Source organism: Microbacterium sp. NPDC076768, assembly GCF_040687205.1.
Classification (GTDB): Bacteria; Actinomycetota; Actinomycetes; order Actinomycetales; family Microbacteriaceae; genus Microbacterium.
The window spans coordinates 1,089,482-1,147,152 of record NZ_JBFBMU010000002.1; the positions used below are offsets into that span (position 1 = coordinate 1,089,482).

General features: G+C 61.4%; 56 protein-coding genes (2 of these 56 running past the window's edge). 12 read left to right on the top strand and 44 right to left on the bottom strand.

Annotated elements, in window-relative coordinates:
* From AB0O87_RS11660 to AB0O87_RS11695, 8 genes are all read right to left on the bottom strand, one after another.
* A protein-coding gene (locus AB0O87_RS11660; protein WP_363515819.1) for a phosphoglycerate kinase crosses the window boundary here: on the bottom strand, positions 1-1,117 show its 5' portion. 98 nt of this gene lie to the left of the window's left edge; the window shows 1,117 of its 1,215 coding nt (coding positions 1-1,117); it begins with the start codon at positions 1,115-1,117; its stop codon lies beyond the left edge, outside the window.
* 10 nt (positions 1,118-1,127) lie between these two features.
* The gene (gene gap / locus AB0O87_RS11665) at positions 1,128-2,138 is read right to left on the bottom strand and encodes a type I glyceraldehyde-3-phosphate dehydrogenase (RefSeq protein WP_363515822.1); all 1,011 of its coding nucleotides are present in this window, start codon (positions 2,136-2,138) and stop codon (positions 1,128-1,130) included.
* Positions 2,139-2,253: 115 nt separating this feature from the next.
* Entirely contained in the window at positions 2,254-2,880 is a 627-nt protein-coding gene (locus AB0O87_RS11670) for a superoxide dismutase (RefSeq protein WP_363515825.1), read from the bottom strand.
* Positions 2,881-3,063: 183 nt separating this feature from the next.
* The gene (whiA, locus tag AB0O87_RS11675; RefSeq protein WP_363515828.1) at positions 3,064-4,041 is read right to left on the bottom strand and encodes a DNA-binding protein WhiA; all 978 of its coding nucleotides are present in this window, start codon (positions 4,039-4,041) and stop codon (positions 3,064-3,066) included.
* Positions 4,042-4,108: 67 nt separating this feature from the next.
* Positions 4,109-4,981 (bottom strand): RNase adapter RapZ, encoded by an 873-nt coding sequence (gene rapZ / locus AB0O87_RS11680; RefSeq protein ID WP_363515831.1) that lies wholly within the window; start codon positions 4,979-4,981, stop codon positions 4,109-4,111.
* A 34-nt stretch (positions 4,982-5,015) separates the two neighbouring features.
* Positions 5,016-6,890 carry an excinuclease ABC subunit UvrC gene (gene uvrC, locus AB0O87_RS11685; protein ID WP_363515834.1) on the bottom strand — a complete coding sequence of 625 codons (1,875 nt, stop codon included), beginning with the start codon at positions 6,888-6,890 and terminating at the stop codon, positions 5,016-5,018.
* On the bottom strand, positions 6,890-9,778 hold the full coding sequence (gene uvrA, locus AB0O87_RS11690) for an excinuclease ABC subunit UvrA (protein ID WP_363515837.1): 2,889 nt from the start codon (positions 9,776-9,778) through the stop codon (positions 6,890-6,892). The genes uvrC and uvrA overlap by 1 nt, the downstream gene beginning before the upstream one ends.
* A gap of 65 nt (positions 9,779-9,843) precedes the next feature.
* The gene (locus AB0O87_RS11695; protein ID WP_363515840.1) at positions 9,844-10,287 is read right to left on the bottom strand and encodes a MarR family transcriptional regulator; all 444 of its coding nucleotides are present in this window, start codon (positions 10,285-10,287) and stop codon (positions 9,844-9,846) included.
* A 42-nt stretch (positions 10,288-10,329) separates the two neighbouring features.
* Between AB0O87_RS11695 and AB0O87_RS11700 the strand changes: the two genes are divergently transcribed.
* On the top strand, positions 10,330-10,572 hold the full coding sequence (locus tag AB0O87_RS11700; RefSeq protein ID WP_363515843.1) for a hypothetical protein: 243 nt from the start codon (positions 10,330-10,332) through the stop codon (positions 10,570-10,572).
* Here the strand turns inward: AB0O87_RS11700 and AB0O87_RS11705 are convergent.
* The 10 genes from AB0O87_RS11705 to rpsA all read right to left on the bottom strand — a co-directional run bounded on the left by AB0O87_RS11705 (position 10,556) and on the right by rpsA (position 21,856).
* Positions 10,556-10,897 carry a TfoX/Sxy family protein gene (locus AB0O87_RS11705; RefSeq protein ID WP_363515846.1) on the bottom strand — a complete coding sequence of 114 codons (342 nt, stop codon included), beginning with the start codon at positions 10,895-10,897 and terminating at the stop codon, positions 10,556-10,558. The genes AB0O87_RS11700 and AB0O87_RS11705 overlap by 17 nt on opposite strands.
* Before the next feature lie 15 nt (positions 10,898-10,912).
* On the bottom strand, positions 10,913-12,985 hold the full coding sequence (uvrB, locus tag AB0O87_RS11710; RefSeq protein ID WP_363515849.1) for an excinuclease ABC subunit UvrB: 2,073 nt from the start codon (positions 12,983-12,985) through the stop codon (positions 10,913-10,915).
* A gap of 71 nt (positions 12,986-13,056) precedes the next feature.
* On the bottom strand, positions 13,057-13,656 hold the full coding sequence (coaE, locus tag AB0O87_RS11715; protein ID WP_363515852.1) for a dephospho-CoA kinase: 600 nt from the start codon (positions 13,654-13,656) through the stop codon (positions 13,057-13,059).
* Positions 13,657-13,688: 32 nt separating this feature from the next.
* Positions 13,689-14,192 carry a CoA-binding protein gene (locus tag AB0O87_RS11720; protein WP_363516237.1) on the bottom strand — a complete coding sequence of 168 codons (504 nt, stop codon included), beginning with the start codon at positions 14,190-14,192 and terminating at the stop codon, positions 13,689-13,691.
* 41 nt (positions 14,193-14,233) lie between these two features.
* Positions 14,234-15,538: an O-acetylhomoserine aminocarboxypropyltransferase/cysteine synthase family protein gene (locus tag AB0O87_RS11725; RefSeq protein WP_363515855.1), complete on the bottom strand. Its 1,305-nt coding sequence runs from the start codon at positions 15,536-15,538 to the stop codon at positions 14,234-14,236.
* Positions 15,535-17,544: an acetate--CoA ligase gene (gene acs / locus AB0O87_RS11730; protein WP_363515858.1), complete on the bottom strand. Its 2,010-nt coding sequence runs from the start codon at positions 17,542-17,544 to the stop codon at positions 15,535-15,537. Before acs ends, AB0O87_RS11725 begins: the two co-directional genes overlap by 4 nt.
* Positions 17,535-18,395, bottom strand: coding sequence for an ABC transporter permease (locus tag AB0O87_RS11735; protein ID WP_363515861.1), 861 nt, complete (start codon positions 18,393-18,395; stop codon positions 17,535-17,537). Before AB0O87_RS11735 ends, acs begins: the two co-directional genes overlap by 10 nt.
* Positions 18,392-19,429, bottom strand: coding sequence for an aliphatic sulfonate ABC transporter substrate-binding protein (locus AB0O87_RS11740; RefSeq protein ID WP_363515863.1), 1,038 nt, complete (start codon positions 19,427-19,429; stop codon positions 18,392-18,394). Before AB0O87_RS11740 ends, AB0O87_RS11735 begins: the two co-directional genes overlap by 4 nt.
* Entirely contained in the window at positions 19,426-20,268 is an 843-nt protein-coding gene (locus tag AB0O87_RS11745) for an ABC transporter ATP-binding protein (protein WP_363515866.1), read from the bottom strand. Before AB0O87_RS11745 ends, AB0O87_RS11740 begins: the two co-directional genes overlap by 4 nt.
* 136 nt (positions 20,269-20,404) lie before the next feature.
* On the bottom strand, positions 20,405-21,856 hold the full coding sequence (gene rpsA, locus AB0O87_RS11750) for a 30S ribosomal protein S1 (protein WP_363515869.1): 1,452 nt from the start codon (positions 21,854-21,856) through the stop codon (positions 20,405-20,407).
* A 239-nt stretch (positions 21,857-22,095) separates the two neighbouring features.
* Between rpsA and AB0O87_RS11755 the strand changes: the two genes are divergently transcribed.
* From AB0O87_RS11755 to AB0O87_RS11765, 3 genes are read left to right on the top strand one after another with little or no spacing between them, the layout of a single operon-like run.
* Positions 22,096-22,662, top strand: a complete 567-nt coding sequence (locus tag AB0O87_RS11755) for a hypothetical protein (protein ID WP_363515872.1) — start codon at positions 22,096-22,098, stop codon at positions 22,660-22,662.
* A complete protein-coding gene (locus AB0O87_RS11760; RefSeq protein ID WP_363515873.1) occupies positions 22,650-23,471 on the top strand; it encodes a hypothetical protein in 822 nt (273 codons plus the stop codon). Before AB0O87_RS11755 ends, AB0O87_RS11760 begins: the two co-directional genes overlap by 13 nt.
* Positions 23,472-23,522: 51 nt before the next feature.
* Complete coding sequence (locus AB0O87_RS11765) at positions 23,523-24,473, top strand: 5'-3' exonuclease (RefSeq protein ID WP_363515876.1); 951 nt, start codon at positions 23,523-23,525, stop codon at positions 24,471-24,473.
* On the opposite strand, the gene AB0O87_RS11770 is transcribed toward AB0O87_RS11765, so the two are convergent.
* The gene (locus AB0O87_RS11770) at positions 24,453-25,439 is read right to left on the bottom strand and encodes a PHP domain-containing protein (RefSeq protein WP_363516240.1); all 987 of its coding nucleotides are present in this window, start codon (positions 25,437-25,439) and stop codon (positions 24,453-24,455) included. The two genes, AB0O87_RS11765 and AB0O87_RS11770, sit on opposite strands and share 21 nt — an antisense overlap.
* 2 nt (positions 25,440-25,441) lie before the next feature.
* Positions 25,442-26,512, bottom strand: a complete 1,071-nt coding sequence (gene trpD / locus AB0O87_RS11775; RefSeq protein WP_363515879.1) for an anthranilate phosphoribosyltransferase — start codon at positions 26,510-26,512, stop codon at positions 25,442-25,444.
* A gap of 192 nt (positions 26,513-26,704) precedes the next feature.
* On the opposite strand from trpD, the gene AB0O87_RS11780 reads away from it, so the two are divergent.
* From AB0O87_RS11780 to AB0O87_RS11810, 7 genes are all read left to right on the top strand, one after another.
* Positions 26,705-27,358 carry a heme-copper oxidase subunit III gene (locus AB0O87_RS11780; protein ID WP_363515882.1) on the top strand — a complete coding sequence of 218 codons (654 nt, stop codon included), beginning with the start codon at positions 26,705-26,707 and terminating at the stop codon, positions 27,356-27,358.
* A gap of 20 nt (positions 27,359-27,378) precedes the next feature.
* Entirely contained in the window at positions 27,379-28,179 is an 801-nt protein-coding gene (locus tag AB0O87_RS11785) for a cytochrome c (RefSeq protein ID WP_363515885.1), read from the top strand.
* 36 nt (positions 28,180-28,215) lie between these two features.
* Complete coding sequence (locus AB0O87_RS11790; RefSeq protein ID WP_363515888.1) at positions 28,216-29,292, top strand: Rieske 2Fe-2S domain-containing protein; 1,077 nt, start codon at positions 28,216-28,218, stop codon at positions 29,290-29,292.
* Entirely contained in the window at positions 29,289-31,106 is a 1,818-nt protein-coding gene (locus tag AB0O87_RS11795; protein WP_363515891.1) for a cytochrome bc complex cytochrome b subunit, read from the top strand. Before AB0O87_RS11790 ends, AB0O87_RS11795 begins: the two co-directional genes overlap by 4 nt.
* 75 nt (positions 31,107-31,181) lie before the next feature.
* Entirely contained in the window at positions 31,182-31,598 is a 417-nt protein-coding gene (locus AB0O87_RS11800; protein WP_363515894.1) for a RidA family protein, read from the top strand.
* Complete coding sequence (locus tag AB0O87_RS11805) at positions 31,595-32,140, top strand: GNAT family N-acetyltransferase (RefSeq protein ID WP_363515897.1); 546 nt, start codon at positions 31,595-31,597, stop codon at positions 32,138-32,140. The genes AB0O87_RS11800 and AB0O87_RS11805 overlap by 4 nt, the downstream gene beginning before the upstream one ends.
* A gap of 52 nt (positions 32,141-32,192) precedes the next feature.
* Entirely contained in the window at positions 32,193-32,612 is a 420-nt protein-coding gene (locus AB0O87_RS11810) for a rhodanese-like domain-containing protein (protein WP_363515900.1), read from the top strand.
* 67 nt (positions 32,613-32,679) lie between these two features.
* Here the strand turns inward: AB0O87_RS11810 and AB0O87_RS11815 are convergent, their stop codons facing one another.
* The 5 genes from AB0O87_RS11815 to AB0O87_RS11835 form a co-directional block, all read right to left on the bottom strand.
* Entirely contained in the window at positions 32,680-33,114 is a 435-nt protein-coding gene (locus tag AB0O87_RS11815; RefSeq protein WP_363515903.1) for a cytochrome c oxidase subunit 4, read from the bottom strand.
* Between the two features lie 3 nt (positions 33,115-33,117).
* Positions 33,118-34,851: a cytochrome c oxidase subunit I gene (gene ctaD, locus AB0O87_RS11820; RefSeq protein ID WP_363515906.1), complete on the bottom strand. Its 1,734-nt coding sequence runs from the start codon at positions 34,849-34,851 to the stop codon at positions 33,118-33,120.
* A gap of 3 nt (positions 34,852-34,854) precedes the next feature.
* Positions 34,855-35,757, bottom strand: coding sequence for a cytochrome c oxidase subunit II (gene coxB / locus AB0O87_RS11825; RefSeq protein ID WP_363515909.1), 903 nt, complete (start codon positions 35,755-35,757; stop codon positions 34,855-34,857).
* A gap of 143 nt (positions 35,758-35,900) precedes the next feature.
* The gene (gene erpA / locus AB0O87_RS11830; protein WP_363515912.1) at positions 35,901-36,263 is read right to left on the bottom strand and encodes an iron-sulfur cluster insertion protein ErpA; all 363 of its coding nucleotides are present in this window, start codon (positions 36,261-36,263) and stop codon (positions 35,901-35,903) included.
* Positions 36,264-36,333: 70 nt separating this feature from the next.
* Positions 36,334-37,737 (bottom strand): dipeptidase, encoded by a 1,404-nt coding sequence (locus tag AB0O87_RS11835; protein WP_363515915.1) that lies wholly within the window; start codon positions 37,735-37,737, stop codon positions 36,334-36,336.
* A 46-nt stretch (positions 37,738-37,783) separates the two neighbouring features.
* On the opposite strand from AB0O87_RS11835, the gene AB0O87_RS11840 reads away from it, so the two are divergent.
* On the top strand, positions 37,784-38,356 hold the full coding sequence (locus AB0O87_RS11840; RefSeq protein ID WP_363515918.1) for a DUF3043 domain-containing protein: 573 nt from the start codon (positions 37,784-37,786) through the stop codon (positions 38,354-38,356).
* Here the strand turns inward: AB0O87_RS11840 and AB0O87_RS11845 are convergent.
* From AB0O87_RS11845 to murD, 19 genes are all read right to left on the bottom strand, one after another.
* Positions 38,331-39,368, bottom strand: coding sequence for a quinone-dependent dihydroorotate dehydrogenase (locus AB0O87_RS11845; protein WP_363516243.1), 1,038 nt, complete (start codon positions 39,366-39,368; stop codon positions 38,331-38,333). The genes AB0O87_RS11840 and AB0O87_RS11845 overlap by 26 nt on opposite strands.
* Positions 39,369-39,378: 10 nt before the next feature.
* A complete protein-coding gene (gene nrdR / locus AB0O87_RS11850; protein ID WP_363515921.1) occupies positions 39,379-39,849 on the bottom strand; it encodes a transcriptional regulator NrdR in 471 nt (156 codons plus the stop codon).
* Between the two features lie 10 nt (positions 39,850-39,859).
* Positions 39,860-41,164, bottom strand: coding sequence for a histidinol dehydrogenase (gene hisD / locus AB0O87_RS11855; protein WP_363515924.1), 1,305 nt, complete (start codon positions 41,162-41,164; stop codon positions 39,860-39,862).
* A gap of 1 nt (position 41,165) precedes the next feature.
* Entirely contained in the window at positions 41,166-42,362 is a 1,197-nt protein-coding gene (locus tag AB0O87_RS11860; protein WP_363515927.1) for a hypothetical protein, read from the bottom strand.
* 71 nt (positions 42,363-42,433) lie between these two features.
* The gene (gene dnaE, locus AB0O87_RS11865) at positions 42,434-45,952 is read right to left on the bottom strand and encodes a DNA polymerase III subunit alpha (RefSeq protein ID WP_363515930.1); all 3,519 of its coding nucleotides are present in this window, start codon (positions 45,950-45,952) and stop codon (positions 42,434-42,436) included.
* Positions 45,953-46,023: 71 nt separating this feature from the next.
* On the bottom strand, positions 46,024-47,139 hold the full coding sequence (locus AB0O87_RS11870; RefSeq protein WP_363515932.1) for a hypothetical protein: 1,116 nt from the start codon (positions 47,137-47,139) through the stop codon (positions 46,024-46,026).
* A complete protein-coding gene (locus AB0O87_RS11875) occupies positions 47,114-47,719 on the bottom strand; it encodes an RNA polymerase sigma factor (RefSeq protein WP_363515935.1) in 606 nt (201 codons plus the stop codon). Before AB0O87_RS11875 ends, AB0O87_RS11870 begins: the two co-directional genes overlap by 26 nt.
* 81 nt (positions 47,720-47,800) lie before the next feature.
* On the bottom strand, positions 47,801-48,721 hold the full coding sequence (locus AB0O87_RS11880) for an RluA family pseudouridine synthase (protein ID WP_363515938.1): 921 nt from the start codon (positions 48,719-48,721) through the stop codon (positions 47,801-47,803).
* 2 nt (positions 48,722-48,723) lie between these two features.
* Positions 48,724-49,353, bottom strand: coding sequence for a signal peptidase II (gene lspA / locus AB0O87_RS11885; RefSeq protein WP_363515941.1), 630 nt, complete (start codon positions 49,351-49,353; stop codon positions 48,724-48,726).
* A 9-nt stretch (positions 49,354-49,362) separates the two neighbouring features.
* Entirely contained in the window at positions 49,363-49,950 is a 588-nt protein-coding gene (locus AB0O87_RS11890; RefSeq protein WP_363515944.1) for a DivIVA domain-containing protein, read from the bottom strand.
* Between the two features lie 179 nt (positions 49,951-50,129).
* Complete coding sequence (locus tag AB0O87_RS11895; RefSeq protein ID WP_363515947.1) at positions 50,130-50,429, bottom strand: YggT family protein; 300 nt, start codon at positions 50,427-50,429, stop codon at positions 50,130-50,132.
* 3 nt (positions 50,430-50,432) lie between these two features.
* Positions 50,433-50,900, bottom strand: coding sequence for a cell division protein SepF (gene sepF / locus AB0O87_RS11900; RefSeq protein WP_363515950.1), 468 nt, complete (start codon positions 50,898-50,900; stop codon positions 50,433-50,435).
* Between the two features lie 43 nt (positions 50,901-50,943).
* On the bottom strand, positions 50,944-51,630 hold the full coding sequence (locus AB0O87_RS11905; protein WP_363516246.1) for a YggS family pyridoxal phosphate-dependent enzyme: 687 nt from the start codon (positions 51,628-51,630) through the stop codon (positions 50,944-50,946).
* Positions 51,631-51,650: 20 nt separating this feature from the next.
* Entirely contained in the window at positions 51,651-52,793 is a 1,143-nt protein-coding gene (ftsZ, locus tag AB0O87_RS11910) for a cell division protein FtsZ (RefSeq protein WP_363515953.1), read from the bottom strand.
* 163 nt (positions 52,794-52,956) lie between these two features.
* Positions 52,957-53,883 carry an FtsQ-type POTRA domain-containing protein gene (locus tag AB0O87_RS11915; RefSeq protein ID WP_363515956.1) on the bottom strand — a complete coding sequence of 309 codons (927 nt, stop codon included), beginning with the start codon at positions 53,881-53,883 and terminating at the stop codon, positions 52,957-52,959.
* 3 nt (positions 53,884-53,886) lie between these two features.
* Positions 53,887-55,287: a UDP-N-acetylmuramate--L-alanine ligase gene (gene murC / locus AB0O87_RS11920; RefSeq protein WP_363515959.1), complete on the bottom strand. Its 1,401-nt coding sequence runs from the start codon at positions 55,285-55,287 to the stop codon at positions 53,887-53,889.
* Positions 55,288-55,327: 40 nt separating this feature from the next.
* Positions 55,328-56,404, bottom strand: a complete 1,077-nt coding sequence (locus AB0O87_RS11925) for a UDP-N-acetylglucosamine--N-acetylmuramyl-(pentapeptide) pyrophosphoryl-undecaprenol N-acetylglucosamine transferase (RefSeq protein WP_363515962.1) — start codon at positions 56,402-56,404, stop codon at positions 55,328-55,330.
* Positions 56,401-57,606 (bottom strand): putative lipid II flippase FtsW, encoded by a 1,206-nt coding sequence (gene ftsW, locus AB0O87_RS11930; RefSeq protein ID WP_363515965.1) that lies wholly within the window; start codon positions 57,604-57,606, stop codon positions 56,401-56,403. The genes AB0O87_RS11925 and ftsW overlap by 4 nt, the downstream gene beginning before the upstream one ends.
* Positions 57,575-57,671: the end of a UDP-N-acetylmuramoyl-L-alanine--D-glutamate ligase gene (gene murD, locus AB0O87_RS11935; protein WP_363515968.1), read on the bottom strand. 1,439 nt of this gene lie beyond the right edge of the window; 97 of the gene's 1,536 nt are visible here — the last part of the coding sequence; the start codon falls outside the window, past its right edge — the gene reads right to left on this strand; it ends in the stop codon at positions 57,575-57,577. The genes ftsW and murD overlap by 32 nt, the downstream gene beginning before the upstream one ends.

Sequence of the window (57,671 nt, forward strand, 5' to 3'; positions counted from 1 at the left end):
CGGAGAAGCCCAACTGACGCACCGCAGCAGCGGAATCGCCGCCGCCAACGACACTGAGTCCGTCAACCTCGGTGAGCGCTTGTGCGACCGCCTTGGTACCCGCAGCGAATGCCGAGAACTCGAAGACGCCCATCGGGCCATTCCAGAAGACTGTCTGAGAGCCGCGAATTACCTCCGCGAACCGAGCAGCCGTTTCTGGTCCGATGTCGAGACCAATGCCCGACGCACCAAAGGCTGTCGCCTCAATCGCATCTGCGGCAGTGACCTCGTGAGCGGCTTCTGCCGAGAACGATGCCGCGACAACCACGTCGGTGGGGAGCACAAGCTCCACGCCGCGCTCTGCTGCCTCTGCAATGTAACCGCGTACAGTCTCCAGCTGATCTTCCTCAAGGAGACTGGAGGCCACAGCGTGCCCCTGCGCCTTCAGGAAAGTGAAGAGCATGCCGCCGCCGACGAGAATCTTGTCGACACGAGGAAGCAGGTGTGAGATCACGCCGAGCTTGTCGCTGACTTTCGAACCGCCAAGCACGACCGCGTACGGACGCTGTGGGTTCTCCGTCAGACGGTCGAGTACTTCGAGTTCAGCTGCGATCAGCAGGCCAGCGGCAGACGGCAGCAACTCAGCAAGCTCGTAGACACTCGCTTGCTTGCGGTGCACGACACCGAAGCCGTCAGAAACCAGCACATCACCGAGTTCTGCGAGCTGCGCAGCAAATGCGCCGCGCTCTGCGTCATCTTTGGAGGTCTCCCCCGCGTTGAAACGCAGGTTCTCGATGACGACGACTCCGCCGTCTTCCAACGAAGCGACAGCTTCCTCGGCCGACTCTCCGACCGTGTCGCGAGCGAATGCGACGGGAACGCCAAGCAGCTCGGAAAGTCGCTGAGCTACGGGCTCCAGGCTGTATTGAGGGTCGGGCGCGCCGTTAGGCCGCCCGAGGTGCGAACACACAACCACGCGGGCTCCCGCGTTGATCAGTGCGTTGATGGTCGGCAACGAGGCCCGAACGCGGCCATCGTCCGTGATGATCCCATCCCGCAAGGGGACATTGAGATCACAACGGACGATGACGCGCTTGCCCTCGAGCGACCCCAGTGTTTCTAGGGTGCGCAGAGTCATGTCGTTGAGCTTAGAGGCGCTCAGCCACGTACTCGGTCAGGTCGACGAGACGGTTGGAGTAGCCCCACTCGTTGTCGTACCAGCTGGACACCTTGATGAGGTTGCCGCTGACGTTGGTAAGCGTCGAATCGAAGATCGAGGAGTGCGGGTTGTGCACAATGTCGCTCGAAACGATCGGGTCCTCGTTGTACTGCAGGTAGCCGACCAAACGGCCATCCGCTGCGGCCTTCTTGTACGCCTCGTTGACCTCTTCGACCGTGAGGTTCTCACGGTCGGTGATGAGGGTGAGGTCGACAATGGAGCCGGTGGGAACAGGCACGCGGTAGGAAGATCCGCTGAGCTTGCCCTGAAGCTCCGGAAGAACCTCGCCAATGGCCTTAGCTGCACCAGTGGATGCGGGCGTGATGTTGATCGCCGCGGCGCGCGCACGACGGAGGTCGCCGTGCGGCCCGTCCTGCAGGTTCTGGTCGGCGGTGTAGGCGTGAGCGGTCATCATGAAGCCACGCTCGATGCCGAAAGCGTCGTTGAACACCTGAGCCAACGGCGCGAGGCAGTTGGTGGTGCACGACGCGTTGGAGATGATGTGATCCGTCTCCGGGTTGTAGGTGTCTTCGTTCACGCCCATGACGAACGTGCCGTCAACGCCTGTTCCAGGAGCGGAAATCAGGACCTTCTTCGCGCCGGCCTCGATGTGCTTCTTGGCGAGCTCGGCCTTGGTGAAGAATCCAGTCGACTCGATGACGATGTCCACGCCCAGCTCACCCCACGGGATGTTGGCGGGGTCACGCTCGGCGAAAGCCTTGATGACCTTGCCGTTGACGGTGATGCTGTCTTCGTCGTAGCTGATTGCTTCGTCAAGGACGCCACCTACAGAGTCATACTTCAGCAGGTGCGCCAGGGACTTGTTGTCGGTGAGGTCGTTGACCGCGACGATCTCAAGGTCAGCTCCCTGCGCGAGAGCCGCGCGGAAGTAATTGCGTCCGATGCGGCCGAAGCCGTTAATACCGATCTTGACAGACACTCAGGTCTCCCTGTTTCTCATGCGTGACACGCAGCTTTCCGGCATACGTGAGGCGCGGGGTTTTTTGGCTGAGAGGGCGTCCCAACGAGCCATAGCTCGTTGGGACGCGACCCGCTTACGACAGTACCAGCAGGCCGTTCGTCTTCTCGCGGGCGACCTCGAGACGCTGCGCGACGTTTTCCCAGTTCGCGATCTTCCAGGCTGCCTTCACGTAGTCCGCCTTGACGTTGAGGTAGTCCAGGTAGAAAGCGTGCTCCCACATGTCGAGCTGGAACAGCGGGATGGTGCCCTGTGCGGTGTTGGAGTGCTGGTCGAACATCTGCTGAATGATCAGACGCGAGCCGATCGTGTCCCAGCTGAGGACCGCCCAGCCAGAGCCCTGAATACCCGTCGCGGCTGCGGTGAAGTGCGCCTGGAACTTATCGAACGAGCCGAAATACTCATCGATCGCTGCCTTCAGCTCGCCCTCAGGCTCGCCGCCACCATTCGGGGAGAGGTTCGTCCAGAAGATCGAGTGGTTGACGTGACCGCCCAGGCTGAAGGCGAGGTCCTTTTCAAGCTTGTTGACGTTGGCCAGGTTGCCGCTATCGCGGGCTTCGGCGAGGCCCTCGAGTGCGGTGTTGGCACCAGCGACGTACGCTGCGTGGTGCTTGTCATGGTGCAGCTCCATGATCTTGCCGCTGATGTGCGGCTCGAGTGCTGCGAAGTCGTAGGGAAGGTCGGGGAGCGTGTAAGTCGCCATTTCGCTTTCATCCAATCCGCGCCGCGCCGCGGCGCTTGCCGATCCTCCGCGCCGCCGATGTGCGGCGTAGAGCGGACGTGTTTCATCCTACTGACGACAACGCTCGCGCGCCGCCGAACCTTCCACCATTGACAAAGACCCGCCGTCCTAGATACAGGACGACGGGTCGAAAAAATCGAGTGGTCAGACTTCGAGCCCGACCGGCACAGCGGATTCCGTTCCAGGAATCCCCTCCTGCTGCGCACGCTTGTCGGCCATCGCAAGCAGGCGGCGGATGCGTCCGGCGACGGCGTCTTTGGTGAGCGGCGGGTCAGCATGATGTCCGAGCTCATCCAGGCTCGCGTCTCGGTGCGCCAGGCGCAGCTCTCCCGCGACCCGCAGATGATCCGGTACCTCGTCGGCAAGAATCTCCAACGCGCGCTCTACGCGCGCACACGCCGCGACCGCTGCTTGCGCGGAACGACGGAGGTTTGCATCATCAAAATTGACGAGCCGGTTGACTCCTGCTCGCACCTCACGGCGCTGACGGAGTTCTTCCCACGCCACGGCAGTCCGCTGCGCGCCCATCTCGTTGAGGATGGTGCGAATCGCGTCTCCTTCACGCACGACAACGCGCGGCATGCCCCGCACTTCGCGCGCCTTCGCAGCTACCCCGAGTCTGTGGGCAGCACCAACGAGGGCCATTGCTGCTTCTGAAGAAGGGCAGACGACCTCGAGCATGGCGGAACGACCGGGTTCGCTGAGCGTACCTGCGGCGAGGAACGCGCCTCGCCAAATGCCGGCAACCTCGGCCCTCGAACCGGTGGTGAGCCTGTTGGGCAGTCCGCGTACCGGGCGCCGACGCTGATCAAGGAGACCCGTCTGGCGCGCAAGGGTCTCACCCTGCGCGATGACACGCACTGCCCAGCGCGCACCGTCATTGGCGGTGCTTGACTGCACCTGCGCGATCTCGGGGCGAACACCATAGATCTCTGCGAGGTCTCTGGCCACGCGACGTGCAAGCGTCTCGGCATCCACTTCCGCCTCGACCGCTACGCGACCAGCGATGGAATGCAGACCGCCAGCGAACCGGAGGATCGCGGTAACCTCCGCAACTCGCACCGTCGGGGGTGCGTTGCGGATGCTGACCAGCTCGGCCTTGACGTCGGTGGTTAGTGCCACGACACTCCTTCGCGTTCACGCGCCGGATCGCGGCGCAAACGTCCAGCTTACCCGGCCGTGCGCCGCTTCATTCTCGACCGAGGTCTCGGTGACGCACGTTAACCGCTACCCCAGGGATTGACGATATTCTGCGCGCCAGCTCTTCGGACATCGCTACAGAGCGGTGCTTGCCGCCAGTGCATCCGATAGCGATCGTCGAATGGCTCTTGTTCTCGCGCTGGTACCCCTCAAGAATCGGCGTAAGGGCCGCGGCGTATGCGTCCAAGAACTCCGTTGCCCCTTCGCGGGAGAGAACGTAATCGCGAACAGCCTCGTCCTGTCCGGTAAACCCGCGGAGCTCTTCGTTCCAGAACGGGTTCGGAAGAAAACGCATGTCAGCGACGATGTCGACATCCGTCGGCAGACCGTACTTAAACCCGAAGCTGAGGAGAGTCACCCGGTGACGCGCTTGTCCCTCTTCAGAGAAAATGTCTGACACCTGGGTAGCCAGCTGGTGGATGTTGAGCGTTGAAGTATCGATCACGAGGTCTGCCGCCTCGCGAATCGGCGCAAGTTTGGACCGTTCCAGCCGAATGCCGTCGAGCAATGTGCCGTCACCCTGGAGCGGCTGCGGACGTCGGACTGACTCGAACCGTCGCACCAGCACGTCGTCTGACGCGTCAAGGAACAGCACACGCACCGAACCCCGCGCACGCAAAGCGCGCGCGACATCGGGGAAGTCATCGAAAAGATTGCGACCGCGCACATCTACGACAGCCGCGACCTTGGGCAAAGCAGTGCCGCCCATATCAGTGAGATCGAGCAGAGGACGCAGAATTTGTGGCGGCAGGTTGTCAACGACGTACCAGCCCAGATCTTCTAGCGCGTTCGCGACTGTTGTCCGACCAGCGCCCGACATCCCCGTGACGATGAGGAACTCGCCTTTTTCCTCGTCAACCATTACTCAGTGCTCCCTCTCCCCCTCGACTTCCAGCCTAGCGAGTGGACAGGTGGGTATGGATATTCTGCGCGAGCACTGGACCGATTCCTTGAACTTCTTCGATTTCTTCCGGTGCGGCGGCCTTCAACGCGGTGACAGACCCAAAGTGCTTCAGCAGAACCTTGATGCGGGACCCGCCGAGCCCTGGCACCTCGGCGAGCACTGACGAGATGTCATTGCGACGCTTCTTCCGCTGGTGAGTGATGGCGAACCGGTGCGCTTCGTCGCGCAGCCGTTGCAACAGATAGAGCGACTCACTTGTCCGCGGCAGGATCACCGGAAAGTCATCACCGGGCAGCCAAACTTCTTCTAGCCGCTTGGCGATACCGCACACTGCGATCTCCGTGTGACCGGCGTCGCGAAGTGCCCTGGCTGCCGCCTCAACCTGCGGCTTACCACCGTCAACGAGCAACAGCTGAGGTCGATAAGCGAAGCGCGGCTTGCGACGAACGACAGTGTCTTCGCCGCTCTCACTCTCCAGCTCTTCTGGCCGATCGAGGTACGCAAGCCGTCTGCGGAGTACTTGGTACATCGAGTCCGTGTCATCTGTCGTCTCAGCAATACCGAACGACCTGTACTGATCTTTGCGCGGAAGGCCGTCTTCGAAGACCACCATCGAGGCCACGACGTTTGTGCCACCGAGATGTGAGATGTCGAAGCACTCGATACGCAGCGGCGCCTCCGTCATCCCCAACGCTTCCTGCAGATCTGTCAGTGCCTGAGCTCGGGCTACGTAATCGGTCGTGCGTTTCGCTTTGTGCCTGATCAGGGCCTGCTGGGCATTGAGTGTCGCCGTGCGCATCAGATCGGCTCGCTGCCCGCGGTGGGCGACGGCAATCTCTACTTTTCTTCCTTTACGCCCCCGCAACCACAGCTCAAGCTCTTCTACATCATCGGGAAGAGTAGGAACCAAGATGCGTCGTGGCACGTCTTGCGCTTCTCCGTACGCTTGTTGCAGCACCTGCTCGACGAGATCAGCGCTCGTGATGTCGAGCTCTTTCTCGATCGTGATCGCCCGGACTCCGCGGATACGACCGCCGCGGATCGTGAAGTGTTGCACTGTCGCTGCAAGTTCGTCCTCAGCGATGCCGAACAGATCGGCATCTTCGTCGCTGGGGAGCACGAGCGCACTCTTGCCGAGGACTGCTTCAATCGCAGACAGCTTGTCGCGGTACTTCGCCGCGGCTTCGTAGTCCATCGCCGCAGAGGCAGCGAGCATGCGTGCGGTGAGATCACGCGTGAATCTTTCGTCACCGCCTGCCATGAACGCCACAAAGTCGTTCACGATCGCCCTGTGCTCATCGATCGAGACCGTCATCGAGCAGGGGCCGCCGCACTTCCCGATCTGACCAGGAAAGCAGGGTCGCCCCGTTTGCATCGCGCGCTTGTAGCTGGAATCGCTGCAGGTACGAATCGGGAAGGCCTTGACCATCAGATCGATCGTCTCGTGCACCGCCCAGACCTTGGGATACGGGCCGAAGTAGCGAGCGCCCGAGATCTTTCGATTGCGCGTCACGATCACGCGAGGCGCTTCATCCCCCAATGTCACCGCCATAAACGGGTACGACTTGTCGTCTCGGTACTTCACGTTGAAGGGCGGATCGAACTCCTTGATCCACATGTATTCGAGCTGCAACGAGTCGACGTCGGTAGGGACAACGGTCCACTCGACCGCCGCTGCTGTGGTCACCATACGTCTCGTACGTTCGTGCAACGTACGAAGCGGCGCGAAGTAGTTCGAGAGCCGCTGGCGCAGGTTCTTGGCCTTGCCCACGTATAGCACGCGGCCAGCGGCGTCGCTAAAGCGGTACACGCCGGGGTCGGTCGGAATCTCTCCCGGCCCCGGTTTGTATGGCAGGACGTCGGCCATCAGCTGGCCTTCCGCGCGGAGCGCCCCTCACCCAAGATCTCGGCAAGGAAGAGTCCGGTGTGGCTCTCCTCGACACGTGCGATCTGCTCAGGTGTACCCGTGGCAACGATCTGGCCTCCGCCGGACCCGCCTTCAGGTCCCAAATCGATCACCCAGTCGGCTGACTTGATCACATCGAGGTTGTGCTCGATGACGATGACTGTATTGCCCTTGTCGACCAGACCGTTCAGCACTTCAAGAAGCTTGCGAACATCTTCGAAGTGCAAACCTGTTGTCGGCTCGTCGAGCACATAGATGCTGCGTCCGTTGCTGCGACGCTGAAGCTCGGTCGCCAGCTTGACACGCTGAGCCTCGCCACCAGACAGGGTCGTAGCTGATTGTCCGAGCCGGACGTACCCCAGACCTACATCCACCAGAGTCTTCATGTAACGGTGAATGGCCTGGATCGGCTCGAAGAACTCTGCTGCCTCCTCAATCGGCATCTCGAGCACCTCGGCGATGTTCTTGCCCTTGTAGTGCACCGAGAGCGTGTCCCGGTTGTAGCGCTTTCCGTGGCAGACCTCGCAGTCGACGTATACGTCGGGAAGGAAGTTCATCTCGATCTTGATCGTGCCATCACCGGAACATGCCTCACAGCGTCCGCCCTTGACGTTGAAGCTGAACCGGCCGGGCTGGTAGCCGCGCACCTTTGCCTCTGGAGTATCGCTAAACAGGGAGCGGATGCGATCAAAAACTCCGGTGTAGGTCGCCGGGTTCGACCGCGGAGTGCGGCCAATCGGTGCTTGATCGACGTGCACAACCTTGTCGAGGTTGTCGAGACCCGTCACTCGGGTGTGCTTGCCGGGAACCGTGCGCGCTCCGTTCAACCGGGATGCAAGCACCTGGTAGAGGATGTCGTTCACGAGCGACGATTTGCCCGAACCGCTGACGCCCGTGACGGCGGTCAGCACGCCGAGCGGGAAGTCGGCCGTCACATTCTGTAGATTGTTGGCCCGAGCGCCGACGACGCTCAGCATGCGCTTCTTGTCGATCTTGCGCCGCTTGCTAGGCATCGGAATCTCGCGACGGCCCGAGAGGTACTCCCCTGTCATCGACGCGCTGTCGTCGAGAAGTGCCGAGTACGGCCCCGAGTGCACGACTTCACCGCCGTTGACACCCGCTCCTGGACCGATATCGACGACCCAGTCGGCTGCCTCGATCGTCTCTTCGTCGTGCTCAACCACGATGAGGGTGTTGCCCAGGTCGCGCAGTTTGAGCAGGGTGTCGATAAGACGACGGTTGTCTCGCTGGTGGAGACCGATCGACGGCTCATCGAGAACGTAGAGCACCCCTGTTAGGCCCGATCCGATCTGCGTGGCCAGGCGGATGCGCTGTGCTTCTCCGCCAGAGAGTGACCCAGCGGCGCGGCTGAGGTTGAGGTAAGAGAGGCCTACCTCGAGCAAGAAATCGAGACGGAGTCTGATCTCACGCAGCACCTGTGCGGCAATCTGCGCTTCACGGTCAGTGAGGGTGAGTGTCTCCATGAACGCGCGGGCGTCGGCAAGGCTGAGGTGTGAAACTTCAGCGATGGAGCTCCCATGCACGTGCACAGCCAAGACCTCTGGCTTGAGCCTGTCACCGTTGCAGACGGGGCACGGTACCTCGCGGAGGTACTCCCCCCACCGGTTGCGCTGGTTGTCAGATTCAGCTTGAAGGTACTGGCGTTCGATGTAGGGAACGACGCCCTCAAACCCCGATGCGTACCGCATCTCACGGCCGTAGCGGTTCTTCCACTTCACGGTGACTTTGTAGTTCTCGCCGCGCAGAATGGCGTTCTGCACGTCAGAGTGCAGTTTGCGCCACGGTGTGTCGAGCGAGAAATCAAGGTCTCTGGAGAGACCCTCGAGCAGTCGCTCGTAGTACTGGAAAAGTCCCTTGCCCTGGGTCGTCCACGGGATGATGACGCCTTCCCGAATGGAGAGGTCTTCGTCTCCCAGCATCAGGTCGACATCGACCGACATGCGAGTGCCGAGCCCTGAGCACGTCGGGCACGCACCGAACGGCGCATTGAAAGAGAATGTTCGCGGCTCGATCTCGGTCAGCGTCAGCTCATGGCCGTTCGGACAAGCCAACTTCTCCGAGAACGTCTGCCAGGAGTCGTCGCCTTCGCCGTCGACGAAATTGATCTGCACCACACCGCCAGCAAGACCGAGCGCGGTCTCTACAGAGTCCGTCACGCGACCGAGAATCTCGTCCGAAGCGACCAAACGGTCGACCACTACAGCGATGTCGTGCTTGTAGCTCTTCTTCAGCTTCGGCGGCTCCGCAAGCTGGATGAGATCACCGTCGACGATTGCCCGAGAATAGCCCTTTGCTCCCAGTTCCCGGAACAGGTCGACAAACTCGCCCTTCTTCTGCGAAACGATCGGCGCCACCACCTGGTAGCGGGTGCGCTCAGGGAGCTCCATCAGCTGGTCAGCGATCTGCTGCACGGTCTGCCGCTGAATTCGCTCACCGCATTCCGGGCAATGCGGAATACCGATCCGCGCCCACAGCAACCGCATGTAGTCGTAGATCTCTGTGATCGTGCCCACGGTAGAACGCGGGTTACGGTTCGTTGACTTCTGGTCAATCGAAACTGCAGGGCTGAGCCCTTCGATGAAATCCACGTCTGGTCGGTCCACCTGGCCGAGGAACTGGCGCGCGTACGCGCTCAACGATTCGACGTATCGGCGTTGCCCTTCGGCGAAGATTGTGTCGAACGCGAGACTGGACTTTCCCGACCCTGACAGGCCTGTGAATACGACCAGTGAGTCGCGAGGGATGTCGATGTCGACGTTCTTGAGGTTATGGACACGGGCGCCGCGAACACTGAGTGTTCCGGAGGAGGCAACAGGGACGATGGGCACCGCACAAGTCTACGAGGGGCCACGGACATCGGCTCCGCCCTGGCATCTCGTCGAGCTCTGATGTATTAGCGCACCCCTGGGCGTCGTCCGGCGAAAGGCGCCAGCCCGTCTCTGAGCGCCTCGACATCCGCAACGCTCATTCCTACCGTCGCCATCACCTGGCGAGGAACATCAAGGGCCTTCTCTCGCAACGCGGCGCCAGCCGGAGTCAAAGTGATCTCTAGACGACGCTCGTCTCGATTGCTGCGCTGACGCAGCAACAATCCTTCGGTTTCGAGGCGCTTCACCAGCGGAGAAGCGGTTGCGGGGTCAAGGGCGAGTTCACTGGCCAGCTCATTCAAAGTGCGAGGCGACTCTTCCCACAAGACCAGCATGACAAGGTATTGCGGGTGCGTGAGCCCGAGTGGTTCGAGGATCGGACGATAGAGCGCGACAACGTTGCGCGCCGCGGTGACCACCGCAAAACAGAGCTGGTTCTCTAACCGCAGCAGGTCGTCGTCATGGGTCACAAGATGACTATATCTGCACAAATCATTAGTACACTAAACAACATGACCAAGGATTCGGATCGCCCGCCCCTCCGCACGCGCATTCGCGAAGCCGGAGGGCTATACGCCTGGATCAACACGAACCTTATTCGTTTCGCCGGGCCCGCCTCCGTCGGCCCTTACGAGACAACCCCACCGCCCAGCGCCGCCGAACGCGCGGCGCGAGCGTGCCCACTCTGTGGTTCTCCGATGACCGAACACGAGATCGACCGTTCGGGCCCGAAGCCTCTCATGCACTGCCCGTAGGTGCGGCCGCAGACTCCCGCGCGACATCGAGCCAAAACATCAACGAAGTGTCATCTTCGATGGCGCTTGCCTCCACATCTAGCCAGCCGGCCCCCATGGTCTTTGCCCCCATCACGGCTCGCGCAGCTCCCGATTCGGTCAGCAGGGCAGCTCCGTTTTCGTCATCGGTTCGCACAAGCAGCACTCCGCCGGCTCGCGCTCCGACCAATATTCGACCATCGAGCAAAAACGCCTTCGTGCCGAACATGCGTCGCTCTTCGACAGCAGGGTCTGCTCCCAGGAGTGCCCTCACTCGATCGGCTAGTTCGTCGCCCTCGGCATCCATCGGTTACTGGCCGATCTACGCGTGTCCGGCGCGTTCCATTGCGCGAAGCTCCTTCTTGAGATCCTGGACCTCGTCGCGTAGACGCCCGGCCAACTCAAACTTGAGCTCGGACGCTGCGGCCAACATCTGATCCGACAAGTCTTGAATCGTGGCTTCGAGCTGTTGCGCACCCTCGGCTGCGATTCCGGTGCGGCGCAGGTTGGGCGTTGGCGATTTGCCCTTACCGGTCGCACGTCCGCGTCCCGATAGCATCTCTGCCGTGTCTGCCCCTTCACGGGCAAGCACCTCAGTGATGTCGGCGATGCGTTTGCGAAGCGGTTGCGGGTCGAGCCCATGCTCTTTGTTGTACGCCACTTGTTTCTCGCGGCGACGGTCAGTTTCTTCGATCGCCTTCGTCATCGAGTCGGTCATCTTGTCGGCGTACATGTGCACTTCGCCAGAGACGTTTCGTGCTGCGCGTCCGATGGTCTGAATGAGAGACGTCCCCGACCGTAGGAACCCCTCTTTATCAGCATCGAGAATCGCCACGAGCGAGACCTCGGGCAGGTCGAGGCCTTCTCGCAAGAGGTTGATACCGACAAGCACGTCGTACACGCCGGCGCGCAACTCGCTGAGTAGCTCGACACGACGCAGCGTGTCTACGTCGGAATGCAGATAGCGCACCCGCACACCGTGCTCGCCAAGGAAGTCTGTGAGCTCTTCCGACATCTTTTTGGTCAGCGTAGTAACGAGCACGCGTTCGTCTCGTTCGACCCGCAACCGGATCTCTTCGAGCAGGTCGTCGATCTGGCCCTTCGAGGGCTTCACGATGATATTGGGGTCAACCAAACCCGTCGGACGAATGATCTGCTCGACCACGCCGTCTGCGATTCCCATCTCGTACTTGCCAGGCGTTGCAGAGAGATACACCGTCTGCCCGATGCGGTTCTTGAACTCATCCCAACGCAACGGTCGGTTATCCATCGCGCTCGGCAACCGGAAACCATGATCAACGAGCGTGCGCTTGCGCGAAGAATCTCCTTCGTACATCGCACCGATCTGCGGGACGGTCACGTGCGACTCGTCAATGACCATCAAGAAGTCGTCAGGGAAGAAGTCGAGCAGTGTGTGGGGAGGCTCGCCTGCTTGGCGCCCGTCCATGTGCCGCGAGTAGTTCTCGATGCCGGAGCAGAATCCCAACTGTTGCAGCATCTCGAGATCGAAGGTTGTGCGCATACGCAGACGTTGTGCTTCGAGGAGCTTGCCCTGCTTTTCGAACTCGGCGAGACGCTCCTCGAGTTCCGCTTCGATCGTGCCGATCGATCGCTGAATGACATCTGTTCCTGCGACGTAGTGCGATGCGGGGAAGATCGGAACAGAAACTAGCTTCTCGATGACCTCGCCTGTGAGCGGATGCAGCGAGTACAACGCTTCAATCTCGTCGCCGAACAACTCGATACGGATCGCATGCTCTTCGTAGACCGGGATGATCTCGATCGTGTCGCCGCGCACCCGGAAATTTCCGCGCGAGAAATCAACGTCGTTGCGGTTGTACTGCATTGCGATGAACTGGCGGATGAGCGCATCGCGGTCGTAGCGCTCCCCGACCTGGAGCGCGACCATGGCACGCAGATACTCTTCCGGCGCGCCAAGTCCGTAAATACAAGACACCGTGGAGACCACAATGACGTCTCGGCGACTGAGTAGCGAGTTTGTGGTCGAGTGGCGCAACCGCTCAACCTCGGAGTTGATTGATGAGTCTTTCTCGATAAAAGTATCGGTCTGGGGAACGTACGCCTCTGGCTGGTAGTAGTCGTAGTAAGACACGAAGTACTCGACCGCGTTATTGGGCATAAGTTCGCGGAACTCGTTTGCAAGCTGCGCCGCCAACGTCTTGTTGTGCGCCAGCACGAGGGTGGGGCGCTGTACTTGCTCGACGAGCCAGGCCGTCGTGGCCGACTTACCCGTACCTGTGGCACCGAGCAACACGACGTCGGTCTCACCCGCATTGATGCGCGAAGCTAACTCGGCAATGGCTTTGGGCTGGTCGCCAGCCGGCGCATATTCGCTAATGACCTCGAAGGGACGGACGCTGCGCGTGGGTTGCATACCTCAAGCGTATGCCGCCCCTCCGACATCAAGGCCACCAGGCACCGCCGTCGGCGAAACGATCGATGCAATCAGCCTGCGCGCAGGCGTTCCCAGAGCGCATCCGCTTGCGCGTGAGTCTCTGCCAGCGTCGTGGCGGTGTCAATCACGACGTCGGCGATAGCAAGACGACGGTCATCGGAGACCTGCGCGTTGATCCGGTCTTGCGCTTCGCGCTCCTTCATTCCGCGCACATCGATGAGCCGTCGTTTTCGCACCTCTGCGGGTGCATGCGCAACCACGATGAGATCCCAAGGATCGTCAACTCTCGCCTCGACAAGAAGAGGCACGTCGTACACGACAACCGTGTTCGGGTCAGCGGAGAGCGCCTCTTCAAACCGGCGTTTCGACTCCGCCCGCACAGCAGGGTGCACGATCGCATTCAGCTGGGAAAGCAGCTCAGCATCGCCGAATACCGCCGCGCCAAGCGCCGCGCGGTTCAGGGCCCCGTCGTCCCCGATCATCTCAGGGCCGAACGTCTGGGCAATCGCGTCGAGCACCGCAGACCCCGGGGCCTGCACGTCTCGCACGATCTGATCAGCGTCCACGACAATGGCGCCGTGTTCCGCCAGGCGTCGCGCGATGGTCGACTTTCCGGAAGCGATGCCGCCGGTGAGTGCGATGAGAGGCATCCCGCCAGTCTAGGGTTCGCCGCGGGCGCCGGTCAGCGTGCGCGCAGCTGCCGTCGCGAGCTGATCACCCCGGTGTTGAAGCCTGCGAGGTGCAGGCCACCGTGGAACCGCGCGTGCTCGATCTTGAGGCACCGGTCCATGACGACAGTCACTCCCGCCGCCTCTGCGATAGCGGCTGCTTCCTCGTTCCACGACCCGAGTTGAAGCCACAGCGTCTGTGCCCCTGAGTCGATGGCCTCACGGGCAACACCGGGCAAATCATCGTGGCGGCGGAACACATCCACGATGTCTGGGACCACCGGCAGATCACTCAGGGACCCATAAACAGGTTGCCCCAAGATCTCGCTCTCCCGTGGGTTGACGAGGTACACCTCATAAGCCGTGCTGGAAAGCAGGTACGACGCCACGAAATAGGAGGCACGCGCTGGATTGTTTGACGCACCGACGATGGCAATGGACTTCGCGCGACGCAGCACCCCGAATCGATCTTGTTGCGTTGGTCCCACCCACGTGCGCTCAGCTACGGTAGGCGCCATCGCTGGCAGTGCGCAGGATTCGCCTGCAGAAGTGTGCTCGCTCATCGGGTTGCTCCTGTCGCGATCGTCAGCGCCTGATCGAGATCCCAGATGATGTCGTCGGCGTCTTCGAGCCCCACGGAGATACGAATCAGATCGGAGCGAACACCAGCCGCCACGAGCTGTTCCTCACTGAGCTGACGGTGGGTGGTCGAAGCAGGATGGATGACGAGCGTACGAGCGTCACCGATATTGGCTAGGTGCGAGGCGAGCTGGAGGTTCTCAATCAGAGTCTCCCCCGCCGCACGGCCGTCGTCAGCCGCGACACCGAACGCGAACACCGACCCCGGACCCAGCGGAAGATATTTGGCCGCTCGATCGTGATGCGGATGTGTCTCAAGCCCTGCCCACGTGACGTAGGAAACCCGCGGATCAGAATTGAGCCATTCAGAGACGATGCGGGCGTTCTCCAGGTGCGCGTCGATGCGCTGCGGGAGCGTTTCTACTCCCTGAAGAAGGTTGAATGCCGATTGCGGACTCAGTGCCGGACCAATATCACGCAGCTGCTCGGAACGGAGCTTGGTCAGAAAGCCGTACTCTCCGAAGTTGTCCCACCACTTGATGCCACCGTAAGACTCGACGGGCTCGGTCATCTGCGGGAACTTCCCGTTTCCCCAGTCGAACGTGCCCTTCTCGATCACGACACCGCCGAGCGTTGTGCCATGGCCACCGAGGAACTTTGTCACGGAGTGGATCACGATGTCTGCGCCGTGCTCCAACGGACGTGCAAGGTATGGCGTCGCGAGTGTCGCATCGACAACCAACGGAACACCCGCAGCGTGGGCGACGGCTGCGAGTCCTTCAATGTCTGCAATCTCTCCCGAAGGGTTACCGATCATCTCGACGTAGACGACTTTGGTCTCCGGTCGAATCGCCGCCGCATAATCTGCGGGATCTGACGAAGCGACGAAGGTGGTCTCAACGCCGAAGCGGCGGAGCGTGATGTCCAACTGCGTGACGGTGCCCCCATAAAGCTGTGCGGCAGCAACGACATGATCGCCAGCACCGACCAGCGCCGCGAACGTGATGAACTCGGCACTCATCCCCGAAGCAGTGGCGACGGCTCCAATGCCGCCCTCGAGAGATGCCAGCCTCTCTTCAAGAGCAGCCACCGTGGGGTTTCCGATGCGGGAGTAGATGTTGCCGTACTTTTGCAGAGCGAAGAGGTTTCCCGCATCCGTTGCATCATCGAAGACGAACGACGTGGTCTGGTAGATGGGCACAGCACGCGCACCAGTCGAGGCGTCGGGCGTCCCTCCGGCGTGCAGTGCCCTGGTACGAAACCCGAAGCGATGTTCTTCCGTCATAGTGTCCTCAGTTCAGCGGCGGCGAGCACGTCGGCGATTTCTTCGACGGCCCAGGGGTTCTGCAACGACGTCGTGTCCCCGAGTGGTTTGGGGCTACGTCCGGCTCTGCGGTCTTGTTCGGCCTCCCACAACTGTGCCAGGAGTCGACGCATGATTTTTCCCGATCGCGTCTTCGGCAGATCGGGAACAACCACGATGTGCTTTGGTTTGGCAACCGGACCAATCGCCTGCGCAACCTGAGCACGCAGATCGGGAGTCGTCACGTCTGCCTGCCCGGACTGCGTGACGAATGCGACGACAGCCTGTCCGGTGACGGGATCAGATACCCCTGCCGACCCCGCCTCCCCCACGCTGTGATGAGCGACGAGCGCTGATTCGATCTCGATCGTCGAAAGACGGTGTCCAGACACGTTGACAACATCGTCGAGTCGACCAAGGATCCAGATGCACCCGTCTTCGTCGCGTGTCGCACCGTCACCTGCGACGTAGTAGCCGCCGAACTCGCCACAACCGGCATACGCGGCCCAGTATGCGTCTCGATACCGGCGGGCATTGCCCCATACGGTGCGTGCCATTCCTGGCCACGGGCGACGAACAACCAGGGTGCCAGAGAGTCCAGGGGCGACCTCGTTGCCAACTTCGTCGACCACGGCCACATCGATTCCTGGCAACGGCACCGATGCTGACCCCGGCTTGAGCGTGGTCACCCCAGGAAGCGGGGCGATCATCGCCGCGCCGGTCTCGGATTGCCACCAGGTGTCGATCACCGAGAGCTCATCGCGACCGAAGTTTCGGCGAAACCACACCCAGGCTTCAGGATTAATCGCTTCACCGACAGTTCCCAATAGGCGCAGCGTAGAAAGATCAAATCCGGCAGGCAGCGCTGATCCAAACCAGGTCATGAACGTCCGGATCAGGGTGGGTGCGGTGTAGTAAACCGTCACCCCATACCGCTGGATGATCTCGAGATGGCGCTCACGATGCGGTGAGTCAGGTGTCCCCTCATAAATGACCTGGGTAAGCCCGTTAGAGAGCGGACCATAGATCTCATAGGTGTGTGCTGTCACCCATGCGAGATCGGCAGTGCACCAGTGCACATCATCGGCTTTCGCATCGAAGTGTGCCCAGTGCGCCCAGCTTGCGTGGGTGAGGTAGCCACCGGAAGTATGCACCAGCCCCTTCGGCTTTCCCGTGGTGCCAGAGGTGTAAATGATGAAAAGCGGATGCTCTGCGTCGAAAACCTGAGGCTCGTGCACCGCAGAAGCAGTATCGACAACGTCATGCCACCACACGTCCCTCCCCTGCGTCCACGGCACGTCTTGTCCTGTGCGGCGAAGCACGAGCACATGCTCGAGTGCGGGAAGATCGGCCGCCGCGACGTCGGCTGTCGACTTCACCTCGGTAGCGGCGCCACGACGAAACTGTCCGTCGCTGGTGACGAGGAGCTTCGCCCCGGTGTCGGCGAGGCGAAACCGGACGGCTTCTGCCGAGAAGCCTCCGAAAACGAGCGAGTGCACTGCTCCCACCCGCGCGCAGGCGAGGGTGATCACTATGGTTTCGATCAAGACGGGGAGGTAGACGACCACGCGGTCGCCCGGTTCGATGCCCAGCGCAATGAGGGCATTGGCTGCACGAGAAACACGCTCTTGCAGATTGGCGTAGGTGACCGTTTCGCGGTCTCCCGGCTCCCCCTCAAAGTACAACGCGACTTTATCTCCGCGGCCGGCATCGACGTGACGATCAACACAGTTGACAGCGACGTTCAGTTTCCCGCCGACAAACCAGCGCGCGGCGGGAACCGCATCGTTGGTCGGCGGTTCCCACTCGTGCGCCGTGTGCCACGGCTGAGCCCAGTCGAGGCGGCGGGCTGCTTCTTCCCAAAACAACACGGGATCCGCGGCAGCGCGCTCATATGCCTCCGCCGATACATTTACAGGCCTTTGCATGTGCGAAGGCGGATAGATTCGCGTTTCTTGTAGTCGAGACTCGGACACCATCAGATCCATCGGCGAAGCAGGTACTTCTCCACCAGCACCAGGATGCCGTTGGTGATCGTGCCCAAAAGAGCAAGCAACACGATGGAGAGCAAGATTCGGTCAACACGACCACTGTTCTGGGAATCCGTCAACAGGAATCCCAATCCCATCGACGAGGCGATGAGTTCAGCGGCGACAAGAAACAGCCAGGCCTGAGCAAGCGCAAGCCGCAGACCGGAAACGACGGACGGGACCACCGCAGGCAACTGCACAACGCGGAACAGAGACCACCCACGAAGACTGAATGAGCGGCCCGCCTCGACCAGCTGCGGATCTACATGTCGGAGCGCCGAAGCGACAGTGGTGTAGACGGGGAAAAACGCACCGATGGCGATGAGGGTGATCTTCGACTCTTCGCCGATCTGCATCCACAGAATGAGCAGTGGCACCCAGGCGAGCGACGGCACGGCGCGAATCGCCGCGAGCGTCGGGCTGAGAAAAACGTCACCGAGCCGCGAAAGCCCGACGATGCCTGCCACAGCAAGCCCTGCCACGGATCCAAGCGCGAACCCGAGCAACACACGCTGCACTGAGATGGCGATGTGGTTCCAGAGTTCGCCCCGCTCCGCCAGCTCGATGCCAGCGCTGACAACCGAGGCCGGTGTAGGGAGACGGTATGGCGGAACGATGCCCGTCGTCGTCACGAGCTGCCAGGCAAGCAGGATAAGCACCGGGACGACGAGACCAGCAACGACGCGCACGGCCGGACGGTCCCAGCTGCGGCGGGCACCGACCGCTGGCCTGCGTGAGACGCCTCTGGCGGCATCAAGGGCGTCTAGCGAATCTGCGGGGACAGACACCCGTTGGTCGATGTAACTCACTCGCCCCCGACCGCCTTCTCAGCAAACGTCGGGTTCACGATCGACGAAAGTGCGCTGTCTACAGAATCCTGCCCACCCTGCACATCACCAGATTCGACGAGAACAGGTGCGATCTTTTCGAGCACAGCAATCTGGTCGTCGCCGGGAGTGCCGCTCACATCGAGGTTGGAGCGCTCCTGAATCACTGTTGTCGCCACGTCGATGTCGATGCCGGCGACGTCAGCGAGCAGAGCAGCCGTCTCGTCGGGGTTCTCCAACGCCCACTCGCGCGCCTGCTCATAGGCGTCAACGACGGCCTGGGCGAGATCGGCGTGGTTGTTGATGAAGTCTTCGGTGGCGTTGAGGAAGCCATACGTGTTGAAGTCGACATTGCGGTAGACGAGGGTGTCTCCCGACTCCACCTCAGCTGCCGCCATGATCGGGTCGAGTCCCGCCCACGCGTCGACGGAACCACCGTCGAGAGCTGCGCGACCGTCGGCATGCTGAAGGTTCTGCACTTCGACGTCGGACAGCGAAAGTCCGCCCTCTACGAGCGCTTGAAGCAGGAAGAAGTACGGATCGGTGCCCTTTGTGGCCGCGATCGACGCACCCTTGAGATCGTCGAGCGAGGCGATGTCGCTTTCGGGGCCAACGACGATCGCCGACCACTCCGGTTGCGAGTAGATGTCGATGACCTGGATGGGCGATCCGTTGGCACGAGCGAGAAGTGCAGCTGATCCCGCCGTGGATCCCACGTCGACAGAACCAGAACGCAGCAGTTCGTTCGCCTTGTTAGACCCAGCGGACTGCACCCACTCGACTTCCACATCGTCGCCGAGGATGTCTTCGAGAATCCCCTGGTCACGAATAACAAGACTCAGCGGGTTGTACGTGGCGAAGTCGATGGAGAGCGTGTCAGATGACCATTCGCTGGTACCTGATGCGTTCTCGCTCCCCGTGGTGGCGTTCTCCCCTGCAACACAACCGGTGGCGACGAGCATCATCGTTCCGGCAATCGCAAGCGCAGGGACGATTCGGCGGGTGGTGATGCTCATCGGGTCTCCTCGGTGATGCGGTGGTGGGTATCAACGCCCAGACCTTCGAGAAGGTCTGCACGCAGGTCAGCGAGTCCGCGATCGGCGCGGTCTCGGGGTCTGGTGCCCGGAACAGAAATAGTCCGAGAGATCGAACTCTCCTGTTCGCCGGCGAGAGTGCGTAGCAACAAGACGCGGTCTGCGAGGTACAGCGCCTCTTCGACGTCGTGAGTGACGAGCAGAATGGTGGTGGGCTCTGCCGCGTGGATCTTCAGAAGCAGATCATGCATCCGCAGTCGCGTCAGCGCGTCGAGCGCACCGAACGGTTCATCCAGAAGCAGGACGCCGGGGTTGCGGGCCAGCGCCCTGGCAAGCGATGCACGCTGCGCCATCCCGCCAGAGACCTCGCCGGGGCGCTGGTGGGCTGCATGGTCAAGCCCCACCAGATGCAACAGCTCTTGCACCCGTTCCCGACCCGCGCGGCGAGCGGTGCCACGCGGCAATCCGAGCTCGACGTTCTGGGCGATCGTGCGCCAGGGAAGCAAGCGCGGCTCTTGGAAAGCCACAGCCGTGCGCTCATCAACCTCAGCAACACTCGTGTCATCGAGCAGGATGCGTCCGTTTGTTGGCGCGTCCAGTCCGCCAATAAGACGAAGAAGGGTCGACTTTCCGCATCCAGAAGGACCGACAACCGCGACAATCTCGCCCGCAGTGATGTCAACGTTCACGTCGCGCAACACGTCTCGGTGTCCGCGTGCCAGCGGAAAGGACCGTGCAATGCCCTCAAGCCGCACGGCCTGCGCAGTACCCAGCGTCGTCGAGGTATCAACGGTGCGAGGAGCAGAAAGCAGAACGGTCATAAACCCATGCTGACTGGATTGCTTGATTGTTACGAATGCGGTCGTAATGTTGCGTCACGAAACCACAAACGTCACAAACGCAAAACGGGCCGTCACCCGCCCGAAGGCGAGGTGACGACCCGTTTCAGAGTGCTACTTAGTTGCCGCCCGAGAGCTTCTCGCGCAGAGCTGCGAGAGCCTCGTCGTCTGCGAGCGTGCCCGCACCTGCAACCTCGCTGGCGAATGCCTGACCACCGAAGTCGTCTCCGGCAGCAGCCTCGGCCTCGGCAGCCTTGACGACCTGAGCCTTGTGAGCCTCCCAGCGAGCCTGGGCTGCAGCGTACTCCTGCTCCCAAGCCTCGCGCTGAGCGTCGAAGCCTTCCTTCCAAGCACCGGTCTCGGCGTCGAAGCCCTCCGGGTACTTGTACTCGCCAGCCTCGTCGTACTCGGCAAGCATGCCGTACAGGGCCGGGTCGAACTCGGTGCCGTTGGGGTCAACCGATTCGTTGGCCTGCTTCAGCGACAGCGAGATACGACGACGCTCGAGGTCGATGTCGATGACCTTGACGAAGACCTCTTCGCCAACCGACACAACCTGCTCGGCCAGCTCGACGTGCTTGCTGGAGAGCTCGGAGATGTGAACGAGTCCCTCGATGCCGTCTGCGACGCGAACGAACGCACCGAACGGAACAAGCTTGGTGACCTTACCCGGGGTGACCTGACCGATCGCGTGGGTACGGGCGAAGACCTGCCATGGGTCTTCCTGCGTAGCCTTCAGCGACAGCGAGACGCGCTCGCGGTCAAGGTCGACCTCAAGGATCTCGACGGTGACCTCCTGGCCAACCTCGACGACCTCAGAGGCGTGCTCGATGTGCTTCCAGGACAGCTCGGAGACGTGCACGAGGCCGTCAACGCCACCCAGGTCAACGAACGCACCGAAGTTGACGATCGACGAAACGACACCCTTGCGAACCTGACCCTTGTGCAGGTTGTTCAGGAACGTGGTGCGCGACTCCGACTGCGTCTGCTCGAGCAGCGCACGGCGGCTCAGAACAACGTTGTTGCGGTTCTTGTCGAGCTCGAGGATCTTGGCCTCGATCTCCTGACCGAGGTAAGGCGTCAGGTCGCGAACGCGGCGCAGCTCGATGAGCGAGGCCGGGAGGAAGCCACGGAGGCCGATGTCGACGATGAGTCCACCCTTGACGACCTCAATGACCGTACCGGTGACGACGCCGTCGTCTTCCTTGATCTTCTCAACATCTCCCCATGCACGCTCGTACTGAGCACGCTTCTTGGAAAGGATGAGACGGCCTTCCTTGTCCTCCTTCTGGAGGACGAGGGCCTCGACCAGGTCGCCGACTGCGACAACCTCGTTGGGGTCGACGTCGTGCTTGATCGAAAGCTCACGCGAGGGAATAACACCCTCGGTCTTGTAGCCGACATCAAGGAGGACCTCATCGCGGTCGATCTTGACGATCGTGCCTTCGATGATGTCGCCGTCGTTGAAGAACTTCAGGGTCTTCTCGACCGCGGCCAGGAAGTCCTCAGCAGATCCGATGTCGTTGATGGCGACCTGCTTGGTGGCCGGGGCGGTCGTTGCGGTAGTCATGTAGTGGGTTGTCCTTGTTGAATGGAGACTCAGGCTGCAATGCAAAGACCGCGCACGGCCGACAGCATGCTTCACAGCAGATGGATTTTGGTTTCTCGCCACCAGGGCATGCGCATGCACGCCACAAGTGACGGTTAACGCTATCAGAAGTTGGCCTGCTTCAAACAGTCGAATTCTGGGCTCTCTTTTCCTGTGGATAACTCGAGCACCCACTAGCCACCCCGCGCTAGCGTGACCGAGTGATCTCGCCGACTCCTTCGCTCCACACTTCGTCAGGACTTGTTCGACTCGGCGCGCTCCTCATGGTGTTCACAATCACCGTGTTGGCCGGCTGCTCACCGACGCCTACGCCGACGCCGACCACCACGCCCGCATTCACCTCCGAAGAGGAAGCCTTCGCCGCCGCCGAAGAAACCTACCGGGCCTACAACGACGCACTGAACGCCGTCGACTTAGGCGATCCAAGTAGCTTCGAGCCGGTCTTCGCTTTCCTGTCTGGGGCTGCTGAAGCAACAACACGCAAGGCATTCAGCGAGTTTCACGCTGCGAAGATGTCGACCACCGGCGCTACAAGGTACGACTCTTTCGCTGGCGAATCTGCAAACCTCGAAAGCGGATCGGTGACTGCGACGGTTTGCGTGGACGTCGCTGAGGTGGAGGTCTTCAACGAACTCGGGGAGTCCGCCGTCTCCCCCGATCGCCCAGATCGGCAGCCGATGCTGATCACTTTCGAACGCTCGACCCGTGCGCTTGAGCTACGTCTCTCCGCACAGTCCGTTGCGGAGGAGGTCTCGTGCGCACAGTAACGATCGTCGCGATTCTCTCGCTCTTCTTCTCGCCCCTCTACGCCTCCACACTCGCGAGCGACGGTTGTAACGCAACAGTGTCGTGGGTCGCGGGGTGCAATAGCAGCGGGGACACCCTCACTGTTTCCGGGACTCAGACGGAGCAGGCGAACCCGGGAACCGACAACCGGGCGCCGGAGAACGGCTCCCCCGGCGAACCCAACTACCCGGTGCACGAGTTCGATTTCGAGTCGTGCCTAGACGACTGGAACAGTGCTCGGGGTTGCTTCCGCAATACCGTCGAAGAAGAGGAGCTCGCAGAGCCGGACTCTGAGCAGCCGGCGGCGCCGGAGATCACTATCACCGATCTCGCGCAGTTCGCTCCAGAGGCGATCAGCCCTCTCGCGGAGCCAGACAACGTGGGCATCGCTGGCATGCCGACGAACTTTGTCGCGGCATCGTCTGTGCGAACCACCAGCGGCACTCTCTTCAGCGCGCCGATCTCGGTGCGTTTCACACCTGTCGGATACGACTTCGATTACGGCGATGGCACTGTAACGAGCAGCGCAAGCGGCGGAGCAACGTGGGCCACGCTCGGACAAGCCACTTTCACGCCGACGGCGACAAGTCACACCTATACCCAGCGCGGAACGTACTCCGCCAGCGTCACTGTCCGCTACACCGCTGAGGTAGACCTCGGCGCCGGGTGGTTCGCTGTTGCCGGGCAACTCACGACCGATGGCCCGCCCCAAGAGATCGTGATTTACGAGGCGAACACTGCACTGGTCGCAAGAACATGCGCCGAGCAACCTGGCGCACCTGGCTGCTGACAGTACTGACCCCGTGCTGACCCACAGGCGATGTCGCTCTACTCTTGGTGCATGCCTCGCGCCGACCGTCTGATGTTGCTCGACACCGCAAGCCTTTACTTCCGCGCCTTCTACGGAGTGCCCGACAAGGTGAAGGCACCAGATGGTTCGTCTGTCAACGCCGCACGAGGCCTTCTCGACATCGTCGCGAAGCTGGTCACGCTATACGAACCCACGCATGTGATCGCTTGCTGGGACGACGACTGGCGCCCACAGTGGCGCGTCGACCTCATCCCCAGCTATAAAGCTCACCGCGTTGTCGAAGTAGTCGCCAGCGCCCCCGACGTTGAAGAAGTCCCTGATCCGTTGGAATCACAGATTCCACTCATCAGGCAGACCCTCGAGGCTCTCGGTATCCCCATCATCGGCGTCGCAGAGCACGAGGCGGACGACGTGATCGGCACGCTCGCCACAAACGCGACGATGGCGGTCGACATCGTCACAGGCGACCGCGACCTATTCCAGCTTGTTGATGACTCCCGCGACGTGCGTGTGATCTACACCGCCCGCGGCATGAGCAACCTGGAGATCGTGACCGACGAGACGGTCGTCGCCAAGTACGGAGTATTGCCCTCGCAATACTCCGATTTCTCTACGATGCGGGGCGATGCTTCAGACGGATTGCCTGGTGTAGCGGGCGTCGGAGAGAAGACGGCGGCGACCCTCCTGCAAAATCACGCAGATCTCACGGGGATTCGTGCTGCAGCAGAAGCAGGCGAAGGGATGAGTGCCGGTGTGCGCGCGAAGGTGCTGGGCGCAGCCGAATACCTCGACGTCGCTCCGACGGTGGTTGCGGTAGCGACGTCTCTCCCCATCAGCGCTCCGGATGTTCCTTTGCGGCCGCTGGACCCCACCCAAGAAGAAGCGACGACAGCGCTTGCGGAGAAGTGGAATCTCGGCGGATCAATGGCGCGCGCCATTGCGGCGGTCTCCAAGGTCTCCTCAGTCCGCCCAGGCGAGTAGGCGCGACAGCCCCCAGGTAGTCACGATTCGCGCGGTGGGGATACCAGCCCTCTCCGCACGCTCCGCCCCATGATCAAGCAGCGACAGCTGACCAGGCGCATGTGCATCCGAATCGATAGAGAACAGGCAGCCTGCTCGCAGTGCGATCGCGATCAGTTCGTCAGGCGGATCCTGACGCTCCGGACGTGAATTTATCTCCACAGCGACACCATTGTCGGCGCACGCGGCAAACACTGCTGCCGCATCGAAATCCGATCGCGGCCTCGTGCCGCGTTCCCCTTGCACCAACTGTCCGGTGCAATGCCCGAGCACATTGACTCGCGGATGCGAGACCGCCGCGATCATTCGCTTCGTCATCTGACGCTTGTCCATCCTGAGCTTGGAGTGCACAGATGCCACGACGATGTCGAGTTCTGCCAGCAGAGACTCTTCCTGATCGAGGGCACCATCTTCGAGAATGTCGACCTCGATGCCGGCGAGCAGCGTGAGGCCTTCGCCGGACTCTGCCCGCACCAGTGGAATCTGCTCCCGCAGGCGTTCCACAGAAAGTCCCCGCGCGACGCGCAAGCGAGGTGAGTGGTCGGTGATCGCCTGATATTCGTGGCCCAGTGCGCGTGCGGCCGCGGCCATAGCGGCGATCGACGTAGCCCCATCTGACCATTCAGTGTGGGCGTGTAGGTCGCCGCGAAGCTTCGCCCGCAGCGCTGAAACCCGCTCGGGCTCCACGCCGCCGCGCAGCTCCGTAAGGTACTCCGGCACCTGTCCGGCCTGAGCTTCACGGATCACGGCGAACGTGGATTCACCGATCCCCTTAGTCGCACGCAGTCTCGTTGGATCAGCAACCACTTCGTGTGGCAGATCTTGTAACGTCTCCGCCGCTCGACGAAAAGCCTTGGCGCGGTACCTCGATGCCCGCTCACGCTCCAGCAGCGAGGCGATCTCGAGCAGAGCATCAACAGGTTCCATCGTCAGTCCAGCGGTGTTGCCAGCTCGCGACTCACGCCAATCCACTGATCAAGCTTCGCCAGCGCACGCCCATCATCCACCGCCGCAGAAGCCTTCTCATAACCTTCGCGCAACCGCTCGAGGATCGGGCGCTGCACCTGCCCAGCATCCTGAGAGAGCTCGAAGGCAACAATTCCGGCCGCCGCATTGAGCAGAACAATGTCGCGCACCGCGCCCATCTCTCCCTCGAGCGTGCGGCGAAGCACCTCTGCGTTGTGTTGCGGGGATCCACCGAGGAGATCAGACAGATCGGCCATCGGGATCCCGAGATCGCGGGGATCAAGATCGTGCTCATGGATGTCACCTCGGGTGACCTCCCAAATTCGGCTGTGCCCCGTGGTGGTCAGCTCGTCCAGACCATCGTCGCCGCGGAACACGAGCGCCGTGGCGCCTCGTGTGCGAAAAACGCCGGTGATCAACGGAACGCGCTCCAACTGCGCCACTCCCACAGCGTTAGCCTCAGCACGAGCCGGGTTGCAGAGTGGGCCGAGCATGTTGAAGACCGTCGGGACACCCAACTCGGCACGAACGGGCCCCGCATGCTTGAACCCTGGGTGGAAGGCGCCAGCCCAGGCAAATGTGATCCCCGTGCGATCAAGAATCGTCGCCACGTCTGCGGGGTTCAGCGACAGCTCGAGGCCGAGGGCACCAAGCACATCGGATGAGCCCGATGCTGAGCTCGCCGCACGGTTGCCATGCTTGACGACCGGCACGCCGGCTGCGCCGATGATGATGGCCGCCGTCGTCGACACATTGACGGTGCCAACGCGGTCGCCGCCAGTGCCCACGATGTCGAGCACGTTAGGAGAGACAGGCAACGGGACTGCTGCTTCGAGAATCGCATCGCGGAAGCCAACGACCTCATCAATCGTCTCGCCCTTTGCACGAAGCGCGAGAAGGAAGCCTCCTAGCTGTGCGTCAGTGACATTTCCTTGCATGATCTGGCGCATCGCCCAAGTCGATTCCCACACGCTGAGATCGCGCCGCTCCAAGAGCGAGGTGAGCACGTCAGACCAGGTAAGCGAATCAGGCATGTGTGCGATCCTATCGGCGCAAGGAAAACATGAAGTTCCTTCGAAGATTCTCGTGGAGCGGCCCGCGACCCCCGTTTCCCGCGGATTCACTAGGTATTCGCAGGGTTTTCTTAGGTTCACCTAAGTCACCAGCAGGCAAATCAAGAGGCGCGGGTGCGAGAATCACGCCCGAGGATCGGCCATAATGGAGGAGTGACGACCTCAGCGACGTATGCCCCGGCGGCGAGAACGATTAAGCGGCCCAACCCGGTAGCTGTCGGCACCATTGTGTGGCTCGGCAGTGAGGTGATGTTCTTCGCGGGACTCTTCGCGATCTACTTCACTCTCCGCAGCACCTCTCCGGAGCTGTGGGCAGACCGGACGGACCTGCTCAATGTTCCGTTCGCTGCAGCCAACACAGCCATCCTTGTTCTCTCCTCGTTCACGTGCCAGATGGGCGTGTTTGCGGCAGAAGACCTCCAGCCGTACAAGCTCAACAAGGGGCAGAAGAATGGCGCAGGGCGCCACCGCCTCTTCGGCTGGGGAATGGTTGAGTGGTTCTTCCTCACCTTCGCCCTCGGCGCGATCTTCGTATCCGGTCAGGTGTGGGAGTACGCCCAGCTCGTGGCTGAGGGAATGCCGATCGGTGCAGATTCTTACGCTTCCGCGTTCTACCTGACGACAGGCTTCCACGCCATCCACGTCACGGGCGGCTTGATCGCGTTCCTCCTCGTTATCGGCCGTGCATACGCCGTCAAGAACTTCCGACACAAAGAGGCAACGTCCTCGATTGTTGTGTCCTACTACTGGCACTTCGTCGACGTCGTCTGGGTCGTGCTGTTCTTCGTTATCTACTTCCTGAAATAAGAGCGGAGCTGATCCCCGAGATGGCACGAGAGAAGAAGCGCCGTTCCAACGGTCGTCGCAGCCCCCTGGCTGCGGTCGCCCTCATTGGCGCAGGCCTCATGATCACCGGTGCGGTGTACGCCGGTGCATCTGCCGCGTTCGCTGCATCCGACACACAGACCGCGGCGTCGCAACTGACGGTAGAAGACGGCGAAAAGCTGTTCACTGCTAACTGCGCGACATGCCACGGCTTGGACATGCAGGGAACACCCAACGGCCCCAGCCTCTACGGCGTAGGCGAGCTGGCAACAGAGTTCCAGCTGTCAACCGGTCGCATGCCTCTGCAGATGCAGGGCCCACAGGCCCCGCAGAAGGAGCCGCAGTTCACCGAGGACCAGATCCTCGCGATCTCGTCCTTCGTACAGTCAGAGGCCCCCGGCCCGACCTACCCGTCGGACGAAATCCTTGATGGCGAAGGTGACGTCTCGAACGGCGCCGAGCTTTTCCGAGTCAACTGCGCAATGTGCCACAACGTGGCCGCCGCCGGTGGAGCTCTCACCGAGGGCAAGTACGCCCCTGGACTCGGCGAAACCAGCGCACTCCACATGTACGCGGCCATGGTTACCGGCCCGCAGAACATGCCCGTCTTCGGCGACATGAACCTGTCAGACGACGACAAGCGCGACATCATCTCGGCGCTGCTTTACCAGCAGCAGTCCGTGCAGATCGGTGGGTTCTCCCTCGGTTCGCTCGGCCCGGTCTCCGAGGGCCTGTTCGTGTGGATCTTCGGTATCGGCGCGCTCGTCGCCGTCACCGTATGGATCACCGCGAAGTCCAACTGACGCTTATTCATCGAAGAGGAACGTACGAGGAGCACCATGGCACACGACGACGACTCGCAGGCTCTTGACAGGGCCTACCAGCCCTCTCCTGGGCTGGGTGTCGCAGTCAGCGATCCCGTGCAGAACCCCGGGCTTCCGCCGCATCGCGAGCGGATGACCGACAAGGACCCGCGCGCTGAGAAGGCTGCGGTTCGCACTGTCTACACGCTGTTCTACCTGTCGCTCGCTGGCAGCATCTGGGCGGTTGCCGCCTACATGCTGTTCCCGATCGAGAGCGGCGCGCTCATCGACATCCGGCAGAACAACCTCTTCATCGGTCTCGGCATCGCTCTCGCGCTGCTTGCTCTCGGCATTGGTGCAATCCACTGGTCCAAGGCGCTGATGTCGGACAAGGAGTTCATCGAGCACCGCCACCCCACGCGTGGCAAGGACGCAACTCGCGAAGCAGCTATCAAGACATTCGCTGACGCGAACGAGGAGTCCGGCTTCGGACGCCGCTCGATGATCCGCAACTCGCTGTTCGCCGCGATCGTTGCTTCGCTCATTCCCGGAGTGACGCTCTTCCGTGGCTTGGCACCGCACTCGACACCGGAGGACCCCACTGCCGGTGACCCGGTTGCACTCCTCAAGCACACGATGTGGGAAGACGGCAGCCGACTGGTGCGCGACCCCGATGGAACTCCCATCCGGGCTGCGGATGTGACTCTCGGCTCTGCATTCCACGTCATCCCGGAGGATCTTGCCTCGCTCAGCCATGAAGACGGCTACCTCGAGGAAAAGGCTAAGGCGATCGTTTTGATGATGCGTCTTCGCCCAGAGCAGCTCATCGAAGCCGAAGACCGCAAGGACTGGTCTTACGACGGCATCGTTGCTTACTCCAAGGTCTGCACTCACGTCGGTTGCCCTGTGGCACTGTACGAGCAGCAGACCCACCACCTGCTGTGCCCGTGCCACCAGTCGCAGTTCGACGTCACGGACCACGCAAAGGTCATCTTCGGCCCGGCAGCTCGTCCGCTGCCGCAGCTGCCTATCACTGTCGATGACGAGGGCTACCTGGTCGCACGCAGCGACTTCAAGGAACCCGTCGGCCCGAGCTTCTGGGAGCGCCATTGAGCACCGCAACGCTGTCCAAAGAGGACAACAAAGACACCAAGGCGCCCCTCGGCGGCCGCTTCGTCGCTGCCGCGTCGAACTACATCGATGAGCGCACCAGCCTCTCCGGCATGGTCAAAGAGCTCGGCCGGAAGATCTTCCCCGATCACTGGTCATTCATGCTCGGTGAGATCGCATTGTGGAGCTTCGTCGTTGTGTTCCTCTCCGGAACCTTCCTGACGTTCTTCTTCGATGCTTCGATGGTCGAGACCCACTACACCGGCGCCTACGCTCCGATGCGTGGCATCGCGATGTCCGCCGCTCTTGAATCCACCCTGAACATCTCGTTCGACCTCCGCGGTGGCCTTCTCGTGCGTCAGATTCACCACTGGGCTGCGCTCGTGTTCATCGCCGGTATCGGCGTGCACATGCTCCGGGTGTTCTTCACCGGCGCTTTCCGTAAGCCTCGCGAGCTGAACTGGGTGATCGGCTTCCTGCTCTTCGTGCTGGCAATGGCCGAGGGCTTCACCGGTTACTCGCTCCCTGATGACCTGCTTTCCGGTAACGGTCTGCGCATTATCGACGGCATGATCAAGGGTCTCCCCCTGATCGGCACCTGGACCTCGTTCCTCCTCTTCGGCGGTGAGTTCCCCGGAACCGACATCGTCGGACGTCTTTACACCCTGCATATTCTGTTGCTGCCAATGCTGGTGATCGCGTTCATTGCGGTGCACCTGATGTTGATGATCATCAACAAGCACACACAGTTCGCCGGCCCTGGCCGCACGAACGACAACGTCGTTGGCTTCCCGATGATGCCGGTGTACATGTCCAAGATGGGTGGATACCTCTTCATCGTCTTCGGCACCATCGTGCTGATCGCAACCTTCTTCCAGATCAACCCGATTTGGAACTACGGGCCGTACGACCCCTCCCCTGTCTCCGCCGGAACACAACCGGACTGGTACATCGGATTCGCCGACGGCGCGTTGCGTCTTGCTCCTTCCAATTGGGACATCGTCTTCCTCGACCACACCTGGTCGTTCGGAATCCTTGTACCGGTGGCCGTGCTCGGTCTGTTCATCGTCGCTGTCGCGATCTACCCCTTCCTTGAGGCGTGGATCACGGGCGACAAGCGCGAGCACCACATCGCACAGCGCCCTCGCAACGCGGCAACGCGTACCGCGATCGGTGCAGCGGGAGTTATCTTCTACGCAGTGCTTTGGGCTGCGGCATCCTCCGACCTCATCGCGACGCACTTCATGCTCACGATGGAAGGTGTGATCCACACGCTTCAGGCGCTGCTGTTCATCGGACCAATCCTTGGTTACTTCGTCACGAAGCGCATCTGCATCGCCCTGCAGAAGAAGGACCGCGAGATCGTCTTGCACGGTTTCGAGTCCGGTCGCATCGTTCGCCTCCCCGGCGGCGAGTTCATCGAGGTACACCAGCCGGTCGACAAGTACGACCGTTGGAAGCTGATCGATGTCGACGGCTACGAGCCGCTCGTTGTTCGCCCGAATGACAAGGGCCGGATCCCGTGGTCCGAGAACCTTCGTTCTTCGATCTCTCGCTGGTTCTTCGAAGATCGTCTGGCGCCTCTCACGCAGGCGGAGATCGACGAAGCTGACGCACACCAGAACCACGTCGCTGCGCACAACGACGAGGCTGAGACGGCAGAGATCCAAGGCGCTCACGAGCGTGCAGGGGTTCCAGACGCCGCGCTCACCGCCGACGAGACGCATGTAGACGAAACGGCAAACACGCCGAGCACGGTAATCGCTACCGAGCCGGTGAAGAAGCCTCGCAAGAAGCAGTCGGAAGACGAGAAGTAGTCGTCACTCCCCCGCAGATGAAGGCCCCGTCCGATTGGACGGGGCCTTCATCGTTTCCAGTGAGAGGATCTAGCCATGGCCTCCGTCGTTCGACTCATCCGCTCCGCAAGCCTTGCTCCAGCGCCATACGCACATGCCGCCACTGCTCCAGCGGGCTCTCGTCTGATCTTCTTCGCCGGCGCATGTCCCCTCAACGCAGATGGGACCACAGCCGCACCGGGAGACTATGCCGTTCAAGCAGAGCGCTGCGTAGAGACACTCATGATCGCTCTCGAAGCTGCCGAGGCCACACTTACGGACATCATCAGCACGCGGGTTCTTGTAGCGTCCAGCGAGCAAGCGGACCTCGTCACTGCCTGGGACGTTGTACACGCGGCGTTTGGCACTCACGACGTCCCGAGCACGCTCGTCGGTGTCACCGTGCTGGGCTACAACGACCAGCTCGTAGAGATCGAAGCGGTGGCAGCCGTGTCCTCTGAGCTGTCGACATGAGCCTCCGTATACGTCCGGCTTGGGTAGAAGACCAACCCGCAATCGAACAGATCGAGGAACTGGCGGACACGCTCTTGATCAACTACCTTGACGCGGTCGGCTGGCCTCCCCCGTCGTCTGCGAGCGAACGCGCATCGTTGTCAGGCTTTACTCGGGTAGCGGAGATGTCGAACAAGAAGCTCGAGACACCCAAGGTCGTCGGCTTCGTTCATGTGCTCGAGATCGACAATCGCGCCCATCTCGAGCAACTCTCCGTCCTCCCCGAGTTCGGGCGACGAGGGATCGGTCGGAAACTCGTTTCGACCGCGCTCAACGAATCGCTCCGTCGTGGGCACAAAGAACTCACGCTTCGCACCTACGCACATGTCCCCTGGAATGCCCCGTTCTATGCCTCGTGTGGGTTCGTGCAGAGTGAGCCCACGAACACGTTCCTCCGGGAGCTCGTGGAAGTGGAGGCGGCCCTCGGGCTCTTCGAGCACGGCCCACGGGTGCAGATGACCGCCGTGCTCCAGCAGCACCACGATGACTGCATTCCTACTTAGATCGACTGGATTCCGCTGGCTCGATCACGTTTCATCTACCTATGCTGAGGCCATGATCGATCGCACCGACTACTACGAGGCCAAACTTGCGTATGAGACAGACCCCAGCGACGTGTACGCCGCATTCAAAGCGGGCAACAGCGTCTTAGTCGTTGATGTCCGCTCCGACGAAGCGTGGGCCCAAGGCCGAGTAGCCGGCGCGGTGCACATGCACTACAGCGAAATTGTCCGTCGAGCACCCGCCGAGATTGCTCGCGACATCGAAGTCGTCGTGTACTGCTGGAGTCCTGGATGCAACGCTGGAGCGAAGGCCGCACTCGAGTTCGCCCGCCTCGGCTATGAAGTCCGCGAGATGATCGGCGGCTTCGAGTATTGGGTACGAGAGGGATACCCCGTGGAAGACGCGGATGGCGTTCATCATCGGCCTGTCGATGCTCTCACCGGTATCGCGCGCATTCGTACGCGCGCCTGATGACTGCACCACCAGCACACAGAGAAGGCCCCCGGAGCAATCCGGGGGCCTTCTTCAATGCTTCTACTCAGCGGGCAAAGTTCCCGCGGTAGTACTCGTACACCCATCCGATGATCGCCACGACGAAGATGGCGAGTCCAATCGGGAGCAGGAACTGCCCCACGGCAAGACCGACCACGAAGATTCCGGCCGATCCGGCCAGCACAATCGGCCACCAGGACCACGGGCTGAACTCACCGAGCTCAGGGTCACCGTCATCGATGTCTGAGGTGAGGATGTCTTCAGGCAACTCGCCGTTCTGAGCCTTGTGCGTGCGATCGAGGTAGAAGGCGATCATGGCACTCATCAACGCCACGAAGATCAGTGCAACAGTCCCGACCCACTCGATCTGATTTACGAGCGGCAGATCGGGGTGAGCCAGAATGTTCCACCCTGTGTAAACGACGCCGATGAAGGCAAAAAACGCCGTCAGGATCCACCAGAGAATAACGTTGTCGCGCATGACTTAGTGGGCCTCTCGCTCGCCTGGAGCCGTTGTAGCAAACTCGGCAGCTTCAGGGTGATTCAGATCGAACGCAGGACGCTCGCTACGGATACGCGGGATCGACGTGAAGTTGTGTCGCGGCGGCGGGCACGACGTCGCCCACTCGAGCGATGAACCGTAACCCCACGGGTCGTTCACGGTGACCTTAGGAGCCTTGCGTGCGGTGATCCAGACGTTCAAGAAGAACGGCAACATCGAAGCGCCGAGGATGATCGCACCGATAGTCGACACCTGGTTCTGCCAGGTCCAACCGTCAGCCTCAGAGTAGTCAGCGTAACGGCGAACCATGCCGTCAACACCGAGCCAGTGCTGGATGAGGAACGTCATGTGGAAGCCGATGAAAAGCAACCAGAAGTGCACGTAGCCCAGGCGCTCGTTGAGCATGCGCCCCGTCCACTTCGGCCACCAGAAGTAGAAGCCAGCGAACATCGCGAACACCACGGTGCCGAAGACGACGTAGTGGAAGTGAGCGACGACGAAGTAGGAGTCAGAGAGCGCGAAGTCCAGCGGCGGGGCCGCGAGGATCACACCAGTCAGACCACCGAAGACGAACGACACGAGGAAGCCAAGGGCGAACACCATCGGAGTCTCGAATGTTACCGACCCTCGCCAGAGCGTGCCGATCCAGTTGAAGATCTTCACACCAGTGGGAACCGCGATCAACATGGTCATCAGCGCGAAGAACGGCAACAGTACCGAACCAGTGACGTACATGTGGTGCGCCCAGACCGCGACGGAGAGTGCAGCGATCGCAATGGTCGCGTAGACGAGAGTCTTGTAACCGAAGATCGGCTTGCGGCTGAACACCGGGAAGATCTCCGAAACGATACCGAAGAACGGCAGCGCAATGATGTACACCTCGGGGTGACCGAAGAACCAGAAGAGGTGCTGCCAGAGCAGAACACCGCCGTTTGCCGGGTCATAGATGTGGGCACCGAGCACACGGTCTGCGGCTGCCGCGAAGATCGCCGCAGCGAGCACGGGGAACGCCATCAGAATCAGCAGGCTGGTGATGAGTGTGTTCCAGGTGAAGATCGGCATGCGCCACATCGTCATTCCCGGTGCGCGCATCGTGATGATCGTGGTGATGAAGTTCACCGCACCAAGAATTGTTCCGAATCCGGAGATACCAAGACCCAGCATCCAGAGGTTTCCGCCGGCACCTGGCGAGAACGATGCACCCGCCAGAGGTTGATAGGCAAACCAGCCGAAGGATGCGGCACCCTGCGGTGTGAGGAAGCCAGCAACCGCGATGGTCGAGCCGAAGAGGAAGAGCCAGAAGGCAAACGCGTTCAGACGCGGGAACGCGACGTCAGGCGCACCGATCTGCAGCGGAAGGATCGCGTTCGCAAAGCCAGCAAAGAGCGGCGTCGCGAACATGAGCAGCATGATCGTGCCGTGCATGGTGAACAGCTGGTTGTACTGCTCTTTCGTCGGAACGATCTGCATTCCAGGAGCGAACAGCTCGGCGCGGATGACAAGGGCCATCACACCACCGAGGAGGAAGAACATCACCGAGGCGATGAGGTACATGTACCCGATCGTCTTGTGGTCAGTCGAGGTGATCCACTTGACGACGATGTTGCCCTTTTGCTCAACGCGCGAGGAGCTCATAAGAGCGGCCTGACGTGCGGGCAGAGAGTTGGGACGCGACCCTGGAGTCTCGTCTGTACGGGGAGCTTCTGTGGTCGACATAACTTACTCCCCTCCTTCCTCGGTGTCGTTCTTCGCGGTCGTGCCCGGAAGGTTCGAGAGACGGTCGTAGGCGTCAGTGATGTCGCCTGTGTTGCCCTCTTCCTCGAGAGACGCGAGGTAATCGTTGTACTCGTCGTCGGAGACGACCTTGACGTTGAAGAGCATCATCGAGTGGTACTCACCGCAGAGCTCGGCGCACTTACCCGCGTACTCACCCTCGCGAGTCGGAATGAAGGACCAGGAGTTGTCCTTTCCGATGAACATGTCTTTCTTGTACAAGAAGTCGATGATCCAGAAGGAGTGGATAACGTCACGCGAGCGAAGATCGATTGTGACCTTCTTGTCGACAGGCAGGACCAGCGTCGGCAACTGCGACTGGTCGATGTTGCCCGCGGCATCCGGCTGAGCCTGGATACCCATACTCCAGACAGCGTCGGAGTTATCTTCCGCTTCGCCGTCGTACTGGAAGTCCCATGCCCACTGCTTTGCGATAGCCGTGATCTCGACATCTGGGTCGTCCCACTTGGCTTCGATCTCTGTCTGATCGCGAGCAGTGAAGAAGAACATGCCCAGCACAAGGATGAGCGGCACGATCGTGTAGAAAATCTCGATCGGCATGTTGTAGCGCATCTGCACTGGCAGACCCGTCTGACCCTTGCGGCGACGGTAGGCAATCGCCGCCCAGGCCATCAGACCCCAGGTGATGATGCCGACTGCGAGCAGAACGATCCAGGAGTTGACCCAGAGCGACGACACCCGCTCGGTCTGGTTTGTAGCTGCGGGACCATCGTCCACGAAGCCAGGAAGAAAACCATTCAGCTCGGTGGTGGTACATCCCGCCAGGGCCAAGGCTGCCGCAACTCCCACAGGGAGGGCGGCCCAACGAAGGCTGCGTTTCGAGGGCACGATGCACCTTTCAGATCGCGAACAGAGCACACCCAAGTCTAGGGCAACCTCACACCTGATTCATGCCAACCACGCAGGTTGGCGAGGTGGATTAGGCGCGTTCCCGGCCGAAAATGCCGGGAATTGCGCCGCACCTCAAAGAATCAGTGGAAGCTGTCACCACAGGCGCAGCTACCAGCAGCGTTCGGGTTGTCGATAGTGAATCCCTGTTCAGAGATGGTGTCTTTGAAATCGATGGATGCACCATCGAGGTACGGGATGCTCATATTGTCGACGATTACCTCTACGCCGTCGAAGTCGACGGTTTCATCTCCTTCGAGGTAACGCTCGTCGAAGTAGAGCTGATAGATCAGACCGGAGCATCCGCCAGGCTGAACCGCTACGCGCAGACGCAGGTCGTCGCGTCCTTCTTGCTCAAGGAGGTTCTTGACCTTGATGGCTGCAGCGCCAGTGAGGCTGATTCCGTGGGCGTTGGTCGTCTCTGTGGTCAGTGTGGTGTCGCTCATGTCGCTCCTTTTGACGGGCCGCGGGGGCACGGCTTCTCGCATAATTCTACCGCCGACGTGGCGGAAAGGCTCAGTGCTCGATCGCGTTCATCCGTGTCAGCAGCAGCGCCTCGGTGGCGACGGCGTGGCGGAAGGTGTCGAGGTGCAGGGATTCGTTCGGGCTGTGTGCACGCGAGTGAGGGTCCTCCACTCCGGTGACAAGAATTTGCGCCTCCGGAAACTCCCTCACGAGGTCGGCGATGAAGGGGATAGACCCTCCGACCCCCAGATCGAGCGGCGGTACGCCGTAGCCATCTCGCATCGCATCCCGCGTGAGTGCGACTGCCCATCCGCTGGTGTCGACCAAGAACCCGTTGCCCAAATCAACATCAGAGAACGTGAGTTCGGCTCCAAACGGTGCGTGCGCGCGAAGGTGGCTCTCTAGCGCTTCATAAGCGTCTTGGCCCGACTGCCCGGGGGCAACGCGGGCGCTGACGACCACCGTGACTTCAGGAAGAAGTGTGTTCGACGCAGAAGCGACACTCGTCGCATCGATGCCGATAACCGTGACAGATGGCTTGTTCCAAATCCGACTCAGAATGCTGCCATTGCCGATCGGGGTGGTTTCGGGAAGAAGTCCGGCTTCGTCGCGAAGCGTTGCCTCGGTGTACTCAGGCGTCGGCGCTTCCCGCACGCTCATTCCGTCTACGGCGACAGAACCGTCGGCGTTCCACAGCGTCGACAAAAGCGTGACGGTAGCCATCATCGCGTCGGGCACTGCTCCTCCGAACATTCCGGAGTGCGAGGCATGGTCCAGCGTGCGCACACGCATGGTGAAGCGGGCGTTCCCGCGAAGAGAGACCGTAAGGCCCGGCGTCACTGAATCCCAGTTTCCGGAGTCAGCGACGACGATCGCATCGGCTCGCAGATCTTCTTTGTTGTCGGCGAGGAATTGTGCGAACGAGCGCGAGCCGTACTCTTCCTCCCCCTCGATGAACATCGCGATGCCCAGGTCGAGATCGTCACCGAGCACCTCGCTCACCGCACGCACCGAGGCGATGTGCGCCATGATTCCTGCTTTGTCATCCGCGGCACCCCGCGCATAGAGCCGGCCATTTCGGACCGTCGGCTCGAACGGAGGGGTCTCCCACAGCGCGTCATCCCCCGGAGGCTGCACGTCGTGGTGAGCGTAAAGCAAGATCGTCGGTTTGCCGTTGCGCGCAGCGCGCGTAGCCAGCACCGCGGGCTGACCGTGTTCCCCGGTCCCTGGAATAGCGGCGCGCAGCACCTTCACTTCGTCGAAGACTCCGGTGCCAGATGCCAGTGCCGCTACCGCCTCTGCGCTGCGCTCTAGTTGCGTCTGGTCGAAGGCTGGCCAGGCCATTCCGGGGATACGCACAAGGTTTCCGAGGTCCGACAAAGCGGAAGGAATGCCGGTTGCCACAGCGTCAAGGACAAGCGCGTCGGACTCACTGGGAAGAACAGGAGAGGTCATGCGAGTAATCTTAAGGTGATCTCCCGTCAGCGACCTGAGGAACTCCGTGTCCACTACCCCCGTTTCCCCTTCGACGAACGATGACGCTCCCGAGACGCCAGGCGTCGGTAAGGGGCGCGCGACGCCGACCCGTGCGCAGCAGGAGGCGGCCCGTCGCCGTCCCCTGGTCGCCAACACCAAGGAAGCAAAGGCCGCGGCCAAGGCTGAACTGAACGAGCGACGCGCTCGCGCCCAGGCAGGAATGGCAGCCGGCGAAGAGAAGTACCTTCCCACGCGTGACAAGGGTCCCCAGCGACGGTGGGTACGTGACTATGTCGACGCCGGTTGGCACCCCGCCGAGTTCGTAATGGCCGTGATGGTGCTCGTTATTCTGGCGTCGCTGATTCCCGCGAATTCTCTGATCTCGTTCTACGCCTACCTCGGGATGATGGGCTTCTTGATCATTGCCATCGGTGGCATGGTGCTTCTGAGCATGCGGGTGAAGCGCAAGGCTGCGGCAAAGTTTGGCAAGGACCGGATGGAGCGTGGCCTTGGCTGGTACGCCGCCATGCGTGCCCTGCAGATGCGCTTCATGCGCCTGCCGAAGCCGCAGGTCAAGCGCGGTCAGTACCCGGAGTAACCAACCCTCTGTTGATCTCGCGGCCCCAAAAAGGTCCGCGGTACAGGAATGCGGTGTAGCCCTGCACAAGGGTGGCTCCGGCTGAAATTCGCTCCTGCACATCAGCGGGTGTCTCAACGCCGCCAACAGCGATGACGCAGAATTCTGCGGGAACGACCTCACGCACGAGGCGCAGAACTTCCAGCGAGCGTTGCTTCAGCGGGGCACCGGAAAGACCACCGGCTCCGAGCTTCTCTACCTCAGCAGCATCGGTGAGCAGGCCATCTCGGCTGATCGTCGTGTTGTGCGCGATGATTCCAGCAAGCCCCTCGTCTACCGCCATCCGCGCAATTGCCGTGATTTCTTCATCCGGAAGGTCCGGCGCAATCTTGACGAGCAGCGGCGTAGCGCCAGATGCTTCTCGCACGGCGCGCAACAGCGGTGCGAGCGTTTCTACTGCTTGCAGTCCACGCAGACCAGGAGTGTTCGGCGACGAAACATTCACGGCCAGGTAGTCCGCGAGTGGAGCTAGACGGGTGGCGGATGCCACATAGTCTGCCGTCGCGTTCTCGACCTCGACCACGCGGCTCTTACCGATGTTGACACCGATGATCGTGTCTGGCGCGCCGCGACGAAGACGAGCTAACCGGCGTGCAGCAGCATCGGCACCCGCGTTATTGAACCCCATCCGGTTGATCACCGCACGGTCAGCGACCAGACGAAACAGACGCGGCTTCGGGTTCCCCTCTTGCGGAATCGCCGTTACCGTTCCCACCTCGACATGCCCGAAGCCAAGCGCTGCCAGTCCGCGCACGCCCACTGCGTTCTTGTCGAAACCAGCCGCGACGCCGAAGGGCGACGGAAAGGTGAGTCCGAGGGCTTCAACCTGAAGCGACGGATCCGGGCGCGTAGCGGCGCGCGTCACCCAGGAGAACGGCGGTGTTCCGAGCACCCGAATCACCGCCATGCCTGCATGATGGGCGAATTCAGGGTCGAAGCGCGAGAGCACAGCGCGAAAAAGCAGCGGATACATCACTGCCAGATTACCGGTCTGCGGACTCTTTCTCCGTGTGATCTGCGCGCAGATCCGTGATTGCGGCTTCAAAATCTTCGAGCGAGTCGAAGGCTTGATAGACGCTAGCGAAACGCAGGAATGCGACCTCGTCGAGATCGCGGAGCGGGCCCAGGATGGCGAGACCAATCTCGTTTGTATCGAGCTGGGAAACGCCGGTCTGACGCACTGCTTCTTCTACCCGCTGCGCCAACACGGCCAGGTCACCTTCCGTTACCGGACGACCTTGACATGCCTTGCGAACACCGGAAATGACCTTCTCGCGGCTGAAGGGTTCCATCACGCCTGAGCGTTTGATCACGTTCAGGCTGGCGGTCTCTGTGGTCGTGAAACGGCCACCGCACTCGGGGCACTGACGACGGCGCCGGATAGAGAGGCCATCATCACTGGTACGCGAATCAATGACACGAGAATCAGGATGACGACAAAAGGGGCAGTGCATCTGACCGATCCTACGCGTTGAACCGTGCGTCGATTGCCTCACCGTGAGCAGGCAGCACCTCAGTGTCGGCGAGGGCAACAACTCCGGCTCGCACGGCCTCAAGCGCCGCACGGTCGTACGAAATTACCTGTTGAGGGCGCAAGAACGTATACGCTCCGAGACCCGGTGCGTATCGCGCCTGACCGCCGGTCGGCAACACGTGATTACTGCCTGCCATGTAATCGCCCAGGCTCACCGGGGTCTGATCACCGACGAATACGGCTCCGGCGCTAGTGAAAGTGGCTGCTGCCTCTTCCGCATCGACGAGGTGCAACTCGAGGTGCTCCGGCGCGTAGGCGTTGCTGAAGGCGGTCGCCATCGCACGGTCGTCCACAAGCACGATCGCCGACTGCGGCCCGGCAAGAGCAGCAGCCACGCGTTCGCTGTGGCGTGTGGCCGTCGCAAACTTTTCGACCTCTACGGCAACCTTCTCAGCGAGCTCGACCGCATCTGTCACCAGCACGGCGGAGGCCTGTTCGTCGTGTTCTGCTTGACTCACGAGATCGGCGGCGATCAGCCGCGGATCAGCTGACGCATCAGCCACGACGAGAATCTCGGTCGCGCCCGCCTCAGAATCAGTGCCGACGACGCCAGCCACAGCGCGTTTAGCCGACGCAACATAGTTGTTGCCAGGACCTGAGACGACATCAACAGGGTCAAGCCCGATAGACGGCACTCCGTGCGCAAACGCCCCGATGGCGCCAGCCCCACCCATCGCATACACCTCGGTGACGCCCAGCAACGCCGCAGCCGCCAGGATGGTGGGGTGAATCCGCCCGCCCTGGTCTGCTTGCGGGGGCGATGCCAGCGCGATCTGGGTAACGCCAGCGACCTGCGCTGGCACGACATTCATAATCACGCTGGAGGGATACACGGCCTTGCCGCCGGGAATGTACACACCTACGCGGTGCACTGGTTGCCACCGCTGAGTGATAACGGCCCCCGCGCCAATGCGAGTGATCTGCTCCGTCGGCACCTGAGCGGCGGAAGCGAGACGCACCCGCCGAATAGCCTCCTCCAGCGCCATTCTCACCTCGGGCGCAAGTGCTGCCAGAGCTTCCGTGATGTGCTCTTCTGGGACACGCACCGCGTGATCGGAGACCCTGTCGAACCGCTCAGCCTGTTCCCGAAGCGCTACTTCTCCCCTGTCGCGCACATCGTCGACGATGCGAACAGCCGTGTCGAGAGCTTCGGCACGGGCCTGGGCAGCGCGCGGCACTGCCGCAAGCATGTCTGCAGGCGAGAGCTCCCGGCCTCGTAGATCAATTGTGCGCATTTCAGCCTTTCGTGATGTCAGTAACTTCGTGGAGGTAGCCGATTCGCCCGTCGTCATGTCGCACGACATAGGCGCCCCCACGGTCTTCAATCACCAGCGCCCACGCGTCTGGGCCGATCCGGAAGATCGGCTCTCCACGCTCGTCGTGAACATCGCGCTCAGAGGGCGCGAGAATCCAGAAAGGCTGTGCTGCCTGTGCTGCCGTTTCCGCCTCGCGGTGGCTCGACGGTTCAGGCTGAGCTGCTCCGGGCTGCGTTGCTTCGCCGGTGGCTAGGACGCTCGCAAAGATGTCGTTCGTCTCCACACGCGCGGCGGTCCCCAGGAGGGATTCGATGCTCCCGGTGTCCGAGACGATCTCAGGCTCTTGACCGCGGGACCGACGCGAGTATGCCGGCGCGTATTGCTCCGTCGGGGACGTTTGCTCTGTACCCGTTCCCCCGCCCGAAGCGTGTGCGGTGAGCGGCACCTGCTCAGCCAGGTCGAGGCGGATGACTTCATCTGTCGCGTGCTGCTCTAGGCCCTCCCCCTCGGGGGGCGTGACGAGAGCAGCCGCCGTTTCCGGCTCTGCCGATGCGTCGTCCTCGCTGATGTCCGCTTCCGCTTCTTCTGCAACGACAGGACGCTCACGACGCGGACGGGCGATAACAGGACGCACGGGGTTGGCGTTGCGGTGAGCCAGCGTGACGAGTCGTCCGTGGAAGTCTTCCTTCAGGCCGGGAATCAATGGAGCAAACACCGTGAGAATGACAAGCGCAAACGACGCAATCGCCATCGCCACGCTGTTCCAGGGCACTCCCCAGCTACCAATGGAGACCACCGCAGCAACAGCGAGCCAAATCTTTCCCGCCCAGACCACCGCTGAGACGGAGAAAGCCACCGAGGCAAACTGATCGATCCCCAAGGATCCGACTCTGCGGATCCCCTCGGGAGAGAAGCGGCGCAGTACCAACAGGAAAACGGCGACTGTCGGAACAGCAATCGGCAGGATCCATTCGATGCCGATTGCCCAGAGCGAAAGCCCTCCCGCCACGGGGAAGAACGAGAAGATGAACGAGAGCAACCAGACTCCCAGAATGAGCAGCTCGCGCAGCGTGAAGCCGAGCACACCGATCTCCGGCGTCACCTGGTCGTCGTAGAGAACGCCGTCGTCGTCGAAAATCGCGTCCTCCTGGTCCGCTTCGGGAAGATCCGTGCTCATGGTTGTTCCTTTCGTCACAGTGCTCGACGGATGATTTCGTCGTGCTGCCGACGGCTCACGATCCTACCGGCTCACCCCAGACAGCTGGGTCCGAGAAGTGACTTAAGGTCACCGAAAAGGTCGGCGGAAACCTTTACGGGCATAGGAACTTCGAACACCTTCGCCGTGCCACCCCGATGAACTCGAAGCAGCACCTCTGTGTCGCCCTTATGCCGGCGAAGCACCTCAGCGAGCTCCATCATCACGCGCTCGGTGGCGCGCTGCTCCGCGAGCGCCAACGACAACGGCCCAGCGGCATCGAAAGAGCCGACATCAGGGGCGAAGGTCGACTGCGCGTGGAGATTCAGTCCATCATCACGCCGGGACACGCGTCCCCGCACAGCCAGAATCGCGTCCTGCTGCAGAGTGTGCTGGAACTCCGTGTAGGTCTTTCCCATAAACATCACAGTGACCTCACCGTTGAAATCTTCGACGGTGATCATGCCGTACGGATTTCCACTGGCTTTAGCGACACGATGCTGCACACTGGTGACAAGCCCAGCGACCGTCACCTGGTCGCCATCCTGCACGTCCTCCGAGTTGAGAAGGTCGTTGATCGAAATCGAGGCATGCTTCGCGAGTGGAACTTCGAGCCCAGCCAACGGGTGATCTGAAACGTAGAGTCCCAGCATCTCTCTTTCGAAAGCGAGCTTGTCTTTCTTCGTCCACTCAGGGCGAGGAGGCACCTTCGCTGGAGCAACCTCCTCCATGCCGTCATAAAGGCTATCGAAGTCGAAGCCGATAGCTCCCTGTGCTTCGTTGCGTTTACGATCGACGGCTGCTTCGACCGCATCTTCGTGCACCTCTAAGAGAGCGCGACGTGAGTCCCCCATCGAGTCAAAGGCGCCCGCTTTGATGAGCGATTCCACTGTGCGCTTATTCGACACGTGGAGCGGCACTTTATCGAGGAAGTGATGGAACGACGTGAAGCGCTCATCTTTGCGAGCCTGCACAATGCCATCTACGACGTTGCTACCGACGTTTCGCACAGCCCCGAGACCGAAGCGAATGTCATCATCAACGGCGGCAAAGAAATTGATGGAGTCTGAGACATCGGGCGGAAGCACTTTGATGCCCATACGCCGACACTCGTTGAGGTAGAGCGCCATCTTGTCTTTGGAGTCGCCAACACTCGTGAGCAAAGCCGCCATGTACTCCGCGGGGTAGTGCGCTTTGAGGTACGCGGTCCAGTAAGAGACCAGTCCGTATGCGGCCGAGTGCGCTTTGTTGAAGGCGTAGTCGGAGAAGGGCAGCAAGATATCCCACAGCGACTTAATGGCTGCTTCACCGTACCCTCGCTGCTTCATCCCTCCAGCGAAGCCTTCATACTGCTTGTCGAGTTCGGACTTCTTCTTCTTACCCATCGCCCGACGCAAAATGTCTGCTTGACCAAGGCTGAATCCGGCGACAGCCTGGGCGATCGCCATCACCTGCTCCTGATAGATGATCAACCCATACGACTCTTCGAGAATCTCTGCAAGCGGCTCTTCGAGCTCAGGATGAATGGGAGAAATCTCTTGCAGACCGTTCTTACGCAGCGCGTAATTGGTGTGCGAGTTTGCCCCCATCGGCCCCGGTCGATACAGCGCGATCAAGGCGGAAATGTCACCGAAGTTGTCCGGCTTCATCAGGCGCATCAGGGAGCGAAGCGGTGGGCTGTCCAGCTGGAAGACTCCGAGCGTGTCACCGCGAGCAAGCAGTTGATACACACCAGGGTCGTCGAGCCCGAGCTGTTCGAGGTCGAGCTCTTCTCCCCTGTTCGTACGGATGTTATCTAGCGCGTCGGAGATGATCGTGAGGTTACGGAGTCCGAGGAAGTCCATCTTGATCAGGCCAAGGGACTCGCACGACGGGTAGTCGAACTGCGTGACGATCTGACCATCTTGCTCACGGCGCATGATCGGAATGATGTCGAGCAACGGGTCAGACGACATGATCACACCGGCGGCGTGTACGCCCCACTGACGCTTCAGACCCTCCAGACCGATGGCACGATCAAAGACAGTCTTCGCCTCAGGATCGGTGTCGATCAGCGCCCGGAATTCGCTCGCCTCTTTGTACCGCGGGTGTGCCGAATCGAACATGCCGTCCAGCGGCATGTCTTTACCCATGACGGGCGGCGGCATCGCCTTGGTCAACCGCTCCCCCATGCTGAAGGGGAAACCCAGCACGCGCCCTGCATCTTTGAGCGCCTGCTTCGACTTGATAGTGCCGTACGTGACGATTTGCGCAACGCGCTCTGAACCGTACTTCTGGGTCACATAGTCGATGACCTCGCCGCGTCGCCGATCATCGAAGTCGACGTCGAAGTCGGGCATCGAGACACGATCGGGGTTGAGGAATCGCTCAAAGATCAGACCGTGCTCTAGTGGATCAAGGTCAGTGATTCGCATCGCGTAGGCGACCATCGAACCTGCACCGGAGCCACGGCCAGGGCCCACCCGGATGCCGTTGTCTTTCGCCCAGTTGATGAAGTCGGCGACCACAAGGAAGTAGCCGGGGAACCCCATCTGCAAAATGATGCCGGTCTCGTACTCGGCCTGCTTGCGTACCTTGTCTGGGATGCCGCCTGGGTACCGATAGTTCAGCCCGGTCTCGACCTCTTTGATGAGCCAGCTGTCTTCTGTTTCGCCGTCGGGCACCGGGAATCGAGGCATGTAGTTCGCCGCTGTGTTGAACTCCACCTCGCAACGCTCTGCGATGAGCAGCGTGTTGTCGCAGGCCTCGGGGTGATCGCGAAAAAGCGCACGCATCTCGGCCGCGGTCTTGATGTAGTAGCCGTCGCCGTTGAACTTGAACCGATTGGGATCGTCCATCGTCGAGCCGGACTGCACACACAGCAACGCCTCGTGCGCATCGGCTTCGTGCTGATGCGTGTAGTGCGAGTCATTCGTGGCGACCAGGGGGATCTTCAAGTCTTTCGACAGGCGCAGCAGATCAGTCATCACGCGTCGCTCGATCGACAGTCCGTGGTCCATGATCTCGGCAAAGTAATTCTCTTTGCCGAAGAGATCTTGCAGTTCCCCCGCGGCCTCTCGCGCAGCCTCATACTGTCCGAGACGAAGTCTGGTCTGAATTTCGCCGGAGGGGCATCCCGTCGTGGCGATCAGGCCCTTGGAGTAGGTCTGCAGTAGCTCGCGATCCATGCGCGGCTTGAAGTAGTAGCCCTCCATGCTGGAACGGGAGCTCAGTCGAAAGAGGTTGTGCATACCCTCTGTGCTCTGGCTCCACATCGTCATGTGTGTGTACGCACCTGAGCCAGAAACATCGTCGCTCTTCTGATCGGGTGATCCCCACTGCACGCGAGTCTTGTCGCTGCGATGTGTGCCGGGGGTGACGTAGGCCTCGAGCCCGATGATCGGTTTAACTCCAGCGGCATTGGCCGCCTTGTAGAACTCGAAGGCGGCAAAAGTGTTGCCATGGTCGGTCACCGCGATGGCCGGCATCTCGTAATCAGCGGCCGCCTGAGTCATCGCCGCGATCTTCGCAGCACCGTCCAGCATCGAGTACTCACTGTGCACGTGCAGGTGGACGAAAGAGTCGGATGCCATGGGTTCAATTCTACGGCGGACCTCGACACCGGAGCTCAGAGCCGGGGTCCGCCGTGAAAAGTGGTGTGTAGCTACGGAGCGGAGTCGACGACGCTCACGCTGATGCGTTCCCAAGAATCCGCGACATCCGATGGCACGATCCCGGTCCCCGAGTCATATCTGATCAGGGATCCGACTGCGAGGCCCGTCGTCGTGTCGATCGAGATCTCGTTAAACCCCCAACGGGATTCGTTCGCCGCAAACGCGATCGTAGTGATATTCCCGTCCACCCCTGCAATAGTGCTTTGCGGAAGCAAAGCCAGAGCCTCATACATCGATGCCTGAAGATCCGGAGGGGCCGTGTTGTATTGCAGCTCCTCGATCAGCACTTCCGCGGCAGTTCCGAGCGATTGTTCGGAACTGTCCACTGCCCCATTGCTCGCACGAACCCACTCCAAAAGCGCCTGCGGGTCGCGTGGAAACTCAGAGTAATAGGCCTCAGACGCCCTGGACGGTTCACCGGGTCCAGCTTCCCCCAGGCCACCTGTCGTCCGTAGATAGAACGGTTCTCGGTCGCCACCTAACCACTCTTGTGCGTGTGACTCGGCACCTTCACCGTAAAACGCCGTGAGCTGGTCCTGGTTCGGGAACTCTCTCACCCATTCACTCGAGCGGTCGGCCGGGACATAAACCGACCAATGCGAGCGCGCGATCCACGCCGCGCTCGCATCTGCCCGTGAGGCATCGAACAGCGATGGAGTATCGGACGGGCCGTAGAGCACGAGCGTGTTCACCTCCCGCTCGACCTTCAGATACTGCCCCTCCTGGAGGCTCGGCGTCGTGCTCGCACCGGAGGCCTTCGCAGCAGCACTCAACACAGAGGATGCTGTTACGGGCGTCGGCACGGGCGGCTCGGTCTCACGCGGCGTTGCTGTTGCAGTGGGCGGCGGTGTCTCGATTACCGGTGGCGCCGCTTCGATGCGCGGAGTAGGTGTGGGAGTCTGGTTGAGCATAACGACCCCCGCCGTCACCGCGGCCACTCCGGCCAATGCGCTGACGATCACGAATGACCAACGTAGAGCTCTCTTGCGATTCTGTGCCAAGCTCGCGTCGATGCCGTTCAAAAGCAGAGAACGGGCACTCCCGATTTCCGCCTCCGTCAGGCTCGCTTCAACGTTGACATTACGCACTCGCTCTAAAACGTCCATCGACCTCTCCTTCCTTCTCCGTCATGACTGGCTTGCGGCCCTTTCGACGGGCTGGGTTCAATCGTGTGCGCACACGATTTATGCGCGACCTCACCGTTCCCACTGGCACATTGAGCGCGATGGCAATCTGCTCATATGTAAGGTCTCCCCACGCGTAAAGCAGCAGCGTCTCGCGGTCTTTCGCCGAAAGCGAAGCGATCAACGGTGCAAGATCCCGTGTGGCGCGCTGAGCATCAAGGCGAGCGATGGTGGCATCGAGATCATCGTGGGAGAAATGCTCTTCCCTGGCCGCTGACGCAGCACTCGAACGGAGATGCTTCGCCTCGCGTGAACGATGCTTCTTGATGAGCTTGGACGCAATCCCGTATAGCCAGGGAAGCGCGGAGTCCCAGTCCGTATCAAACGACTTTCTCCGGGCAAACGCGACCAGGAATGTCTCGCTGAGAATGTCCTCGCCCGCGTGCACACCGGTACGCCGGGCAGCGTAGCCACCGATTGCACCGGCGTGCCTATCGAACAGTTCAGCGAAGGCTCGGGGCTGTCCGAACGACCGCTCAATAATCTCGCTGTCTGTGCTCACACTATCTATTGCCCCAGAACCCGAAAGTAGTTCAAAACTTCTGACGGCATTACAGCGATGAGCTACTCACGTAGCCACGCGCTACTCGCCGCGCAGAACATCCAAAGCGTGTCGGAAGTCCTCTGGATACGGCGACTCGAACTGCACCCAGTCCCCCGTGGCCGGGTGGGCGAAAGCGAGCCGATGCGCGTGCAGCCACTGACGTGTGAGACCAAGCCTGGCAGACAACGTGGGGTCAGCGCCGTACAGCGGATCACCTGCACACGGATGCCGGTGTGCCGCCATATGCACTCTGATCTGATGAGTGCGGCCTGTCTCGAGGTGAATCTCGAGCAGAGACGCTCCGGGGAAAGCCTCGAGCGTCTCGTAATGCGTCACTGATGGCTTTCCATCTGGGACGACAGCGAATTTCCACGAGTGGTTCGGGTGGCGACCGATAGGCGCCTCGATGGTGCCAACCAGCGGGTCAGGATGCCCCTGCACGACAGCATGATAGATCTTCTCGACGGTGCGCTCTTTAAACGCGTGCTTCAAGACTGTGTAAGCATGCTCGCTCTTCGCCACGACCATGAGACCGCTCGTGCCCACGTCGAGCCGATGAACGACGCCCTGACGCTCCGCTGCTCCGCTGGTCGAGACGCGAAAACCTGCCGCGGCAAGAGCTCCGACCACCGTCGGACCTTCCCACCCCACAGAAGGATGTGCAGCGACGCCCGTCGGCTTGTCGATCACGATGATGTCGTCGTCGTCGTACACCACGCCCAGCTCTGGCACTGCGATAGGGACGATCTTTGGCGCCTCTTTCGGCTGCCATTCGACATCGAGCCAACCGCCACCGCGCAGACGGTCCGACTTATCCAGCGTCACCCCGTCGAGACGGACGCCGCCAGCCGCCGCAACGTCGGCAGCGAATGTGCGGGAAAACCCCATCAGTTTTGCGAGGGCCGCGTCGACGCGCGATCCATCAAGCCCGTCTGGAACCGGAAGTGAGCGCGACTCCACCGTTAGCGCCCTTCGGATGCGGGGGCCGCATCATCAGAATCCACGCTGTCTGCGGTTGAAGAATCCGCAGCTGCCAGTGCGGCCGCCTCCGCTTCTTCCTCTGTCTCGACGACGACGTGATCGCGTTCCCGCGTGCCATCGAAACGCAATCCGAAGACGACAAGGAGCGCCACCGAGATCATCCCGGTCACGATGAAAATGTCGGCGATGTTGAAAATTGCCGGCATCATCCACGGCATTGAGATCATGTCGACAACATGCCCGACAGGAAAACCTGGCTCGCGGAAAAGACGATCGCTGAGATTGCCCAATACACCGCCGAGCAAGAGGCCCAGCACCACTGCCCACAGCCGTGATTGAAGGTTGAAAGCCTTCCAAACGATCACCCCGGCGACAACAGTGAGAGCGATCGTGAAGATCCACGTGACCTCAGAGCCGAGCGAAAAGGCTGCTCCAGGGTTACGGATGTAATACAGCTGAAAAAACTCACCGAGAACCGGAACGGGCTCCCCATACGGGAGGTTCTCGATCGTGAGGTGCTTTACAAACTGATCGGCGGCTAGCGCGAGCGCTGCGAGAATCGCAACGATCGCGCCAGCCGCCGACCGACGAAAGGGACGGCGTCCTGACAAGAGGGCGCCTTACAGACCGATCGCGGAAACGGGAGTCGAGTCCGTCGAAGTGGACTTCTCGTCGAGGTCGCGGAGCTGACCCTCGATGTATCCACGCAGCTGCGAGCGGTAATCGCGTTCGAAGTTCCGAAGCTCAGTGATGCGAGCCTCGAGGGTGTTGCGCTCGCGCTCCAGTCGTGCGGCCTCTTCGCGCTGCTTGGACTCAGCCTCGGTGCGAATGCGTGCAACCTCAGTTTCGGCCTCGGCAATAAGAGCGTTGCGCTTCGCCTCACCCTCAGCCACGTGCTCGTCGTGCAGGCGCTGTGCGAGCTCGATGATGCCAGCGGTCGCGGTCGCGGATCCGGTCGGCAACTCTTCTGCCGCGGGGGCGGGAGCGGCGACAGGCGCAGCGGGAGCAGCAGGTGCGGCGGCTTCTGGAGCAGCACCGGACTCGAATGCGGCAAGCTTGGCCTTCAGTTCGACGTTCTCTTCGAGCGCCTTGCGCCACTCAATAACGACCTCGTCGAGGAAGTCATCTACCTCGTCTGGGTCGAAGCCGTCCTTGAAGCGGACGTGCTGAAACTGCTTGGTGACGACGTCATCCGGGGTAAGTGCCATGAGCGGCTCCTCTTTCGATGAGTTCGATTGCCAGTATCGATATATGGCGTGGTCGTTATGTGGAGCGAACCCGGGGTGCGCACCTGGGTGCCAGCATAGTCCTCACTGATCCGAGTCGCGATGTCGCGACACTCAGAGTCATCGAAGTTGATGCACCGTCGCCGCAAAACGCTCCGGATTTAGCGAATAAAAAGCCCGACGATGTTCATCGAGATCAAGACGATGAGGAGCGTCAAAGAGAACCCGAAGTCGAGCGAGAGGGTCCCAATGCGCAGCGGGGGAATGATGCGCCGGAAAAACCGGATCGGCGGATCAGTGATCGTGTATACCGCCTCAGCCGCGACGACACCAAAGCCTTTGGGACGCCACTCGCGATTGAACAACGGAATGTAATCCAGGATCAAACGTGCAAAGAGCACGAAAACATAGAGCAGGAGCATCGAGTGCACGATGCTCGCCGCTATAGAGACCAGCTGCACGAGTTACGACTGATCGAAGCCCGCAGACTCAGCGTCTGCGTGTGCGATGCCCCCGTGACCCGAGACAGCAATGTTCTCCGGAGAGAGCAGGAAGACCTTCGACGTCACACGCTCAATACGTCCGTGCAACCCGAGCGAAAGTCCGCTCGCAAAGTCGATGAGTCGGCGCGCGTCTGCGTCGCTCATCTGAGAGAGGTTGATGATGACCGGGACGCCCTCACGGAAGCTCTCTGCGATCAACTGCGCGTCGCGGTACTGCTTCGGATGGACGGTGAGAATCTCGTTCACGGCTCCTGCAGACGGCTGGCGGACGGCAACGGGGCGGCGCAAAGGCGTAACGGGAGCCGGTGCAGGCTCGTCGCGGTCGCGGTCGCGGTGGGCACGAGCAGGTGCTTGCGCCTCTTCCTCGTAGACCTCTTCCTCGTCGGCGAGGCCGAGATACACCATGGTCTTCTTCAGCGGGTTACCCATCGTGTCCTCCGGTTCGAACGTTTGGGGCTGGTCTTTTCACAGGTTATCTCCGGTCGGGCCGAGGTCCGGTGATTGCGGAGCCGATCCGTAGGTGTGTCGCGCCTACGGCGATTGCCTCAGCGAAGTCACCGGTCATGCCGGCCGAAATCCAAGAGGCCGATGGCTCCACCACACGAACGTCGTCGGCCAAGCTACGCAGCCGCGCAAACGCGGCAGCTGGCTCCTCGTCCAGTGGCGCCACGGCCATGACGCCTCGGAGTCGGAGCGACGGGAGCGTGAGGATGTGCTCGGCAAGCGCAATCACCTCGCCGGGGGCAGCTCCCCCACGGCCAGGATCGTCCGTGAGGTTGATCTGCACGAGCACGTCGAGCCGATCGCTCGCCTCACCACCCGCTCTATGCAGGGCATCGGCAAAGCGCGTGCGATCGACGGAGTGCACCACGTCGGCGCTTCGACGAATCGATGCCGCCTTATTGGTTTGACCCTGGCCAATGAAATGCCAGCGAACGGAAAGATCCGCGAGCTCAGTTTCTTTGGCAGACAGTTCTTGCTGGCGGTTCTCACCGACGTCGCGCACGCCGAGAGCATCCAGCTCGCGGACGAGCTCTGCGGGGTGGAACTTCGTTACCACGATGCGAGTAATCTCTTCGGCATCGCGTCCCGCATCTTTCGCGGCATCGGCAATTCGCTCATCGATCGCCGCCAGCCGCGCGCCAATGCCAGACGGCATCGGCGCGTCGACCGAGACGCTCACTTCAGAAATTCGGGGATGTCAATGTCGTCATCAGCAAAAGCCGGCTCGATGCTCGTCGCAGGCGCACGGTGTTGTACTGGCTCCGGCTTCGGCTGCTCGCTCGCCTCTTCTGATTCCTCCGTGACATCGACCTCTGGCAGGCTCGCAGCAGAGGGACGCGACACCACCATCGGGTCAAGGCGCAGGGAGGGCTGGCCGCCATCGAAACCTGCGGCGATCACCGTTACCCGCACTTCATCACCCAGGGTGTCGTCGATGACGGTACCGAAGATGATGTTTGCTTCGGGGTGCGCCGCTTCCTTGACGAGGTCGGCAGCATCGTGGATCTCGAAGATTCCGAGGTTCGATCCACCCTGAATCGAGAGCAGCACGCCGTGCGCACCCTCGATACTTGCCTCCAGTAGCGGCGACTCCACCGCGAGCTCGGCGGCTTTGATGGCACGGTCGGCGCCGCGCGCCGAGCCAATGCCCATCAGTGCGGATCCCGCCCCCTGCATGACCGACTTCACATCGGCAAAGTCGAGGTTGATGAGACCGGGTGTCGTGATGAGGTCAGTAATTCCCTGCACACCAGCGAGAAGCACCTGGTCGGCGGTCGCGAAAGCTTCAATCATCGAGATGCCGCGGTCGCTGATCTCCAACAGGCGGTCATTCGGGACCACGATGAGCGTGTCGACCTCTTCCTTCAGCTTCGCCACGCCAGCTTCTGCCTGGCTCTGGCGGCGACGGCCTTCGAAGGAGAACGGCTTGGTGACAACGCCGATAGTGAGAGCGCCGATGGACTTCGCAATGCGAGCCACCACGGGCGCTCCACCGGTACCGGTACCGCCGCCCTCACCAGCGGTCACGAACACCATGTCTGCTCCGGTCAGAGCTTGCTCGATCTCTTCGGCGTGGTCTTCCGCCGCGCGGCGACCCACCTCCGGATCGGCTCCCGCTCCGAGACCGCGGGTGAGCTCACGGCCCACATCAAGCTTGACGTCTGCATCGCTCATGAGGAGCGCCTGCGCATCAGTGTTCACGGCAATGAACTCGACTCCGCGGAGACCGAGATCGATCATGCGGTTCACGGCATTGACGCCGCCACCGCCGACGCCGACGACCTTGATCACGGCGAGGTAGTTCTGGTTCTGGCTCATGGCCGGCCTCCGATTAGTCGAGCCTTAAGTGGGCAAACCTTAAACCTCAAGTAGAGGTGTAAAGTATTTCCCGGTATTGCGTTCTCTTTGATCGAAGGTATGCGCCGCTGGCCCTCCCGTGCGCAAAGCCGTGGGCGTGTCGCGCGTTTACTCGCGAAAGCTCTCAGCCGACGACGGCAACGTCAGGTGAAGTCACATCAATTGAGCGCGCGTCGGGGTTCGCCGCCATCATCTTCGACAGCGTGACGGCCTTCAGCGCCGACTCATCCGCACTCCCCCACACCACAACCAACCCGTTGTCGAGAGTGAGCGTGACATCGTCTGCGGTCGTCGCGCTCACTCCACTGAGCACAGAGCGCACCTCTGTCGGCAGAGATCGCACCACGAGTCCAGCACTGCGGAACGCAGGGGTATCGACGCCGCCGTCGACGTCGATCACTGGTTGGCCTGCGGGCGCGTCCTCGGTGGTCGAGAGCGCGACACCTGCCGCATCGACCAGGGTGAAGCCCGCTTCGGAGGCGATAACTCCCACCGGAGTGCGCTCCACGATGCGCACCGTGAGGTCGTGCGGCGGTCGCGCCTCGAGCGCATAAGTCTCGATCAGCGGAAACGCGAGCAGTGCGGCCTTCACCTCGCTGGTATCAACAAGTGCAAGCGGTGTACCGAGTTGATCGCTCAATGCCGCTTCGATCACGGCCGGATCGAGGTTGGTTGCGCCAGCGACCGAGATCTTCTCGACCGCGAACAGCGGACTGTATGCGGCAGCGATGCTTCCACCGATCAGCAGCACAATCGCTCCGATAGCACTCAGCCAGACGATCTTTCTGCGGCGAGACCGCTGGGTGAAGCGGCGAATCTCGGCCCGCAGTGCCTTGCGCCTGGCGCGTGCCGCACGCCAGACGTCCATCGACGAGGTCAGCTCAGCGGCATCCGCAGTCGGCTCGCTTTGTTCTACGATCGGTTCGCCGAGATCGGCCGCTGGCCCCTCGCTTGGCTCTTCCTCACCTCGACGGGGTGCGCGAGGGCGTACCTGTGCAGGCTCCTTCTCCGGGCGTTCCGGGGTGCTCGGAAGCTGTGCAGGCCGACGCATCGGCTATGCCTCGTCGGCCTGGCTCAACGATTCCAAGACCTGCGGAATGATCTGGTACACGTTGCCGCATCCCAGCGTCACGACAAAGTCACCGTCGCGTACGACGGTCGCGGTGTAGTCCGCCGCTTGCTGCCAATCTGCGACGTAGTGCACGCGCGAAGCATCACGGAAAGCGCCGCTCACAAGCTCACCCGTCACCCCAGGTACGGGATCTTCGCGCGCTCCGTAAACGTCGAGCATCACTGTGTGATCAGCGAACTCTTCAAGGACGTCTGCGAACTCCTGATACATGTGCTGCGTGCGGGAGTACGTGTGGGGCTGTTGGATGGCGATGACACGCCCGCCCCCAGCAATACTGCGCATCGCTTCCAGCGCCGCACGCACCTCAGTCGGGTGATGCGAATAGTCGTCGTACACCGTCACTCCGCGGGCAGCGCCATGCTGCTCAAGACGGCGGACAGTGCCAGCAAAACCCTCGACAGCCCGCACTGCATCTTCCAGCGGGTATCCGAGAGACAGCAGGACCGCGACAGCGCCGGCCGCGTTGATCGCATTATGGATGCCTGGCACGGCCAGCTGCATTCGGGCTTGCTCGTCGCCGCAGATCAACGTCGCGGCAACGGCGCCAGAGGAGACGATGTCGACAACTCGGAGGTCGGAGCCTTCCGCCTGTCCAAACGTCAGTACGTTGCGGTGTGAAAGCCCCGCGCTCACCCGCAGCGCGCCTGGATCGTCGCTGGAGATGACAACGGCCTCAGTAGCAGCGTCGGCGAAGCGGACGAATGCATCGTGAAACGCCTCGTCAGAGCCGTAGTGATCGAGGTGATCGGGGTCGACATTGGTGATGAGGGCGACCGCCGTGTTGTACAGCAAAAAAGTGCCGTCAGACTCGTCGGCCTCGACGACGAACAGGTCGCCATCGCCGGTAGCGCTCGATACGCCCAACTGCTCGATTACTCCGCCGTTGACGAAGTGAGGGTCGCTGCCGAGGGCGCGCATCGCCGTGACAATCATGCCGGTCGAGGTTGTCTTTCCGTGCGCACCGGCGACAGAAACCAGGCGACGAGATCCGATCAGCCAGTGCAAGGCCTGCGAGCGGTGGATCACATGAAGGCCGCGCTCTTTTGCTGTCACGAACTCGGGGTTCTCCGGCCAGATCGCCCCGGTGTGCACGACCGTGTCTGCGTCACCGAGGTAGTCAGCATCGTGTCCGATGTGCACGGTGGCTCCAGCTGCAGCCAGCGAACGCAGAGCGTCACTGTCTGCGCGGTCGCTGCCAGAGACGCGAATACCGGCGTCGAGGAACATCTTCGCGAGTCCGCTCATCCCGGATCCACCGATACCGATGAAGTGCGCGGAGGTGATCGTCTCGGGAATGGGGAGGGAAAGGTCAGGTCTGATCATGGCTTCTTCAGTCTACTTTTTCTCGTCTGCAGCAGCCGCGTCAGACCGCGTCGAGAGAGCGGTCGATCAGCGCAATGAGGTTCTCGGTACCGGTGCGGGTTCCGACGGCTTCAGCCGCCGCCGCCATGCGAGAGATCCGCTCGGGGTCCTCGAGGAGCGGAACAACAGCGCGCCGTACGGCATCTGCGTTGAAGCTTGCATCGTCGAGGAGCTCAGCTGCTCCGTGCTCTACCGCCGATGCGGCGTTCAGCCGTTGTTCGCCATTGCCGACGGAATACGGCACGTAAAGCGCGGGAATACCAAGCGCGCTGACTTCGCTCACCGTCGCCGCCCCTGAACGACAAAGCACCACGTCGGCCAGCGCGAAAGCGAGGTCCATGCGATCGACGTAACGACGGAAGGCGTAACCCGTCGCACCCGGATCGGTCTGCTCACTGCGTTCACCCGTGACGTGCAGCAGTTGCCAGCCCGTAGCGAGAACGTCGTTCCAGGAATCGGCGAGAGCCTCATTCAGACGCTGAGCGCCCAAGGATCCGCCGAAGACCAGCAGGACGGGTCGTTCCGCATCGAGCCCGAAGTATTCGGCAGCTTCCGCTCGGGTCCCTGCACGGTCGAGTGAGACGACTTCATGTCGCAACGGCATTCCTACGACCTCACCACCGCGAAGCGGCGTGCCTGCAAATGCCACACCGACAGCCGCGGCTTGACGGGCTCCGAGCCTGTTCGCCAGTCCTGGCTTCGCGTTTGCCTCATGCACCACGAACGGTATCCGCTCCCGGCGCGCTGCGATATACGCCGGCGCGGAGGCATAGCCTCCGAAGCCGACAACCACATCGACGCCGTTTCGACGGATATGTTCGCGCACCTGAGCGATCGCTTTGCGGAACCGACCGGGAAAGGCAAGCGCTTGACGGTTAGGACGCCGAGGGAAAGGCACCTTGTCGACGATGAGGAGGTCGTACCCTCGCTCTGGCACGAGTCGCGACTCGAGCCCTTCCGCTGTCCCGAGGACGAGCACGGCATCAGCGGCACTTCTTTCGCGGAGCGCGTCCGCGACGGCGAGCAGGGGGTTCACATGGCCGGCGGTGCCACCGCCGGCGAGGAGATACGAGGTCACCTGGAGACCCTACCCCGCTCAGCTGGTTGCTTTTCGGTAGCCGGAATCGTGCGCGCAAAGGCCAGGAGCACACCGCAAGCGATAAGCACGGCCAGTAGTGCAGTACCGCCCTGAGACATGAATGGGAGGGGAACTCCCATCACGGGGAAAACGCCGATCACAACGCCGATGTTCAGCACGGCCTGTCCCACAATCCATACCGTTATCCCGCCAGCCGCGACGCGGATGAAGGGATCAGGAGTCTTGCGGATGATGTGGAACGCCCCGACAGTGAAGAAAGTAAATAGCGAAAGCACCACAATGCAGCCGATGAGGCCGAGCTCTTCTCCGACGATCGCAAAAATGAAGTCGTTTCCTGCGGCGGGCAACCATCCGTACTTTTCCTGGGAGTTGCCCAGTCCCAGGCCGAAAACTCCCCCCGAAGCCATTCCCCAAATGCCGTGTATCGACTGGTAGCAGTCGGTGTAGTACAGCGCCATGTCATCGCAAGAGGCGGTAATTCGTCGCATGCGGTCTTCGCTCGACAGTGCATACGCAAGCACTGCAACCACACCGAACAGCACCGGGAGGATGAACAACCGCAGCTTGACACCGGAGAAAAACAAACATCCCAGCAGAATCAGCACCAGAACCATCGCGGTACCAAGGTCATGCCCGGCGAGAACAGTGCCGATCGCGAGAGCGCCGACCGGGATCACAGGGATGAACACGTGATGCCACGTCCCGAGCATCGCTTGCTTGCGCAAAAGCACCGCGGCGATCCACAGAGCAAGCGCGAGTTTGAGGAACTCCGAAGGCTGCATTGTGAAGCCTGCGATCTTGATCCAGTTTCGGTTTCCGCCGTCTTCGATACCGAGCGGCGTGAACACAAGCAGCTGGAGCGCCACAGCGCCGAAGAGCGCAGGCCACGCCATCTTCTTCAAGAAAGCGACGGGCAACCGGCTGACGAGGAACATCAGAGGAATGCCGAGCAACGCAAAGACGCCCTGACGCAGCACACCATCCATCGGGTTCACGCCTTGGGCGACCGCCGTCGCGCTCGTGGCTGAGAGCACCATGACAAGCCCGAAAAGAGTAAGCAGTAGGGCGGTGGACGCGATGAGAAGAAACTCGGTGGATACCGGAGTGAACCGGCGTCCCAGAGTCACCCTCGCGGCGAGACCGCCCGACTCAGAGCGCTGAGGGCGAGACACCTGCGTCATCGGCGTTCCCCCGCTCAATCCAGTCCTTTACCGCCTCGGCGAAGCGGTGGCCTCGATCCGCATAG

What these genes read in the sequence shown, in the direction of transcription:
- AB0O87_RS11670 (WP_363515825.1), bottom strand. Translation starts at nt 2,880, where the DNA reads ATGGCGACTTACACGCTCCCCGACCTTCCCTACGACTTCGCAGCACTC.
- rapZ (WP_363515831.1), bottom strand. Translation starts at nt 4,981, where the DNA reads ATGGTTGACGAGGAAAAAGGCGAGTTCCTCATCGTCACGGGGATGTCG.
- uvrC (WP_363515834.1), bottom strand. Translation starts at nt 6,890, where the DNA reads ATGGCCGACGTCCTGCCATACAAACCGGGGCCGGGAGAGATTCCGACC.
- AB0O87_RS11700 (WP_363515843.1), top strand. Translation starts at nt 10,330, where the DNA reads ATGACCAAGGATTCGGATCGCCCGCCCCTCCGCACGCGCATTCGCGAA.
- AB0O87_RS11705 (WP_363515846.1), bottom strand. Translation starts at nt 10,897, where the DNA reads ATGGATGCCGAGGGCGACGAACTAGCCGATCGAGTGAGGGCACTCCTG.
- uvrB (WP_363515849.1), bottom strand. Translation starts at nt 12,985, where the DNA reads ATGCAACCCACGCGCAGCGTCCGTCCCTTCGAGGTCATTAGCGAATAT.
- coaE (WP_363515852.1), bottom strand. Translation starts at nt 13,656, where the DNA reads ATGCCTCTCATCGCACTCACCGGCGGCATCGCTTCCGGAAAGTCGACC.
- AB0O87_RS11720 (WP_363516237.1), bottom strand. Translation starts at nt 14,192, where the DNA reads ATGGCGCCTACCGTAGCTGAGCGCACGTGGGTGGGACCAACGCAACAA.
- AB0O87_RS11725 (WP_363515855.1), bottom strand. Translation starts at nt 15,538, where the DNA reads ATGACGGAAGAACATCGCTTCGGGTTTCGTACCAGGGCACTGCACGCC.
- acs (WP_363515858.1), bottom strand. Translation starts at nt 17,544, where the DNA reads ATGGATCTGATGGTGTCCGAGTCTCGACTACAAGAAACGCGAATCTAT.
- AB0O87_RS11740 (WP_363515863.1), bottom strand. Translation starts at nt 19,429, where the DNA reads ATGAGCATCACCACCCGCCGAATCGTCCCTGCGCTTGCGATTGCCGGA.
- AB0O87_RS11745 (WP_363515866.1), bottom strand. Translation starts at nt 20,268, where the DNA reads ATGACCGTTCTGCTTTCTGCTCCTCGCACCGTTGATACCTCGACGACG.
- rpsA (WP_363515869.1), bottom strand. Translation starts at nt 21,856, where the DNA reads ATGACTACCGCAACGACCGCCCCGGCCACCAAGCAGGTCGCCATCAAC.
- AB0O87_RS11765 (WP_363515876.1), top strand. Translation starts at nt 23,523, where the DNA reads ATGCCTCGCGCCGACCGTCTGATGTTGCTCGACACCGCAAGCCTTTAC.
- AB0O87_RS11770 (WP_363516240.1), bottom strand. Translation starts at nt 25,439, where the DNA reads ATGGAACCTGTTGATGCTCTGCTCGAGATCGCCTCGCTGCTGGAGCGT.
- trpD (WP_363515879.1), bottom strand. Translation starts at nt 26,512, where the DNA reads ATGCCTGATTCGCTTACCTGGTCTGACGTGCTCACCTCGCTCTTGGAG.
- AB0O87_RS11785 (WP_363515885.1), top strand. Translation starts at nt 27,379, where the DNA reads ATGGCACGAGAGAAGAAGCGCCGTTCCAACGGTCGTCGCAGCCCCCTG.
- AB0O87_RS11790 (WP_363515888.1), top strand. Translation starts at nt 28,216, where the DNA reads ATGGCACACGACGACGACTCGCAGGCTCTTGACAGGGCCTACCAGCCC.
- AB0O87_RS11800 (WP_363515894.1), top strand. Translation starts at nt 31,182, where the DNA reads ATGGCCTCCGTCGTTCGACTCATCCGCTCCGCAAGCCTTGCTCCAGCG.
- AB0O87_RS11805 (WP_363515897.1), top strand. Translation starts at nt 31,595, where the DNA reads ATGAGCCTCCGTATACGTCCGGCTTGGGTAGAAGACCAACCCGCAATC.
- AB0O87_RS11810 (WP_363515900.1), top strand. Translation starts at nt 32,193, where the DNA reads ATGATCGATCGCACCGACTACTACGAGGCCAAACTTGCGTATGAGACA.
- AB0O87_RS11815 (WP_363515903.1), bottom strand. Translation starts at nt 33,114, where the DNA reads ATGCGCGACAACGTTATTCTCTGGTGGATCCTGACGGCGTTTTTTGCC.
- ctaD (WP_363515906.1), bottom strand. Translation starts at nt 34,851, where the DNA reads ATGTCGACCACAGAAGCTCCCCGTACAGACGAGACTCCAGGGTCGCGT.
- erpA (WP_363515912.1), bottom strand. Translation starts at nt 36,263, where the DNA reads ATGAGCGACACCACACTGACCACAGAGACGACCAACGCCCACGGAATC.
- AB0O87_RS11835 (WP_363515915.1), bottom strand. Translation starts at nt 37,737, where the DNA reads ATGACCTCTCCTGTTCTTCCCAGTGAGTCCGACGCGCTTGTCCTTGAC.
- AB0O87_RS11845 (WP_363516243.1), bottom strand. Translation starts at nt 39,368, where the DNA reads ATGTATCCGCTGCTTTTTCGCGCTGTGCTCTCGCGCTTCGACCCTGAA.
- nrdR (WP_363515921.1), bottom strand. Translation starts at nt 39,849, where the DNA reads ATGCACTGCCCCTTTTGTCGTCATCCTGATTCTCGTGTCATTGATTCG.
- hisD (WP_363515924.1), bottom strand. Translation starts at nt 41,164, where the DNA reads ATGCGCACAATTGATCTACGAGGCCGGGAGCTCTCGCCTGCAGACATG.
- AB0O87_RS11860 (WP_363515927.1), bottom strand. Translation starts at nt 42,362, where the DNA reads ATGAGCACGGATCTTCCCGAAGCGGACCAGGAGGACGCGATTTTCGAC.
- dnaE (WP_363515930.1), bottom strand. Translation starts at nt 45,952, where the DNA reads ATGGCATCCGACTCTTTCGTCCACCTGCACGTGCACAGTGAGTACTCG.
- AB0O87_RS11870 (WP_363515932.1), bottom strand. Translation starts at nt 47,139, where the DNA reads ATGGACGTTTTAGAGCGAGTGCGTAATGTCAACGTTGAAGCGAGCCTG.
- AB0O87_RS11890 (WP_363515944.1), bottom strand. Translation starts at nt 49,950, where the DNA reads ATGGCACTTACCCCGGATGACGTCGTCACCAAGCAGTTTCAGCACGTC.
- sepF (WP_363515950.1), bottom strand. Translation starts at nt 50,900, where the DNA reads ATGGGTAACCCGCTGAAGAAGACCATGGTGTATCTCGGCCTCGCCGAC.
- AB0O87_RS11905 (WP_363516246.1), bottom strand. Translation starts at nt 51,630, where the DNA reads ATGCCGTCTGGCATTGGCGCGCGGCTGGCGGCGATCGATGAGCGAATT.
- ftsZ (WP_363515953.1), bottom strand. Translation starts at nt 52,793, where the DNA reads ATGAGCCAGAACCAGAACTACCTCGCCGTGATCAAGGTCGTCGGCGTC.
- AB0O87_RS11915 (WP_363515956.1), bottom strand. Translation starts at nt 53,883, where the DNA reads ATGCGTCGGCCTGCACAGCTTCCGAGCACCCCGGAACGCCCGGAGAAG.
- murC (WP_363515959.1), bottom strand. Translation starts at nt 55,287, where the DNA reads ATGATCAGACCTGACCTTTCCCTCCCCATTCCCGAGACGATCACCTCC.
- ftsW (WP_363515965.1), bottom strand. Translation starts at nt 57,606, where the DNA reads ATGACGCAGGTGTCTCGCCCTCAGCGCTCTGAGTCGGGCGGTCTCGCC.